Source organism: Angustibacter luteus, assembly GCF_039541115.1.
Taxonomy (GTDB): Bacteria; Actinomycetota; Actinomycetes; order Actinomycetales; family Angustibacteraceae; genus Angustibacter; species Angustibacter luteus.
In genome coordinates, this window is sequence record NZ_BAABFP010000004.1 from 112,005 (window position 1) to 168,146 (window position 56,142).

49 protein-coding genes (1 of these 49 cut by a window edge) are annotated in these 56,142 nt (G+C 72.7%); 24 read left to right on the forward strand and 25 right to left on the reverse strand.

Features of this window, described 5'->3' with window-relative positions; all coding sequences use genetic code 11:
- Positions 1 to 104 precede the first annotated feature (104 nt).
- Both ABEB17_RS06925 and ABEB17_RS06930 read right to left on the reverse strand, forming a co-directional pair.
- Positions 105 to 779: a hemerythrin domain-containing protein gene (locus ABEB17_RS06925; RefSeq protein WP_345715945.1), complete on the reverse strand. Its 675-nt coding sequence runs from the start codon at positions 777 to 779 to the stop codon at positions 105 to 107.
- Positions 776 to 2,908 (reverse strand): MMPL family transporter, encoded by a 2,133-nt coding sequence (locus ABEB17_RS06930; protein ID WP_345715946.1) that lies wholly within the window; start codon positions 2,906 to 2,908, stop codon positions 776 to 778. Before ABEB17_RS06930 ends, ABEB17_RS06925 begins: the two co-directional genes overlap by 4 nt.
- A 138-nt stretch (positions 2,909 to 3,046) precedes the next feature.
- On the opposite strand from ABEB17_RS06930, the gene ABEB17_RS06935 reads away from it, so the two are divergent.
- Genes ABEB17_RS06935 through ABEB17_RS06955 form a run of 5 tightly spaced genes read left to right on the forward strand, consistent with a single transcriptional unit; the run spans position 3,047 to position 9,204 of the window.
- A complete protein-coding gene (locus ABEB17_RS06935; RefSeq protein WP_345715947.1) occupies positions 3,047 to 6,409 on the forward strand; it encodes an ATP-binding protein in 3,363 nt (1,120 codons plus the stop codon).
- Between the two features lie 43 nt (positions 6,410 to 6,452).
- On the forward strand, positions 6,453 to 7,235 hold the full coding sequence (locus tag ABEB17_RS06940; RefSeq protein ID WP_345715948.1) for an SIR2 family NAD-dependent protein deacylase: 783 nt from the start codon (positions 6,453 to 6,455) through the stop codon (positions 7,233 to 7,235).
- A gap of 30 nt (positions 7,236 to 7,265) precedes the next feature.
- A complete protein-coding gene (locus ABEB17_RS06945; protein WP_345715949.1) occupies positions 7,266 to 7,661 on the forward strand; it encodes an ankyrin repeat domain-containing protein in 396 nt (131 codons plus the stop codon).
- Positions 7,658 to 8,614 (forward strand): threonine/serine dehydratase, encoded by a 957-nt coding sequence (locus ABEB17_RS06950; RefSeq protein WP_345715950.1) that lies wholly within the window; start codon positions 7,658 to 7,660, stop codon positions 8,612 to 8,614. Before ABEB17_RS06945 ends, ABEB17_RS06950 begins: the two co-directional genes overlap by 4 nt.
- Complete coding sequence (locus ABEB17_RS06955) at positions 8,611 to 9,204, forward strand: MOSC domain-containing protein (protein WP_345715951.1); 594 nt, start codon at positions 8,611 to 8,613, stop codon at positions 9,202 to 9,204. The genes ABEB17_RS06950 and ABEB17_RS06955 overlap by 4 nt, the downstream gene beginning before the upstream one ends.
- Before the next feature lie 94 nt (positions 9,205 to 9,298).
- On the opposite strand, the gene ABEB17_RS06960 is transcribed toward ABEB17_RS06955, so the two are convergent.
- From ABEB17_RS06960 to ABEB17_RS06970, 3 genes are read right to left on the reverse strand one after another with little or no spacing between them, the layout of a single operon-like run.
- The gene (locus tag ABEB17_RS06960) at positions 9,299 to 11,440 is read right to left on the reverse strand and encodes a heavy metal translocating P-type ATPase (protein ID WP_345715952.1); all 2,142 of its coding nucleotides are present in this window, start codon (positions 11,438 to 11,440) and stop codon (positions 9,299 to 9,301) included.
- 11 nt (positions 11,441 to 11,451) lie between these two features.
- Positions 11,452 to 11,685 (reverse strand): heavy-metal-associated domain-containing protein, encoded by a 234-nt coding sequence (locus tag ABEB17_RS06965; RefSeq protein WP_345715953.1) that lies wholly within the window; start codon positions 11,683 to 11,685, stop codon positions 11,452 to 11,454.
- On the reverse strand, positions 11,682 to 12,014 hold the full coding sequence (locus ABEB17_RS06970; RefSeq protein WP_345715954.1) for a metal-sensitive transcriptional regulator: 333 nt from the start codon (positions 12,012 to 12,014) through the stop codon (positions 11,682 to 11,684). Before ABEB17_RS06970 ends, ABEB17_RS06965 begins: the two co-directional genes overlap by 4 nt.
- Positions 12,015 to 12,231: 217 nt before the next feature.
- Between ABEB17_RS06970 and ABEB17_RS06975 the strand changes: the two genes are divergently transcribed.
- Positions 12,232 to 14,103 carry an acyl-CoA dehydrogenase gene (locus tag ABEB17_RS06975; protein ID WP_345715955.1) on the forward strand — a complete coding sequence of 624 codons (1,872 nt, stop codon included), beginning with the start codon at positions 12,232 to 12,234 and terminating at the stop codon, positions 14,101 to 14,103.
- A gap of 64 nt (positions 14,104 to 14,167) precedes the next feature.
- On the opposite strand, the gene ABEB17_RS06980 is transcribed toward ABEB17_RS06975, so the two are convergent.
- Entirely contained in the window at positions 14,168 to 14,407 is a 240-nt protein-coding gene (locus tag ABEB17_RS06980; RefSeq protein ID WP_345715956.1) for a DUF6458 family protein, read from the reverse strand.
- A gap of 111 nt (positions 14,408 to 14,518) precedes the next feature.
- A complete protein-coding gene (locus ABEB17_RS06985) occupies positions 14,519 to 16,399 on the reverse strand; it encodes an NHL domain-containing thioredoxin family protein (RefSeq protein ID WP_345715957.1) in 1,881 nt (626 codons plus the stop codon).
- Between the two features lie 131 nt (positions 16,400 to 16,530).
- Here ABEB17_RS06985 and ABEB17_RS06990 point away from each other — a divergent pair, with 131 nt between their 5' ends.
- Positions 16,531 to 19,389, forward strand: a complete 2,859-nt coding sequence (locus ABEB17_RS06990) for a hypothetical protein (protein ID WP_345715958.1) — start codon at positions 16,531 to 16,533, stop codon at positions 19,387 to 19,389.
- Positions 19,390 to 19,393: 4 nt separating this feature from the next.
- Here the strand turns inward: ABEB17_RS06990 and ABEB17_RS06995 are convergent, their stop codons facing one another.
- From ABEB17_RS06995 to ABEB17_RS07005, 3 genes are read right to left on the reverse strand one after another with little or no spacing between them, the layout of a single operon-like run.
- Positions 19,394 to 19,669 (reverse strand): hypothetical protein, encoded by a 276-nt coding sequence (locus tag ABEB17_RS06995; protein WP_345715959.1) that lies wholly within the window; start codon positions 19,667 to 19,669, stop codon positions 19,394 to 19,396.
- On the reverse strand, positions 19,669 to 20,487 hold the full coding sequence (locus tag ABEB17_RS07000) for a carbon-nitrogen family hydrolase (protein ID WP_345715960.1): 819 nt from the start codon (positions 20,485 to 20,487) through the stop codon (positions 19,669 to 19,671). Before ABEB17_RS07000 ends, ABEB17_RS06995 begins: the two co-directional genes overlap by 1 nt.
- Positions 20,484 to 22,574, reverse strand: coding sequence for a bifunctional copper resistance protein CopD/cytochrome c oxidase assembly protein (locus ABEB17_RS07005; RefSeq protein WP_345715961.1), 2,091 nt, complete (start codon positions 22,572 to 22,574; stop codon positions 20,484 to 20,486). Before ABEB17_RS07005 ends, ABEB17_RS07000 begins: the two co-directional genes overlap by 4 nt.
- Before the next feature lie 120 nt (positions 22,575 to 22,694).
- Between ABEB17_RS07005 and ABEB17_RS07010 the strand changes: the two genes are divergently transcribed.
- The 3 genes from ABEB17_RS07010 (at position 22,695) to ABEB17_RS07020 (ending at position 25,884) form a co-directional block, all read left to right on the forward strand.
- Positions 22,695 to 23,183, forward strand: a complete 489-nt coding sequence (locus tag ABEB17_RS07010; protein WP_345715962.1) for a MarR family winged helix-turn-helix transcriptional regulator — start codon at positions 22,695 to 22,697, stop codon at positions 23,181 to 23,183.
- Positions 23,180 to 24,859, forward strand: a complete 1,680-nt coding sequence (locus ABEB17_RS07015; protein WP_345715964.1) for an MDR family MFS transporter — start codon at positions 23,180 to 23,182, stop codon at positions 24,857 to 24,859. The genes ABEB17_RS07010 and ABEB17_RS07015 overlap by 4 nt, the downstream gene beginning before the upstream one ends.
- A 134-nt stretch (positions 24,860 to 24,993) precedes the next feature.
- A complete protein-coding gene (locus ABEB17_RS07020; protein WP_345715965.1) occupies positions 24,994 to 25,884 on the forward strand; it encodes an endonuclease domain-containing protein in 891 nt (296 codons plus the stop codon).
- Positions 25,885 to 25,965: 81 nt separating this feature from the next.
- Here ABEB17_RS07020 and ABEB17_RS07025 read toward each other — a convergent pair whose 3' ends face one another.
- The 5 genes from ABEB17_RS07025 to hisC all read right to left on the reverse strand — a co-directional run bounded on the left by ABEB17_RS07025 (position 25,966) and on the right by hisC (position 32,726).
- A complete protein-coding gene (locus tag ABEB17_RS07025) occupies positions 25,966 to 27,504 on the reverse strand; it encodes a dihydrolipoamide acetyltransferase family protein (RefSeq protein ID WP_345715966.1) in 1,539 nt (512 codons plus the stop codon).
- 15 nt (positions 27,505 to 27,519) lie between these two features.
- The gene (locus tag ABEB17_RS07030; RefSeq protein WP_345715967.1) at positions 27,520 to 28,503 is read right to left on the reverse strand and encodes an alpha-ketoacid dehydrogenase subunit beta; all 984 of its coding nucleotides are present in this window, start codon (positions 28,501 to 28,503) and stop codon (positions 27,520 to 27,522) included.
- A gap of 1 nt (position 28,504) precedes the next feature.
- On the reverse strand, positions 28,505 to 29,668 hold the full coding sequence (pdhA, locus tag ABEB17_RS07035; protein WP_345715968.1) for a pyruvate dehydrogenase (acetyl-transferring) E1 component subunit alpha: 1,164 nt from the start codon (positions 29,666 to 29,668) through the stop codon (positions 28,505 to 28,507).
- A gap of 260 nt (positions 29,669 to 29,928) precedes the next feature.
- A complete protein-coding gene (locus ABEB17_RS07040) occupies positions 29,929 to 31,377 on the reverse strand; it encodes a hypothetical protein (RefSeq protein WP_345715969.1) in 1,449 nt (482 codons plus the stop codon).
- Between the two features lie 260 nt (positions 31,378 to 31,637).
- Positions 31,638 to 32,726 (reverse strand): histidinol-phosphate transaminase, encoded by a 1,089-nt coding sequence (gene hisC / locus ABEB17_RS07045; RefSeq protein ID WP_345715971.1) that lies wholly within the window; start codon positions 32,724 to 32,726, stop codon positions 31,638 to 31,640.
- 204 nt (positions 32,727 to 32,930) lie between these two features.
- Here hisC and ABEB17_RS07050 point away from each other — a divergent pair, with 204 nt between their 5' ends.
- Together ABEB17_RS07050 and ABEB17_RS07055 are read left to right on the forward strand one after the other, a co-directional pair.
- Entirely contained in the window at positions 32,931 to 35,351 is a 2,421-nt protein-coding gene (locus ABEB17_RS07050) for an immune inhibitor A domain-containing protein (RefSeq protein WP_345715972.1), read from the forward strand.
- Between the two features lie 86 nt (positions 35,352 to 35,437).
- Positions 35,438 to 35,827, forward strand: coding sequence for a phage holin family protein (locus ABEB17_RS07055; protein WP_345715973.1), 390 nt, complete (start codon positions 35,438 to 35,440; stop codon positions 35,825 to 35,827).
- Positions 35,828 to 35,830: 3 nt separating this feature from the next.
- Here the strand turns inward: ABEB17_RS07055 and paaN are convergent, their stop codons facing one another.
- Positions 35,831 to 37,603 (reverse strand): phenylacetic acid degradation protein PaaN, encoded by a 1,773-nt coding sequence (gene paaN, locus ABEB17_RS07060; protein ID WP_345715974.1) that lies wholly within the window; start codon positions 37,601 to 37,603, stop codon positions 35,831 to 35,833.
- A gap of 54 nt (positions 37,604 to 37,657) precedes the next feature.
- Here paaN and ABEB17_RS07065 point away from each other — a divergent pair, with 54 nt between their 5' ends.
- The 3 genes from ABEB17_RS07065 (at position 37,658) to paaK (ending at position 41,050) form a co-directional block, all read left to right on the forward strand.
- The gene (locus ABEB17_RS07065) at positions 37,658 to 39,253 is read left to right on the forward strand and encodes a 3-hydroxyacyl-CoA dehydrogenase (protein WP_345715976.1); all 1,596 of its coding nucleotides are present in this window, start codon (positions 37,658 to 37,660) and stop codon (positions 39,251 to 39,253) included.
- Between the two features lie 70 nt (positions 39,254 to 39,323).
- Positions 39,324 to 39,740, forward strand: a complete 417-nt coding sequence (gene paaI, locus ABEB17_RS07070) for a hydroxyphenylacetyl-CoA thioesterase PaaI (RefSeq protein ID WP_345716374.1) — start codon at positions 39,324 to 39,326, stop codon at positions 39,738 to 39,740.
- Positions 39,737 to 41,050, forward strand: a complete 1,314-nt coding sequence (paaK, locus tag ABEB17_RS07075) for a phenylacetate--CoA ligase PaaK (protein ID WP_345715978.1) — start codon at positions 39,737 to 39,739, stop codon at positions 41,048 to 41,050. Before paaI ends, paaK begins: the two co-directional genes overlap by 4 nt.
- A 45-nt stretch (positions 41,051 to 41,095) precedes the next feature.
- Here paaK and ABEB17_RS07080 read toward each other — a convergent pair whose 3' ends face one another.
- A complete protein-coding gene (locus tag ABEB17_RS07080; RefSeq protein ID WP_345715979.1) occupies positions 41,096 to 41,893 on the reverse strand; it encodes a ferritin-like domain-containing protein in 798 nt (265 codons plus the stop codon).
- A gap of 55 nt (positions 41,894 to 41,948) precedes the next feature.
- Here ABEB17_RS07080 and ABEB17_RS07085 point away from each other — a divergent pair, with 55 nt between their 5' ends.
- Positions 41,949 to 42,422, forward strand: a complete 474-nt coding sequence (locus tag ABEB17_RS07085; RefSeq protein WP_345715980.1) for a low molecular weight protein-tyrosine-phosphatase — start codon at positions 41,949 to 41,951, stop codon at positions 42,420 to 42,422.
- Positions 42,423 to 42,432: 10 nt separating this feature from the next.
- Here the strand turns inward: ABEB17_RS07085 and ABEB17_RS07090 are convergent, their stop codons facing one another.
- A complete protein-coding gene (locus ABEB17_RS07090; protein ID WP_345715981.1) occupies positions 42,433 to 42,897 on the reverse strand; it encodes a DUF4396 domain-containing protein in 465 nt (154 codons plus the stop codon).
- A gap of 81 nt (positions 42,898 to 42,978) precedes the next feature.
- On the opposite strand from ABEB17_RS07090, the gene ABEB17_RS07095 reads away from it, so the two are divergent.
- Positions 42,979 to 43,950 carry an EamA family transporter gene (locus tag ABEB17_RS07095; RefSeq protein WP_345715982.1) on the forward strand — a complete coding sequence of 324 codons (972 nt, stop codon included), beginning with the start codon at positions 42,979 to 42,981 and terminating at the stop codon, positions 43,948 to 43,950.
- Between the two features lie 13 nt (positions 43,951 to 43,963).
- Here the strand turns inward: ABEB17_RS07095 and ABEB17_RS07100 are convergent, their stop codons facing one another.
- A complete protein-coding gene (locus tag ABEB17_RS07100) occupies positions 43,964 to 44,671 on the reverse strand; it encodes a dienelactone hydrolase family protein (RefSeq protein ID WP_345715983.1) in 708 nt (235 codons plus the stop codon).
- Between the two features lie 60 nt (positions 44,672 to 44,731).
- Here ABEB17_RS07100 and ABEB17_RS07105 point away from each other — a divergent pair, with 60 nt between their 5' ends.
- The 5 genes from ABEB17_RS07105 to purB all read left to right on the forward strand — a co-directional run bounded on the left by ABEB17_RS07105 (position 44,732) and on the right by purB (position 50,091).
- Positions 44,732 to 46,003, forward strand: a complete 1,272-nt coding sequence (locus ABEB17_RS07105; protein ID WP_345715984.1) for an NAD(P)/FAD-dependent oxidoreductase — start codon at positions 44,732 to 44,734, stop codon at positions 46,001 to 46,003.
- Positions 46,004 to 46,072: 69 nt separating this feature from the next.
- Positions 46,073 to 46,300 carry a hypothetical protein gene (locus ABEB17_RS07110; RefSeq protein WP_345715985.1) on the forward strand — a complete coding sequence of 76 codons (228 nt, stop codon included), beginning with the start codon at positions 46,073 to 46,075 and terminating at the stop codon, positions 46,298 to 46,300.
- A gap of 113 nt (positions 46,301 to 46,413) precedes the next feature.
- Complete coding sequence (locus ABEB17_RS07115) at positions 46,414 to 47,736, forward strand: lanthionine synthetase LanC family protein (protein WP_345715986.1); 1,323 nt, start codon at positions 46,414 to 46,416, stop codon at positions 47,734 to 47,736.
- A 33-nt stretch (positions 47,737 to 47,769) separates the two neighbouring features.
- Entirely contained in the window at positions 47,770 to 48,594 is an 825-nt protein-coding gene (locus ABEB17_RS07120) for a VOC family protein (RefSeq protein WP_345715987.1), read from the forward strand.
- 33 nt (positions 48,595 to 48,627) lie between these two features.
- Positions 48,628 to 50,091, forward strand: coding sequence for an adenylosuccinate lyase (gene purB, locus ABEB17_RS07125; RefSeq protein ID WP_378227006.1), 1,464 nt, complete (start codon positions 48,628 to 48,630; stop codon positions 50,089 to 50,091).
- Positions 50,092 to 50,193: 102 nt separating this feature from the next.
- On the opposite strand, the gene ABEB17_RS07130 is transcribed toward purB, so the two are convergent.
- Together ABEB17_RS07130 and ABEB17_RS07135 are read right to left on the reverse strand one after the other, a co-directional pair.
- Complete coding sequence (locus ABEB17_RS07130) at positions 50,194 to 50,832, reverse strand: VOC family protein (protein ID WP_345715988.1); 639 nt, start codon at positions 50,830 to 50,832, stop codon at positions 50,194 to 50,196.
- Between the two features lie 64 nt (positions 50,833 to 50,896).
- Complete coding sequence (locus ABEB17_RS07135) at positions 50,897 to 52,105, reverse strand: pyridoxal phosphate-dependent aminotransferase (protein ID WP_345715989.1); 1,209 nt, start codon at positions 52,103 to 52,105, stop codon at positions 50,897 to 50,899.
- A gap of 125 nt (positions 52,106 to 52,230) precedes the next feature.
- Here ABEB17_RS07135 and ABEB17_RS07140 point away from each other — a divergent pair, with 125 nt between their 5' ends.
- Positions 52,231 to 52,641 (forward strand): ATP-binding protein, encoded by a 411-nt coding sequence (locus ABEB17_RS07140; RefSeq protein ID WP_345715990.1) that lies wholly within the window; start codon positions 52,231 to 52,233, stop codon positions 52,639 to 52,641.
- On the opposite strand, the gene ABEB17_RS07145 is transcribed toward ABEB17_RS07140, so the two are convergent.
- A complete protein-coding gene (locus ABEB17_RS07145; protein WP_345715991.1) occupies positions 52,591 to 54,570 on the reverse strand; it encodes a putative bifunctional diguanylate cyclase/phosphodiesterase in 1,980 nt (659 codons plus the stop codon). The genes ABEB17_RS07140 and ABEB17_RS07145 overlap by 51 nt on opposite strands.
- Before the next feature lie 163 nt (positions 54,571 to 54,733).
- Here ABEB17_RS07145 and ABEB17_RS07150 point away from each other — a divergent pair, with 163 nt between their 5' ends.
- Positions 54,734 to 55,369 (forward strand): hypothetical protein, encoded by a 636-nt coding sequence (locus ABEB17_RS07150; protein ID WP_345715992.1) that lies wholly within the window; start codon positions 54,734 to 54,736, stop codon positions 55,367 to 55,369.
- 6 nt (positions 55,370 to 55,375) lie between these two features.
- Here ABEB17_RS07150 and ABEB17_RS07155 read toward each other — a convergent pair whose 3' ends face one another.
- The 3 genes in view from ABEB17_RS07155 to ABEB17_RS07165 are tightly spaced (at most 44 nt apart) and all read right to left on the reverse strand, a layout consistent with a single transcriptional unit that may run on beyond the window.
- Positions 55,376 to 55,810 (reverse strand): PPOX class F420-dependent oxidoreductase, encoded by a 435-nt coding sequence (locus ABEB17_RS07155; RefSeq protein ID WP_345715993.1) that lies wholly within the window; start codon positions 55,808 to 55,810, stop codon positions 55,376 to 55,378.
- A gap of 3 nt (positions 55,811 to 55,813) precedes the next feature.
- Positions 55,814 to 56,059: a DUF2630 family protein gene (locus tag ABEB17_RS07160; protein ID WP_345715994.1), complete on the reverse strand. Its 246-nt coding sequence runs from the start codon at positions 56,057 to 56,059 to the stop codon at positions 55,814 to 55,816.
- Between the two features lie 44 nt (positions 56,060 to 56,103).
- Positions 56,104 to 56,142: the 3' portion of a methylated-DNA--[protein]-cysteine S-methyltransferase gene (locus ABEB17_RS07165; protein ID WP_345715995.1), read on the reverse strand. Its footprint extends 474 nt past the window's final position; 39 of the gene's 513 nt are visible here — the last part of the coding sequence; the start codon falls outside the window, past its right edge; it ends in the stop codon at positions 56,104 to 56,106.

A 56,142-nucleotide genomic window follows, 5' to 3' on the forward strand; every position in this document is an offset into this window, starting at 1 on the left:
TCCGCCACCCAACCCGGTTTCCGCCACCCAGCCCGGTTCTGCGAGCAGAAAGCCGGCCTCAGCGGCGGAAACTGGCCTGAGTGGCGGAAGTGGGGGTAGGCGCCTCAGGGGGTGGTGGTGCCGTGCAGGGCCAGGGCGTACTTGCGGAACGCCCGCTTCGACAGCGGCGGCACGATCAGCCGCAGCAGCCTCGGCGCGTTGGCGACCAGCTCCGCCACGACCTCCGGGTCGCCCTCGTACTCGATCATCCCGAGGATCAGCGGCAGCTGCCGCTTGGGGTGCTCCCCCGTCGCGACCTCGCCGACGCGCTTCCACTCGGCCACGGTCAGGCAGCTGGCGGCGAGCGGCAGGATGCGGGTCTCCTCCGCCTCCATGTGCTCGTGCAACCCGACGTAGAGCTCGGCGAGCAGCGCGGCCAACCGGTCCCGGTCGGTGGCCGACGCCGTCCGCGTCCACGGGGGCACCAGCGCGTTGATCTGCTGCAGCAGCTCGTCGACGCGCTCGTGCTGGGCCTCCATCAGCTCGACCAGCGGAGCCAGCTCGTCCGGCACCCGCTCGACGAGCACGGGCCAGAGCACCTCGTCCTCGGCGCTGTGGTGGTGGTGCAGGAACTCGGACATGAAGTCCAGGTGCTGCCCGACCAGCGCGGCGCGCTGGACGTCGCCGGCGGCGACCCGCTCCACGAGGCCCGGCGCCAACCGGAACTCGCGTCGCAGGAAGCGGTGCACGGTGACCATGTCCCGGGTGTCCGGGCGCTCGGTCGTGTCGATGGCGGTCATGACATCTCCTCTGCGAGAACGAGTTCACGGGTGGGGGTTTCAGCAGGAGCGGTGGGGCGCGGACGACGTCCGGGCAGCCACCAGGTGGCGGGACCCATGAGGGTCATCACGGCGGGCACCAGCACCAGGCGGACGATGGTGGCGTCCACCAGGACGGCGACGGCCAGGCCGGTGCCGATCATCTTCACCGCCACCGAGTCGTCCATCGCGAAGCCCGCGAAGACGGCGACCATGATCACCGCGGCCGAGCTGATCACCCGGGCGGTGGAGGACAACCCGGCGACCACGCTGCCCTTGACGTCGTGGCTGCGGTCCCACTCCTCCTTGATCCGGCCGAGCAGGAACACCTCGTAGTCCATGCTGAGCCCGAACAGGATCGCGAACATGAAGAGCGGCACGAACGCGTTGACCGGCACCGCCTTCTCCAGCCCGAGGAACGACGTCCCCCAGCCCCACTGGAACAGCGCGGTGATCGCGCCGTACGCGGCGGCCACCGACAGCAGGTTCATCAGCGCGGCCTTCAGCGGTGCGACGATCGAGCGCAGCAGCAGGCAGAGCAGCAGGAACGACGCCGCCACCACGACCACGATGACCCGCAGCAGGTGCTCCTGCACGAAGTCGTTGAAGTCGATGAAGCCCGCGGTGGGCCCGGTGAGCGAGATCGAGTCCGGCAGGTCCGCCCGCAGGGTGGTGACCAGCTCGGACGTCGCCGCCGCCTGCGGTCCGGACGACGGCACCACCGTGACGACGGCCGTGTCACCGTGCGCGTCGAGCACCGGGGCGCCGACGGCCACGACGCCGGGGTAGCTGGCGAGCTGCGCGGCGAGCGCCGTAGGCGCCGGTGCGCCCGAGACGGTCAGGTCCTCCACCACCACCAGCGGACCGTTCGAGCCCGGCCCGAACGCGGCGTCCACGATGTCGTACGCCCGACGCGTCGTGCTGGACGTCGACTCGCTGCTCGCGTCGCTCTGGCCGAGGTGCATGCCCAGGACCGGCGCTGCCAGCGCGAGCAGGACGGCCAGGCTCGCCGCGGCATAGCGCCACGGGTGCTTGACGGCCTGCACGGCCCAGCGGTGCGCGATCGTCGGGCGCGTCCGGACGACGACGGCGGGCTCGCCGGCGGCGATCCGGCGACGCGTACGCCGGCCCAGCACGCGCTGACCGGCCAGGCCGAGCAGCGCGGGCAGCAGGGTGGTCGCGGCGACGACGCTGACCGCCACGACCAGGCCGGTCGCGACGCCCATCAGCATGAAGTTGGGCAGCCCGCTGACGACCAGGCCACTCAGCGCCACCAGCACGGTGCAGCCGGCGACCACGACGGAGCGTCCGGCGGTCGAGACCGCAGCAGCGGCCGACTCGACGACCGACTCACCGGCCAGCAGGTGCTGACGGTGCCGGTCCACGATGAACAGGGCGTAGTCGATGCCCACGCCGATACCGACCATCGCGGCCACGGTCGGGGTGATGGTGCTGATCTTGGTGCTGCCGGCCAGCACGGTCACCAACCCCATGCCGACGCCGAGCCCGGCGAGTGCGATCAGCAGCGGCAGCCCGGCCGCGAGCAGCGACCCGAACGCCAGCACCAGGATCACCGCAGCGACGGCGATGCCGATCATCTCGGAGTTGCCGCCCGGCGCGATCTGGTCGGGCACCTCGCCGCCGAGCTCGGTCTGCAGACCGGCGTCGCGCGCCGGTGCAGCCGCGTCGTCCAGCGCTGCGTTCGCGGCGGGCGGGTCGACGTCCGTGACCGGGGCGTCGTACTGCACGGACAGCACGGCGGTGCGGCCGTCCGCGCTGGTCTGCGCGGGCTCGACGAGGCTGACGTGCGGCAGCGTCTGGAGCTGGCCGGTGACGGCCGCGACCGTGGTCGGCGCGACGGTCCCGCTGTCGCCGTCCGGCACGTGCAGCACGACGCGGGCACTGGTGCCGGACCGCTCGGGGAAGCGCTCCTTCAGCAGGTCGGCGGCATGCTGGGAGTCCTTGCCGGGCAGGGTGTAGTCGTCGACGAGGGGGCCGCCGAGGGTCGTCGCGAGCGCGGCGACGACTGCGGCGGCGCCGAGCCATCCGGCGATCGTGCGCCAGGGGTGAGCCGCCGTGGCGGCGCCGACCCGGTGCAACAGGCTGGTCATCTGGTCCTCCGTGGATCTGGGTGCCGCACGGTGCGGCCTGATCCGAGGGTGGGGGCGGCCCCTTGCCTGCCACTTGGATCCTTCTTGGACGGGAAAAGGACGCTGCCGAGCACGGGGTCGCGGCTCTAGGCTGCGCGCGTGCAGGTGCACGTGCTGGGACCGCTCGAGGTGGTCCGCGACGGCCACCAGGTCGACCTCGGTGGCCGAAAGCAGCGCGCGCTGCTCGGCCTGCTGGTGGCCGCGAACGGACGCCCGGTCTCGGTGGAGCGGCTCGTCGACCAGCTCTGGGACGACGACCCGCCGGCCAAGGTGATGGCGTCGCTGCAGGCCTACGTGGCCAACCTGCGCCGACTCCTCGAGCCTGAGCGTGAGGCTCGTGCCCCGGCGTCCGTGCTGGTCACCCGCGCGCCCGGCTACGCGCTCGTCGTCCCGGCCGGTGCGGTGGACGCCGAGGCCTTCGCCCGGGAGGCGGCGCAGGGTCGCGAGCTCGTTGGGTCCGATCCGGGCCGGGCGCGCGACCTGCTGGTCACCGCGCTGTCCCGCTGGCGCGGCGACGCGTACGCCGACCTGTCGTCCGTGCCGGCGCTGGGCGCGGAGGCCCAGCGGCTGGCCAGCCTGCGGCTCGGTGTCATCGAGGACCGGTGGGGCGCCGAGCTGGCGGCCGGCGCGGCGGCGTCCGCGGTGCCAGAGCTCGAGGCGCTGGTCGCCGAGCACCCGGTGCGCGAGCGGCTGTGGGAGCTGCTGGCCCGCGCCCTGTACGCCACGCAGCGCCAGGCAGAGGCGCTGCAGGCCCTGCGTCGCGCCCGGCACTACCTGGTGGACGAGCTCGGTCTGGACCCCAGCCCCCAGCTGCGCCGCCTCGAGGAGGCCGTGCTGGCGCAGGACGCCTCGCTGGAGCCCGGCACCGGGCCGGTCCCGGTGCCGGGCGAACCCGGCCGCGCGGTCCTCGCCGACCGGGCCACCGACGGGGACGTGGCGCTCGGCCTGGTCGGTCGGACGGCGGCACTGGACGCCCTCGACGACGTGCTGGCCCGGGCCCGCAGCGGCCACGGCCGGCTCGTGCTGGTCAGCGGGGAGCCGGGGATCGGCAAGACCCGGCTGGCGGAGACGGCCGTGGCCCGCGCGCTCGCCGGCGGCATGCGCTGCGGCTGGGGCGGGTGGGACGCCGAGGACGGCACGCCGGCCCTGCGCCCGTGGGCGAGCGCGCTCGAGGACCTCGGCGTCCAGCTGCCCGACCTCACGACCGGGCCGTCGCAGACGCTCGACGGCGAGTCGTCCACGTTCCAGCTGGCCGACTCGGTGGCGGCGACGCTCCAGGCGATCGGCTCGCCGACCGGCAGCCTGCTGGTGCTGGACGACCTGCACTGGGCCGACCCGGACAGCCTGCGGCTGCTGCGCCGCCTCGCCGCGCTGCTGCCGGACCTGCCCGCCGTGGTGGTCGCGACCACGCGGACCGCCGAGGCCGAGATCTCCCCCTCGCTCGCCCAGACGCTGGCGTCGCTGGCCCGCACCGACCCGCTGCGGATCCCGCTCGACGGGCTGGACGTCCACGACGTCGCCGCCTACGTGCGCGACCGCACCGGGGTGGACGTCGACGACGCGATGGCGGCGGCGGTCGCCGAGCGCACCGACGGCAACCCCTTCTACGTCAGCGAGCTGGTCCGGCTGCTGGCCAGCGAGGGGGTCCTCACGGACCTGGCCGCCGCGCGTCGGCTGGACGTCCCGCACGGGGTCCGGGACGTCGTCCGGCTGCGTCTGGCGCAGCTGCCCGAGGGCAGCGAGGCCGTGCTGGCCACGGCCGCGGTGGTCGGTCGCTCGTTCGACCTGGACGTCGTCGAGGACGCCGCGCAGTCCAGCCCGGACGACACGGACGCCGTCATCGAGGCGGCGCTGATGTCCGGCCTGGTCGAGGAGGACCCGCGCACGCCCGGTCGCTACCGGTTCGCGCACGCCCTGGTGCGCGAGAGCGTGTACGGCTGGGCGGCGGGGCCGCGGCGGGCCCGGACGCACGCCCGGGTCGCGCAGGCGCTGGAGCGCCGCCGGGTCGGGCACATCGACGCGCACCTGTCCGAGCTCGCCCAGCACTACCACCTGGCCGGCCCGACGCACGCCCGGTCGGCGTGGACCTTCGCGGCCCGCGCCGCCACCCTCGCCGAGCAGCAGACCGCGTACGACGAGTCCGCCCGCTTGTACGAGATCGCGCTGGACGCCGTCGCCGCGGACCCGTTGGCCACCGGGCCGGAGCGCTACCGCCTGCTGTGCGGTCTCGGAAAGGCCCGGCACCGGATGAGCCGGGTGGCCGAGGCCTGGGAGCCCCTGGAGCAGGCCGCCGAGCTCGCCCTGTCCGAGGGCGACGCCGCGGCGGCGGCGCGCGCCGCGCTGCTGATCACCGACCACGCGGTCTGGACCTGGCGCGGCTACCAGCAGCCGCACCCGGCCGCGATCGCGCTGTGGCACCGGATCGAGCGCCAGCTGCCACCGAGCGAGGGTGAGCTGCGGGCCCGGGTCCTGGCGGCCCTCGCGATGGAGCAGCTCTTCCTGCCGGACACGGCGCAGGTGCGCTCGGCCCTGGTCGCCGAGGCGATGGACCTCGCCCGGGCGCACTGCACCGAGGAGGGGCTGCAGTCGCTGCTGCACGTGGTGCACGTCGCGATCGAGCAGCCGGAGAACACGCACTGGCGCGACGAGATCGGCGAGGAGCTGGTGGCCATCGCCGAGCGCCGCGGCGACCCGGGCGACCTGGCGCGGGCGCTGTGCGCGCGAGCGAGCACGTACGGCGAGCTCGCTCGCTGGACGGCGGCGCGCGACGACCTCACCCGGGCGCACGAGCTCGCCCGGCAGCACCACGAGGTGGCCTCGCGGCTGATCTCCGGCTGGGGGCTGTCCATGATGCGGTTCGCGGAGGGGGACGTCGAGGGCGCCGAGGCCGGGCTGGTGCCGCTGGTCGCGTTGCAGGCCAGTGTCTCCATGCCTGGCGCGGGCCTGGACCTGTGCCAGCTCGCGACGGCCCGCTACGCGGCGGGGCGCCTGCCAGAGCTCACGGACGTGTTCGCGAGCGCGATGCTGGTGGTGCCGGAGTTCCACGACCTGCACGCGCTGTCGCTGGCGCTGGGTGGTCGGGTGGACGAGGCGCGCGCGCTCATCGGTTCGTGGGCGAACCAGCCCCCACTGCACCGCGACTACCTGTGGGAGCTCCTGACCGTCGTCCGCGCACTGCTCTGGCTCGAGCTGGGCGACCGCGAGGCGCTGCACGCGCTGCGCGACGAGCTCGCGCCGTTCGCCGACCGGATCACCGTGGGCGGGATGTCGGCCGGCAGCCTCGGGTCGGTGTCTCTCACGTTGGGCCGGCTCGAGCTCGCGCTCGGCGACACGGCAGCCGGCCTGACCCACCTGCAGTCGGCCCTCGACGTCCACGAGCGGCTCGGGCTGGTGCCGTGGGCCGACCTCGCCCGCGACTGCCTCGCGGCGGCCCAGGTCACGACTGAGTCCGAGTTGTTCTGAGGCACGGGCTCAAGTGCCGCCGTGGACGTCCGACATCTGGCAGATGCCCCTGCGTTCCGACCGCTCCTCGACGTCCGTCACGCGTCCCGCTGACGTGCGCGCACTCGGCGCGAAGCTGCGGCTGGCCCGGCGGGTGCTCGTGCTGACCGGCGCGGGGATCAGCGCGGCGAGCGGGCCGGCGACGTTCCGTGGCGCCGGCGGCGGCTACGAGGACGGCGAGCTGGCGTCGTTCCACCACGCCGACCAGCTGCCCGGCAGCCTCGACGCGCTGTGGGCGTTCTGGGGCCCGGTCCGCGCCACGGTGCGCGACGCCGCTCCGAGCCTCGGTCACCGGGCACTCGCCGCCTGGCAGCAGCAGCGGGTGGCCGACGGCACCGAGGTGACCCTGGTGACCGAGAACGTCGACGACCTGCACGAGCGAGCGGGCAGCGAGCGGGTGCACCACCTGCACGGCAACCTGTTCCGCAGCCGTTGCCTGGACGAGACGTGCGGATTCGCGTCCCACGACCAGGCCAGCCACGGTGGCGCGGTGCCGGTGTGCCCGCGGTGCGGTACCCGGCTGCGGCCCGAGATGGTGCTGTCCGGCGAGACCGTGGACGTCGACGCGTTGTGGGCCGCGAAGCGCTCGGTCCGGTACTGCGACGCGTTCCTCGCCATCGGTACGTCGGGTCAGGTGCACCCGGCGAGCGGGCTGGTGCGCTACGCGGAGGACGTCGGTGCGCTGACGATCTGCGTCGACCCCGGTCCGGCGGGCGGCTCGTTCCAGCACCACGTGGCACTGGCGGCCGACGCGGCCCTGCCCGAACTGCTCGGCGTCCCTGGGTAGTGCTGTCAGCCGCGGGGTAGCGTCGCTCGGGTGAGTGACCTGACCGGGCCGGAGCTGGACTTCCTGCACCACGCCATCGACCTGGCCCGCGAGGGCCGGGCCGACGAGCTCGCGGCCCTCGTGGACGCCGGCCTGCCGGTGAACCTGACCAACCCGGCCGGGGACACGCTGCTGATCCTCGCGGCGTACCACGAGCACCCGGACACCGTGGACGCCCTCGTCCAGCGCGGCGCGGACACCGAGCGACAGAACGACCGCGGCCAGACGGCACTGGGCGCGGCCACCTTCCGCCGGCAGACGCGCAGCGTCGAGCTGCTGCTGGCCGCCGGCGCCGATCCCGCGGGTGGTGCGAAGAGCGCGCTGGACCTCGCCCGGTTCTTCGAGCTGGACGACATGGTCGCGCTGCTCGAGGCGCCGCGACCATGAGCCCTTCGCTCAGCCTGGGTGACGTCATGGCGGCGCGAGGCCGCATCGAGGGATCGGTGCGGCGCACCCCGGTGGCGGAGGTCGACCCGGCGGCGCTGGGCGTCGCCGGCGGCCCGGACCCGTTCTGGCTCAAGCTCGAGCTGCTGCAGCACTCAGGCTCGTTCAAGGCGCGCGGCGCGTTCAACCGGCTGCTCAGCGCACGGGAGTCCGGGCACCTGACGAGCACGGGAGTGGTGGCCGCCTCCGGTGGCAATGCCGGTCTGGCCGTCGCCTACGCGGCGGGAGTGGTCGGCGTCCCGGCCGAGATCCACGTCCCGACCACGGCGCCGGCCGTGAAGGTCGCCCGGCTGGCGGCGCTCGGCGCGCGCGTCGTCCAGGAGGGCACCGAGTACGCGCACGCGCAGGAGTCGGCATTGGCCAGCGCCGCCGCGAGCGGCGCGCTGTTCTGCCACGCCTACGACCAGCCGGAGATCTGCGCCGGGCAGGGCACCCTCGGGCTGGAGCTGGCGGAGCAGGTGCCGGACGTCGACACCGTCGTGCTCGCGGTCGGTGGTGGCGGGCTGATGGCCGGGGTCGCGACCGCGCTGGCCGGGCGCGCCCGGGTGGTCGGCGTCGAGCCCGAGACCATCCCGACACTGCACGCCGCACTGGCCGCCGGTGAGCCGGTGGACGTGGACGTCAGCGGCATCGCGGCCGACTCGCTCGGCGCTCGCCGGCTCGGGTCGATCGCCTTCGAGGCCGCAACCGCGAACGACGTGCCCAGCGTGCTGGTGAGCGAGGCGGCGATCATCGAGGCGCGGGAGCGGTTGTGGCGCGAGTGCCGGCTGGTCGTCGAGCACGGTTGCGCCGCCGCGGTCGCCGCGCTGGTCGAGGGTGCGTACCGCCCGGACCCGGGTGAGCGGGTGGCCGTGGTGCTGTGCGGCGCCAACACCGACCCGCGGGACCTGGGATGAGCGCCGGGTCGGCAGGTCATCCCCTCGATGCGCGGATCGAGGCCCTCGTGGTCTCACCCGGCCACAACTACTGGTTCCACTCGCGCGATCCCGCTGACGGCGTCGGCCCGCACCCGACGAGCTATCCCGACCACGTCGACGTCGTGGCCGGACAGGGAATCCGCGGCGACCGCTTCTACGGCAAGGTGTCCCAGCTCGCCTCGGCCGTGAGCTTCTTCGCCGCCGAGGCGCTGGAGGCGGTCGAGGACGAGCTCGGGCTGACCGCCGGGTCGCTCGACCCACGGTTGGCCCGGCGCAACATCGTCGTCCGCGGCATCGACCTGAACGCCTTGCGACACAAGACCTTCAGCCTCGACAGCGGCGATGGGCTGGTGGAGTTCGAGGCGAGCGGCGAGACCTCACCGTGCGCCTGGATGGACGACCGGCTGGCACCGGGTGCCCGGAATGCGCTGCGCGGGCGCGGTGGGCTGCGCGCCAACCCGACGACGTCCGGCACCTTGCGGGTCGGCCGGGTCATGCTGGTCACGGACGCCCTGCAGGACCCTGCGCTGGCCGGCGCCCGGGTCCGCCGCCGCTCGCGCCTCCCCTAGGTCGCCCCCCCCCGCACCATTCGCGATACACGTGCTTTTCCGGGCTTCATAGCCACGGGTAGCGCGAATCGTGCGGGGGTGGGTGGCGTCTGGCTTAGCGGAAGCGCCTGAGCCGCAGGCTGTTCGTCACCACGAACACCGAGCTCAGGCCCATGGCGGCACCCGCCACCATCGGGTTCAGCAGCCCCGCCACGGCCAGCGGGATCGCGGCCGCGTTGTAGGCGAAGGCCCAGAACAGGTTGCTCTTGATGGTGCGCAACGTCGCCCGGGAGAGCCGGATCGCGTCCGCGGCCAGCACGAGGTCGCCGCGCACCAGCGTCAGGTCCGAGGCCTCCATGGCCACGTCCGTGCCGGTGCCCATCGCCAGCCCCAGGTCGGCGGCGGCCAGGGCCGCGGCGTCGTTCACGCCGTCCCCGACCATCGCGACGACGGCCCCTTCGGCCTGCAGGCGCTGCACCACGGCGAGCTTGTCCTGCGGCGTCACCTCGGCCACCACGTCCGACCCGTCGACCCCCACCTGCGCGGCGACGGACATCGCCGTACGCCGGTTGTCGCCGGTCAGCAGGAGCGGCCGAAGTCCCAGCTGTCGCAACGCCTGCACGGCTTGGGCTGAGGTGTCCTTCACCGCGTCGGCGACGACCACCAGCCCCTGCGCGGCGCCGTCCCAGGCGACCCAGACGACCGTGCGCCCCTGCTGCTCGGCGCGGTCGGCCGCGGCGAGCAGCTCGTCGACCACGCCGACGCCGCCCTGCTCGAGCCAGGACCGCCGCCCGACCCGGACATCGCGTCCCTCGACGACGGCTTGCACGCCGAGCCCGTCCAGGCTGCGGAAGTCGGAAGCGACCGGCAGGACGCCGTCTCGCGCCGCGGCCTCCGCGAGCGCCCGGGCGATCGGGTGGGCCGAGCCGTGCTCGGCCGCGCCGGCCAGCCGCAGCAGCTGCGCCGCGGACCTACCCGGCCCGGCGACGACGTCCAGCACCTGCATGTGGCCGGTGGTGACGGTCCCCGTCTTGTCCAGCACGACGGTGTCGACCCGGCGGGTGGACTCGAGCACCTGCGGGCCCTTGATCAGGATGCCGAGCTGGGCGCCGCGGCCGGTGCCGACCAGGAGCGCCGTGGGCGTGGCGAGGCCGAGCGCGCACGGACAGGCGATGACCAGCACGGAGACCGCGGCGGTGACCGCCTCGGTGGCGGAGCCGCCGACCAGCAACCAGCCGACGAAGGTCAGGACGGCGACCACGAGCACCAGCGGGACGAACACCGCTGAGACGCGGTCGGCGAGCCGCTGCACGTCGGCCTTCCCGCTCTGCGCCTGCTCGACCAGGCGGGTCAGCTGGGCGAGCTGGGTATCGGCGCCGATCCTGTTGGCGCGCACCGTGATCCGGCCGCCGGAGTTCACCGTGGCGCCCACGACGTCCGTGCCCGGCCCGACCTCGACGGGCACCGGCTCACCGGTCAGCATCGACGCGTCCACCGCGCTGGTGCCGTCGACCACGACCCCGTCGGTGGCCACCGACTCCCCCGGCCGCACCACGAAGAGGTCGCCGACGGCCAGGTCGGCTACGGGGATCCGCACCTCGTCACCGTCCCGCAGGACGGCGACGTCCTTCGCGCCCAGGCCGATCAGGGCGCGCAGCGCGGCGCCCGAGCTGCGCCGGGCGCGCGCCTCGGCGTACCGACCGGCCAGCAGGAAGACGGTGACCACGGCGGCGACCTCGAGGTAGCTGTCCGCGCCGAGCCACCAGCCGAGCACCGACCAGGTCGTGGCCACGACGACGCCGAGGCTGACGAGGGTGTCCATGGTGGCGGCGCCGTGCCGGGCGTTGGTCCAGGCGGCCCGGTGGAACGGCCACGCGCCCCACGTGACGACCGGCACGGCCAGGGCGAGCGCCACCCACCGCCACCCGGGCACGTGCAGCGCGGGGATCATCGACAGCAGCGTCACCGGCACGGCCAGCGCGGCCGAGACGACCAGTCGACGGCGCAGCTGCTGCGTCTCGGCGTCCGCGTCGTCGCCCGGCGCCACCGGCTGCTTGGTCTGCGCGTGGTAGCCGGTGGCCTCGACGACCCGGACGAGCTCAGCGGTGCTCACCCCGGCCGGCGCGGCGACGCTGGCGGTCGCGGTCGCGTAGTTGACGGTCGCGACGACGCCGTCCACCTTGTTCAGCTTCTGCTCGATGCGGGTGGCGCACGAGGCGCAGGTCATCCCCTCGATGCTCAGCTCGACCGCGCTCATCGTCGACACCTTCAGCGCGCCGCGAGCCGGTAGTCGCCGGCCTCGTCGAGCGCCGCCACGACGTCCGCTCGCGCCGGCTCCGACGTCCCGAGGACGGTCACGGACGACGTCCCGCCGGCGACCAGGTCGACGTCCACGCGGGTGACACCGGGCAGCGCCGACAGCTCCTCGCGGACGGCGGCAGCGCAGTGCGCGCAGGTCAGCCCGGTGACCGCGTACGTGCTGGTGCTCGTGACCGTGCTCACGAGCGCACCAGCCGGGCGATCGCGTCGGACGCCTCGCGCAGCTTCGTGTCGCGCTCGTCGCCGCCCGCGGCCACGGCGTCCACCACGCAGTGCGACAGGTGCTCGTCGAGCAGCCCGAGGGCCACGGCCTGCAGCGCCTTGGTCGCCGCGGACACCTGCGTGAGCACGTCGATGCAGTACTGGTCCTGCTCGACCATGCGCGCGATGCCGCGGACCTGCCCCTCGATCCGGCGCAGCCGCTTGAGGTGGGCCTGCTTGGTCTCGCTGTACCCCGGCAGGGCGGGGACGTCGTCCGGCTGGTCGAGGAGGGTCGCGTCGATGTCGCTCATGTGCACACTATACCCCCTACCCGTATGGGGCACCCAGCAGGGGGCTTGCTCACCCCGGACCGCTGAACCCGTCTGCGGCGGCGGCCGGGGGTGAGCAAACCGGCGTGAGATGAGCAACAGGGGCGAAGGGGTTGCGCGTGTTACCGACGAGTAGCATCATGGGAGTTACTGGCGGGTAACACTGCCCGCACGCGCCTCACCTGGAAGGACCCGCGTCATGGGCCACTACAAGTCCAACGTCCGCGACATCGAGTTCACCCTGTTCGAGGTGCTCGGGCGCCAGGAGCTGCTGGGCCAGGGCCCGTACGAGGACATCGACACCGACACCGCCCGCGAGATGGTGCGTGAGGTCGCCCGGCTGGCCGAGAACGAGCTCGCAGAGAGCCTGCTCGACTCCGACCGCAACCCGCCGGTGTACGACCCGAAGACCTACGAGGTGACGGTCCCGGCGGCCTTCCGCAAGAGCTACCAGGCGTACCTGGACGCCGAGTGGTGGCGGACCGACATCCCCGCCGAGCTCGGCGGCACCGTCATCCCGCCGTCGCTGCGCTGGGCCATCGCCGAGCTCGTCCTCGGCTCCAACCCGGCCGTGCACATGTACTCCGCCGGCTTCGCCTTCGCCAAGGTGCTCTACGCCCTGGGCACGGACGACCAGAAGACCCTCGCCCAGCACCTGGTGGACCAGCACTGGGGCGCCACGATGGTCCTCACCGAGCCGGACGCCGGATCGGACGTCGGCGCCGGCCGCACCAAGGCCGTGCAGCAGCCCGACGGCACCTGGCACATCAGCGGCGTCAAGCGCTTCATCACCAGCGCCGAGGCCGACTTCTACGACAACGTCGTGCACTTCGTGCTGGCCCGCCCCGAGGGCGCCGGCGCCGGCACGAAGGGCCTGAGCCTGTTCATCGTGCCGAAGTACCACGTCGACCTCGAGACCGGCGAGAAGGGCGAGCGCAACGGCGCCTTCGTCACCAACGTCGAGCACAAGATGGGCCTCAAGGTCTCCACCACCTGCGAGGTGCGCTTCGGCGAGGTCGACGGCATCCCCGCGGTCGGCACCCTGCTCGGCGAGGTGCACGACGGCATCGCGCAGATGTTCAAGATCATCGAGTTCGCCCGGATGATGGTCGGCACCAAGGCGATCGCCACGCTGTCCTCCGGCTACCTGAACGCGCTCGACTACGCAAAGGAGCGCGTCCAGGGCGCCGACCTCACCCAGATGACCGACAAGGCCGCGCCGCGGGTGACCATCACGAACCACCCGGACGTCCGCCGCTCGCTCATGCTGCAGAAGGCCTACGCCGAGGGCCTGCGCGCGCTGGTGCTGTTCACCGCCAGCCAGCAGGACACCGTGGACGTCGCCGGCCAGGCGGCCGGTGGCAGCGAGGACTTCGAGGCCGGCTCGGCCGCCGACATGGCCGTGCGGGTCAACGACCTGCTGCTGCCGCTGGTCAAGGGCTGCGGCTCGGAGCGCGCGTGGGTGCTGCTGGGCACCGAGTCGCTCCAGACGTTCGGCGGGTCCGGCTTCCTGCAGGACTACCCGATCGAGCAGTACGTCCGCGACTCCAAGATCGACAGCCTGTACGAGGGCACCACCGCGATCCAGGGCATGGACTTCTTCTTCCGCAAGATCGTGCGGGACAAGGGCCAGGCGCTGGGTCACCTGGCGACCCAGATCCAGGAGTTCGCCAAGGGCGGCGGCGGCGACCTGGGCACGGAGCGCGAGCTGCTGGGCAAGGCCCTCGAGGACGTGCAGGGCATCGTCGGCACGATGGTCGCCGCGCTGATGTCCTCGGACCCGCGCCAGGACGGCGACATCGCCAACATCTACAAGGTCGGCCAGAACACCTCGCGGCTGCTGCTCGCCACCGGCGACCTCGTCGTCGGCTGGCTGCTGCTGCGCCAGGCCGAGGTGGCCGCCGAGGCCCTGAAGGGTGAGGTGTCGACGTCCGACCACGCGTTCTACACCGGCAAGGTCGCCGCCGCGTCCTTCTTCGCCCGCACCGTCCTGCCGAAGATCGCCGCCGAGCGGGCCATCGCCGAGGCCATGGACAACGCGCTGATGGACGTGCCCGAGAACGCGTTCTGAGTCGCGTCACCCGACGCACGAGGGGCCGCCACCCGGCTGGGTGGCGGCCCCTCGTCTTCCACGCCTACGGTCGGCGCGTGGTGTCCTCCGGCGGGATGCCGGTCTCCCGGTGCTCCACGACGGCCTGGTGCGAGGTGTTCGCCCGCTGCTGGTTGATCACCAGCGACAGGATGATCGCCAGGACGCCGGCCGCGATGCAGATGTAGCCGATGGCCGTCAGGTCGAGCGCGTCCCAGCTGTCCTGGACGCCGAAGGCGAGCACGCCGCCGACGACCAGCAGGAAGATGCCTCCACCGATACCCATGTCACTCCTCCTGTGCGGCCACCGTTCGGCGGCTCGTCGTCCCCGAGTGTCGGGGGTCGGACCCCGGACCGCACGTCGAACACGCCCATCCGGGTGACTCGGCAGGCCCGCTCAGGTGCCGCGCAGGTGCAGCTCGAGCACGGACGGCGCCCCCGCGCGCACCCGCACCGGGATGCCCCAGTCCTGCTGGTACAGGTGGCACGCGGCGCCGTCGGGGACCTCGCCGGTCAGCTCGTCACCGTCGCACGCGGCCGCCTGCACGCTCACGTGCAGGACCACCTCGTCGACGTCCTCGGCCAGCCGCAGCGTGCGCGTCAGCCCGCGGGCGGTCCCGTCGCCCTCGACCAGCGCGGCCGGCGGCGTCGCGCTCACCGTGAGCTGGGTCGGGTCGCCCCAGCGGTAGTCGAGCTTCTGCCCGGACGGCGGCACGAAGCTCACGCCCAGCGCGACCTCGCCGGGCGCCAGGTCCGTGGGCGGGCGCTGCGTGCGCCGGGCGCCACCGTCGACCCGCTGGGCGTCGGCCGGCACAGCCACCCTGGTGAGCCGGTGCGCGGCCGACTCGACGACCACGAGGACCGGGTCGGTGCCGTCCGGGACCTCCAGGACGGCGGCGCTGGGCTCGGCGAGGCCGGTGGCCAACGTGGTCACCTCCCCGGACGCCGGGTCGAACCGGCGGACCGCCCCGTTGTAGGTGTCGCAGACCGCCACCGAGCCGTCCGGCAGGGCGGTCACCGCCAGCGGGTGCTGCAACAGGGCGTCGGCCGCCGGGCCGTCTACGTGCCCGAAGTCGAACAGCCCGGTGCCGACGTCCGTCAGCACCTCGTACGGCGAGCCGTCGACCTCGCGGCGGTGCAGGTGCCGCAGCGCGGAGGTCTCGGAGTCCGCCACCCACAGGCGCTCGCCGTCGCCGGCCGTGGCCAGCCCCGATGGCTGGGCGAACCAGGCGTCGCGCGCGCCACCGTCCCGGATGCCCTCCGCGCTGGTACCGGCCAGCACCTCGACGGTGCCCGCGACCGGGTCGAACCGCCACAGCTGGTGGGTGCCCGCCATCGCCACCACGACGGCGCCGTCGAACCAGGCCAGATCCCACGGGGAGGACAGGTCCTGCTCGGTGGCCGGACCAGCACCGGTGCGCTGGCGCAGCTGGTGTCCGGTGCCCGCGACGGTCGTCACCGAGCCGTCCTCGAGCCACAGACCGCGCAGGGCGTGGTTCACCGTGTCGGCGACCAGCACGTCGTAGCCCACCTGTGCCGCAACGGATTCCGGTAGCACCAGCAGTCCCTGCGGCTCGCTGAGCTCAGCCGTCGCGGCCGCGCCGTCGGTGAAACCCCTGGCGCCAGAACCGATCCGACGCCGCTCGGTGACCAGGTCAGCCTCGAGCTCGACGAGCTGGTGGTGCGCGCTGTCGCTCACCAGGAACGTGCCGCCGGGCAGCACCGCGACCTTGCCCGGGAAGCGCAGGGCGGTGGACGGCGCGGGCGGTGGCACGTACGGACCGTCCCCGCGGTGCAGGGTCCCCTTCTGCTCGTGCTCCGCGACCAGCTCGTCGAGCAGCACGCCCAGCCCGTGCGCGTGCCCCTCACCGGACAGCTGGGCCACGACGTAGCCCTCCGGGTCGACGACGGTCAGCGTGGGCCACGCCCGGGCCGCGAAAGCCTTCCAGGTCAACAGCTCCGGGTCGTCGAGCACCGGGTGGTGCACCTCGTAGCGCTCGACGGCCGCGACCAGTGCTTCGGGGTCCGCCTCGTGCTCGAACTTGGGCGAGTGCACGCCGATGGTGACCAGCACGTCCGCGTACTCCTGCTCGAGCGGACGCAGCTCGTCCAGCACGTGCAGGCAGTTCACGCAGCAGAACGTCCAGAAGTCGAGCAGCACGATCTTGCCGCGCAACCCGGCCAGCGAGAGCGGCTCGCCACCGGTGTTCAGCCAGCCACGGCCGGCCAGCTCGGGTGCGCGCACGCGAGCGCTACGGAGGTTCGTGACGGAGTTCATGGGCGCCCATCGTAAAGCGAGGGCCCAGCGGGGCCGACACCAGACAGGACGGCAGAATCCACCCGGCAGGTCGGGCCGCTGCACTAGCCTGCCAGCGAACGGCGTACCGCCGGCTCCTGAAAGGCAAGGTCATGTCCGCTGGTCGGCTCGTCGCCGTCGTCCTCTCCGCCCTCCTCGGCGGGACGCTGCTCGCGTCCCCGGCCCAGGCGTCGGATGCACCCGCGACCGACGACCCCGCTCAGCGCGTCGTCCGGATCTGGTCCGGTCCGGCGTCTGGCAGCAGCGGTCAGCTGGTCGCGCAGGTCACCACCACCGGCGTCGGACCGTGGGAGTGGGCGCCGAGCCTGAACCGGCTCGCGCTGGGCTCCAGCGACCCGGTGGCCGTCATCGGGCCGATCCCCGGCACCGGCGTCCACGACGTCGTCGACACCAACACCACCCCCGGGCCTGGACAGGTGGCGTTCTGGCCGAACCTGCCGTACACCGCGAGCTGCTCCGGGGACTACCCGATGACCGGCAAGGTCGACGTGTCCCAGGTCGCCTACGACGACAACGGGTTGCTGCGTTCGCTGACCGCCGCGTTCCGCTGGCGCTGCAGCACCAGGCTCGACGAGCAGGTCATGGTGGTCCAGGTCTCGCCTGCCGGCGTCGATCGCGCCCCCGCACCCTGGCTGCGACTCACCCCACCGAGCCCCGGCGCACGCGCCGTGCTCGGCACCCCGCACGTCGTGACCTGGACTCTGAGCAATGACGGAACCGCTCCGGCCCACGTCCTCGCGGCGAGCGTCGACCGGTCGGGCACCGCGGTGGACGCCGACAGCTGCGTCGGCGAGCTCGCGCCAGGCGCCAGCTGCGCGATCGAGACCACGACCCCGTACGCGGACGACGCGTGGACCGGCCAAGAACGCGCCGAGCTGCGGGTGCGCAGCACGGACCCGGGGACAGCGCCGGGCGCCGGACCGGACGGCCAGGACGACGCGCAGCTCCCCGACGTCGCGGCCTCGGCGACCTGGCAGGTCGTCGCGAAGGAGACCGGCGTCGAGATCGTGGACGGCTTCGCCGTGCCCGGACTGGCGCAGGTCGACTGGCAGGGAATCGACGGCGCCCCGGTGGAGACCGGCGCCGGCCTCCCGCGTGACATCCTGGTCGAGCGGCTGGACGGCGACAGCTGGGTCCCGGCGGGAGTCGCTCCCTTCAGCACGCCGACCCTGGTCCGGGGTCTTCCGGAGCGAGGCACCGTCACCCTGCGGCTCATCCCCCGCACGACCGTCGCCGAGCTCCCGGCGACGGACTCCGTGCGGCTCGCAGTCGCGCCCGAGGGCATCCTCAGCGGCGACGAGGTCCGTCCGATCGAGGATGCGCCGCTGCTCGGCACCTCCGAGCTCGTCGACGCCCCGGGCGTCGCCGTGGCCGCCGTCGAGCAGACTCCGGATGGTCACCACCTCGTGGTCGCGGGTACGCGAGCAGACCATCGCGCCGTCCTCGGCACCACGAACGCGTCGGGGCAGGAGTGGCACGAGCTGGCCACCACCGCCGACGTGCTCCGGCAGCTGCGCGTGTCGCCCGACAGCACGTTCGCGGTCGCCTCGGACGGACGTCACGAGGCCGTCCGGATCGACCTCTCCTCCGGCCAGGTCACCCCACTGCCGACCTGTTGCACCCCTGCCGGCTTCTCGCCCGACGGACGCTCAGTGCTGATGTTCGCGTCCACGTTCACGCTGACGGGGCTGAGCTGGCTGGACCTGGCCAGCGGCACCTGGGGGCAGACGCTGCCAGGGACCGCCGGGGTGACCTCCGCTGACGTCTCCCGCGACGGGTCGATCGCCTACGTCGTCGGCGATCAGACGCCTGCGTCGGTCGTCCGGGTCATCCGGCCCGGCTCCACCACGTCCGCCGCGTTCTGGGCGATGGCCGGCATCCACTCCCCGCGCTGGGACCGGACCGGCACGCGGATGGTCGCCCGTCAGTACGGCGCCAGCGGTTCGGTCGTGCGCGAGGCCGACGGGACGCTGCGCACCGTGCACGCAGCCCTGGGCGCCGCACCGTCCTGGCTCGAGCCGTCGTCGTCCCGGGCGCCAGGGGTGTCCCTGCCGACACCAGGTGCGACGACCACCTCCCCGGGCTGGACCGCATCCACCACCTCGATCCCGTTCGTGGTCAACGACCCTGATGACCGGGCCGGCTCTGTGACGTCTCGGTGCAGCCTGGACGGCGCACCCGCCACCGCGTGCAGGTCGCCGCTGGCCCTCCAGCACCTCGCCGCCGGCGCCCACACCCTGCGGGTCACGGCGACCGACCCGGCCGGCAACACCTCCACCGCCGCAGCCACATGGCGGGTCGAGGTGACGGCACCGACGGCGGCCCTCTCGGCGCTGCCGACCGTGACCATGGGCTCCGTCCGGGTCGGCTGGACGGGTCAGGACACGGGCGGCAGCGGCCTGTGGTCCTACGACGCGCGCTACCGGGAGTGGCAGGCCGAGGGACTGGCCGGCAGCCCCGTGTACGTCCAGCCGTCGAGGTGGCAGGGCCTGCGTACCCCGTCGCTCGTCACGGCGACCGCGGCCGGCACCACCCGCTGCGTGTCGGTGCGCGCGCGCGACCGGGCGGGCAACGTCGGCCCGTGGAGCGCCGAGCGGTGCGTGATGACCCCCCTCGACGACCGCGGCCTCAACTCGTACGGGTTCAGCCGGGCCGTCCAGTCCGGCGCCTTCCGGTCCACGCTCTCCGTGGCGCGGTCCCCGGGCCGGAGCCTGAGCCGACCGGAGATCCACGGCAGCCGGATCGCCCTCGTCGTCACCACGTGCCCGACCTGCGGATCGGTCGAGGTCGGCTTCGGCCCGTACACCCGTCGCGTGAGCCTGTACAGCAAGAAGGTCGCCCACCGCGTGGTCCTCTGGCTGCCAGCGCACACGTCGGGCACCCGCTCGGTGCTGATCACCAGCACCAGCAGCAGGTACGTGGCGATCGACGGCATCGTGGTCCGCCGCTAGGTCGTCAGTCCTGGTGGTCGTCCTTGTGCGCGCGCAGGCTGCGGCGCATCAGCACCACCAGCACGAAGCCGGTGCCGATCAACCCGCCGGTGAAGACGTCGCGGGCGGTCTCGGGGTCCGAGCGCTCGAGCATCCCGGCGATGAACGCGGAACCACCCAGCAGCACCCAGACGATCGGCGCGCCGGTGAACATCACGTAGTTCGTCATCGAGCCCGAGCGGCGCCACGAGACCGCGATCAGCACCAGGCAGGCCAGCGCCACGACCAGGTAGAACCCCATCACAGCCGCCGGTCGTCGAGCACCGGGAACCGTTGCCGCACACCGTCCAGGCCGTCGACGTCCAGCTCGACCGACAGCACCTGCTCACCCTCGCCGGCCTCGGCCAGCACCTCACCGGTCGGCCCGACCACCTGGCTGAAGCCACCCATGGCGTGACCCGCGTGCGTCCCGGCCGTGTTGCAGGCGACGACGAACACCTGGTCCTCGATCGCCCGGGCCTGGCCGAGCAGCGTCCAGTGCGCGACCCGGGCAGCCGGCCACGCGGCCGGGACGAGGACGACCCGCGCCCCCGCGTCCAGCAGCCGACGGAACAGCTCGGGGAAGCGCAGGTCGTAGCAGGTGGCCAGACCGACCCGGACGTCGTCGCCGGCGGTGGCCGGGCGCGGGACGTCCGCGGTGACGACGTCCTCGCCGGCCTCGAGCAGCTGCGGCTCACCCTCACCGAACCCGAACCGGTGCACCTTGCGGTACGTCGCCAGCCGGGCGCCGTCCGGGCCGAGCAGCACCGAGGTGTTCCACAGCCCGCGGCCCTGCGCGCCGGGGTCGGCGCCCTCGGCCGCGCGCTCGATGATCGACCCGGCGTGCAGCACCACGCCGGCGTCGCGGGCGGCGGCGGCCATCGCCGTCATCGTCGGCCCGTCCAGCCCCTCGGCCCGCTCGGCCCAGCCGCGGTACGCGAAGCCCTCGGGCGCCCACAGCTCGGGCAGCACGACCAGGTCGTGACCCGCCAGGCCACGGACCATCGCGGCCACCCGGTCCGTGCGCTCGGCCACCGGCTCGCCGTCGCCGTACCCGACCTGCACCACGGCCACCCTCACCGGCGGACCTCCTCGTCGTCGTTGCGCCCGGCCAGCTGGGCGAGCCGGGCGTTGTACTCGCTGAGCTCGGCGTCGCCGTCCCGGTCGGCCTGGCGGTCGCTCCGGCGCGCCTCGCGGTCGTCCGAGCGGACCCAGGCGATCGCGATCCCCATGCCGAGCAGCAGCACCGGCAGCTCGCCGACCCCCCAGGCGATCGCGCCGCCGTACTGCTGGTCGGCCAGCGGGCTGCGTCCCCAGGTGCGCCCCATCGACGCCAGCACCTCGGGCGCGAGCAGCTGGCTGCCCTGGATGAGCGCGACGCCGAAGAACGCGTGGAACGCCATGGTGGCGAACAGCAGCAGCAGCCGCATCGGGTACGGCGGGCGGGCCGGGCCGGGGTCGACACCGATCAGCACGTTCGCGAACAGGTACCCGACCAGCAGGAAGTGCGCGTGCATCAGGACGTGCCCGGTGTGGGTGCGCAGCGACAGCTCGAACAGCGGCGAGTAGTAGAACGCGATCAGGCTGCCGGCGAACAGCGCTGCCGCGACCAGCGGGTGACCGAGCACCGCCAGCACCCGCGAGTGGACGACGGCCAGCAACCACTCGCGGGGGCCGCGGCTGCCGTCGTGGCGCGGACTGAGCGTGCGCAGCGCCAGCGTGACCGGGGCCCCGAGCACCAGCAGCGCCGGCACGACCATCGACATGGTCATGTGGCCGAGCATGTGCGCGCTGAACAGCACGCGGCCGTACACGCCGGGAGCGCCGCCGGTGGCCCAGACCAGGACGAGGCAGCCGACCACCCACGAGACGGTCCGCATGACCGGCCAGCCGTCCCCTCGGCGGGCCATCCGCACCGCGCCGGTGACGTACAGGCCGAGCAGCACGACGGCGACCGTCGTCCAGAGCAGGTCGAGCCGCCAGGAGGTGAGCCAGGTGATCGCCTCGAGCGGCGCCGGCATCGGGTAGCCGGTCAGGGCCAGCGCGGCGTCGCCGCCGGCGTCCTCGGCTCGCGGCGGTGCGCTGTTCGCGAGCGCCACGGCGACCCCGATCGCGACGCCCATGACGACCAGCTCGCCGGCCACCAGCTGCCAGAACGCGGACTGCGAGCCCGCCCGGGCCGGCTGGGCGTCGGTAGCGGCCGCGGACATCCGGGCGATCGTGCGGCGGCGGTGGGCGAGCCCGGCGAGGCCGAGCAGGACGAGCGCGACGACCTTGGCCAGCACCAGCACCCCGTAGCGGGTGGACAGCCCGGACCAGCCGCCCAGGCGCAGCCAGGCGTTGACCACCCCGGACGCCCCGACCGCCACGAACGCCCACAGCGCCAGGCTCGAGTAGCGGCGCACGACGACCACGTCGAGGTCCCCGGCGGTGACCGCGGCGCGCAGCAGCATGAGGGCTGCCAGGCCGCCGACCCAGACGGTGACGCCGACGAGGTGGAACGCGAGGCTGTCGACGGCGAGCTCGTGGTCCGTGGAGCCGGCGGCGTGCCCGGTGAGCGCGACGGGCAGCAGGGCGCCGACGGCGAGCGCCGCCATCCAGCCGACCGTGTTGAAGCGGGTGGCCACGATCGCGCCGGTGGCGACCACTACGACGACGAGCGAGCTGATCAGCAGCGCGCGCAGCAGGTCGATCTGGGTGAGGAAGCTCCCGAGCTGCGCGGAGAACCCCGGGGCGCCCGGCGCGACGCCGGACAGGCGGGCGTAGCTGAGCACGAGCACGACGGCGCCAGCCGCCGCCCACACCAGCGCCGTGGCGCCCGCCAGCCGGACGACGGCGAGCGACGGCCCGTCGATGACCGGGGACGGCGCGTGCCGGACGCCGGACGTCGGCGACCCAGAGCCGCGGCGGCGCCGTCCGGGCCCGGCGGGTAGGGCCACCGCTGCGAGCACGAGCAGGCCGACGGTCAGGGAGGCGGCGACGTCGTTGAGCACGCGGGCGACGGGCAGTCCCCAGCGGGTGAGGGCGCCGGCGTCGTCCACGGTGAGCGCGTCGCTCGCGCCGGTGAGCAGTAGGCCGAGGACGCAGGCCAGCAGGGCGGCCGCTGTGATGGTCGCGGCGATCCGGGTCAGGCGCAGGCCGCGCGGGAGCGAAGCAGAGGCGGCCATGTGCTCAGCGTAAGCGTCGGTCCGGAACGGATTTGCCTTGGAGGCGGAATCCGGGGCACTCTTGGTCGGTTGCTTGTATCAAGCAACTAATCACTAGAGCGACGAAGAGGGGGCTCCGCTGTGTCCGACCTCAGGCCCGCCGCCGCGGAGCTCGGCAACCAGGTCGTCCGGCTCACCCGGCAGATCGGCGTCCTGCGCGCGCACGCGACGTCCAAGCAGCGCCACGGCGTCGAGTCGTCCTCGTTCGTGCTGCTCTTCCACCTGGTCAAGCACGGTGAGCCGATGCGCTCCAGCTCGCTGGCCGACGTGGTGTGCGCCGACCCGTCCACGATCAGCCGGCAGACGGCGTCCCTGGTCGACGCGGGGCTCGTCGAGCGCCGTCCGGACCCGGACGACGGCCGCGCCGTCCAGCTCGTGGCCACCGAGAAGGGCCACGCGCTGTTCTCCGAGATGCGGGACGAGCGCGACGACCTCATCACGAGCGTCCTCGTGGACTGGCAGGCCGACGACGTCCGCCAGCTCGCCGCCCTGCTCGACCGCTTCAGCACCGACCTCGAACGTCACCGCCCGCGCATCATGAACAAACTCGATACCCAGGAGACCGCATGACCACCGACGCCACGGCGTCCATCGAGTCCATCGATGACGGAGGCCTCACCCACCGCCAGATCCTGACGATCCTCGTCGGCCTGATGATGGGCATGTTCCTCGCCGCCCTCGACCAGACCATCGTCGCCACCGCGATCCGCACGATCGCCGACGACCTGCACGGGCTGTCCGTCCAGGCCTGGGTGACCACCGCGTACCTGATCACCTCGACGATCACGACGCCGCTGTACGGCAAGCTCTCCGACATCTACGGGCGCAAGCCGCTGTTCATCACGGCGATCTCAGTCTTCGTCGTCGGGTCGCTCGCCTGCTCGTTCGCCACCTCGATGTACCAGCTCGCCGGGTTCCGCGCGCTGCAGGGCATCGGCGCCGGCGGTCTGTTCTCGATGGCGCTGGCGATCATCGGCGACATCGTGCCGCCGCGTGAGCGCGCCAAGTACCAGGGGTACTTCCTGGCCGTCTTCGGCACCTCGAGCGTCCTCGGCCCGGTCGTCGGCGGCTTCTTCGCCGGGCAGGCGACCATCCTCGGCATCACCGGGTGGCGCTGGGTCTTCCTCGTCAACGTGCCGATCGGCATCCTGGCGCTGTTCGTCGTCAACCACACCCTGAACATCGCGCACCACCCGCACCCGCACCGCATCGACTGGAAGGGCGCCGTCGCGCTCACCGTGGGCCTCGTCCCGCTGCTGACCGTCGCCGAGCAGGGCCGCGAGTGGGGCTGGGACTCGGGCTGGGCGATCACCTGCTACGTCATCGGCCTGATCGGCGTCGCCGCGTTCTTCCTCGCCGAGCGGTCGATGGGCGACGAGGCGCTGATCCCGCTGCGGCTGTTCAAGGACCGCACCGTCTCGATCAGCACCGTCGCCAACGTCGTGCTGGGCATGGGCCTGTTCGGTGGCGTCTCGGTGCTGCCGCTCTACCTGCAGATCGTCAAGGGCTCGTCGCCGACCGAGGCCGGCCTGCAGCTCCTGCCGCTGACACTGGGCATCATGTCCGGCTCGATCGTCTCCGGCCAGATCATCTCCCGCACGGGCAAGTACCGGGTGTTCCCGATCATCGGCGCCTCGCTGATGCTCGTCGGCCTGCTGCTGTTCGCGCAGGTCGGGGCGGACACCCCGATCTGGCAGACCATGATCGTCATGCTCATCTTCGGCCTGGGCCTCGGTAACTGCCTGCAGCCGCTGGTGCTGGCGATCCAGAACGCTGTCTCGCCGCGCGACATCGGCGTCGGCACGGCGTCCGCGACGTTCTTCCGGCAGATCGGTGGCACGCTCGGCGTCGCCATCTTCCTGTCGATCCTGTTCAGCAGCCTGCCGAAGAACATCGCGTCGTCGTTCGCGGCGGCCAAGAACAGCCCGGACTTCATCGCGGCCCTCACGGACCCGAAGAACGCCGAGTTCGCCAAGCAGCTCAAGTCCGGCGCCGTGGGTGGCTCCAGCTCGACGCTGAACGACTCGTCGTTCCTGAACGGCCTGGACTCGCGCCTCGCGCACCCGTTCCTGGTCGGGTTCTCGGACTCGATGCAGCTCGTGTTCCTGAGCGCCGCCGTCGTGGTGGCGATCGGCCTGGTCGTGGTCTGCTTCCTGCCGGCCAACGAGCTGCGGACCCAGTCGGGTCTGCAGGCCGCCCAGTCCGAGCGGGACGCGGCCGCCCTCGAGGCCGGCCCCGCGCTCTAAGCACCACCCGCTGGCCACGCTCAGATCAGAGAAGTGGGGCACCTGAGACGACTCAGGTGCCCCACTTCTCTGGTTTCGCCGCGGCCTGTGGATGGCCGACGACGCGCGGCAGGCCGTTCTGCCAGGGTCGGGCGATGCCCAGCCAGAGCGAGCTCCCGACGGCCCTCATCGGTCGACCGTTCACCGTCGCGGAGGCGCTCGCTCTCGGGGCGTCGCGCGACGTCCTGCGCGGCAACCGATTTCGCACCCCGTTCCGAGGCGTCCGGATCCCCGTCGAGTTCGAGGACACCCTGACGACGCGCTGCCTAGCGGCGACGTTGGTGCTGCCGAAGGACTCTGTGTTCAGCCACGCAACGGCCGCCCGCATACATGCGCTGCCGGTGCCGGGTCACTGGCGGGACGGCCCCCTGCACGTCTCGACGGCGACCCACGGCCTTCGCCGCCAGGGCATGGAGATCCACCTCGCTAGCAACCTGCTGTCCGGCGTCGACGACGACCACGCACTTCCCATCCGAGCAGCCGCCCAGTGCTGGGCCGAGCTGGCCACCCAGCTTCCGGTGGACGAGCTCGTCGTCGTGGGGGATGCGGCCCTTCGCCGTGGTCTGGTCACACAGACCGAGCTGACGATGCTGGTGGGCAGCCTGACTGGACGTCGCGGCGTTCGACGGCTGCACCGAGCGCTGCCGCTGCTGGAGCCCGCGACCGATTCTCCGATGGAGACGAGGACCCGTCTGTTGCTCGTCCGGGCCGGCCTGCCGCGTCCGGTGGCCAACCGCGACGTCGTCGTGGACGGCGTGTGGCTGGCCCGCCCCGACCTCAGCTACCCGGACCTGAAGATCGCCATCGAGTACGAGGGCGACCACCACCGCACCGACCGCAGGCAGTGGCTGCGCGACAAGACGAGGCGAAGACTGCTGGAGGACGCCGGGTGGATCGTCATCGAGGTCACCTCGGTCGACGTCCACCTCACACCCGCCGTCACCGTCGCCCGAGTGAGCGCTGCGATCGCCTCACGGTCGAAGTAGTCGGCGAGATCAGAGAAGTGGGGCACCTGAGGTGACTCAGGTGCCCCACTTCTCTGGTTTCGACGCGGCGAGCGCGGGGGGCTAGGCCCAGACGAGGGCCTTCTCGGGGCGCTCGAGCACGGCCGCGACGTCCGCGATGAAGCGGCTGCCGAGGTCGCCATCCACCAACCGGTGGTCGAAGCTCAGCCCGAGCGTCGTCACCTGCCGGACGGCGAGCTTGCCCTTGTGCACCCACGGCCGCGGCGCGATCTGGCCGATGCACAGGATCGACGCCTCGCCGGGGTTCAGGATCGGCGTCCCGGTGTCCACGCCGAACACGCCGACGTTGGTGATCGACATGGTGCCGCCGGACATCTCGGCCGGCTGGGTCCGCCCGGCGCGCGCGGTCTCGGTCAGGTCGGCCAGCGCATCTGCGAGCTCACGCAGCGAGAGCAGGTGCGCGTCCTTGATGTTCGGCACCACCAGCCCCCGAGGAGTGGCCGCCGCGATGCCCAGGTTCACGTAGTGCTTGACCACGATCTCCTGATTCGCCTCGTCCCAGGCGGCGTTGATCTGCGGGTTGCGCTTCGCCGCGATGAGCATCGCCTTCGCCACGATGAGCAGCGGCGAGACCTTGACGTCGCGGAACTCGCGGTCCGCCCGCAGCCGCTCGACGAGCTTCATGGTGCGGGTCGCGTCGATCGTCACGAACTCCGTGACGTGCGGCGCGGTGAACGCCGAGCCCACCATGGCCTGCGCGGTCATCTTGCGGACGCCCTTGATCGGCACCCGCGTCTCGCGCTCACCCGGTGCGGGCGACATCGCCGCGGGAGCGACGACGCCCGGCTCGGACGTCGCACCCTCGAGGTGCGCCTGCACGTCCTCGCGCGTGACGACCCCACCGGGACCGCTCGGGGTCACCGACGTCAGGTCGACGCCCATGTCCTTCGCGAGCTTGCGGACCGGCGGCTTGGCCAGCGCGCGGACGTGCGCGACGGGCTGCTCGTCGTGCCCGAGGTGACCAGGCAGGTCGGCGTGCGGCGCCCGGTGCGGCTCGACCGGGGGCAGCTCGGCCTCTTCGGCGAGCTCCTGCGACACCATCCGGCCGACCTCGAAGCCGCCGTGGCGGACGGGCTTGACGCCCTCCTCGCTGAAGGTGTCCACGTTGGCCTTGCGCGGACGGCGCTTGGCGGACGTCGTCCGAGGCCCGTAGCCGACGAGGACCGAGGTGCGCCCACCCGGGGCCGGGCCGCCGATCAGGCCGGGCTCGATGGCGCCCTCCTCGGGTGCCTCGTCGACGTCGGTCGCGCCCTCGACGGCGCCCGGGGGCTCCGGCGACCGGTGCGAACCGCCCGCGGACTCCGGCTCCGGCGTGCCGGGCCCAGCCGAACCCGTGGGGTCGACGTCCACCGAGATGATCGGCGTGCCGACGTCCACGGTGGTGCCCTCGGCGACGAGCAGCTCGGCGACGACTCCCGCGAACGGGGTCGGCAGCTCGACCAGCGACTTCGCGGTCTCGATCTCGACCACGATGTCGTTGGTGCGCACGGTGTCGCCTGGCTTGACCTTCCAGGTGACGATCTCGGCCTCGGTCAGACCCTCTCCGACGTCGGGCAGGCGGAACTGCTTCAGATCAGGCACGTGTCCGTCCTTTCCTCAGTACGCGAGCGAGCGGTCGACGGCGTCGAGCACCCGGTCGAGGTCCGGCAGGAACTCCTCCTCGAGCTTGCTCGGCGGGTACGGCAGGTTGTAGCCGCCGACCCGGAGCACGGGCGCCTCGAGGTGGTAGAAGCAGCGCTCGCTCAGCCGGGCCGCCACCTCGGCGCCCATGCCGAGGAACGTCGTCGCCTCGTGCACGACGACCAACCGGCCGGTCTTCTCGACCGATGCGGCGATCGTGTCGACGTCCAGCGGGGACAGCGACCGCAGGTCGACGACCTCGATGCTGCGACCCTCCTCCGCGGCCGCTGTGGCGGCCTCGACGCAGGTCTTGACCATCGGCCCGTAGGCGGCCACGGTCACGTGCTCGCCCTCGCGGACGACCTTGGCCTGGTGCAGGGGGAACGCGCCCGCCAGCGTCGCGTCCTCGGGCAGGTCGGCCTTCTCCCAGTAGCGCCGCTTGGGCTCGTAGAAGATCACCGGGTCGTCGCTGGCGATGGCCTGCTGGATCATGAAGTGCGCGTCGACGGGGTCGGCGCAGCAGACGACGCGCAGCCCCGCGGTGTGCGCGAAGTACGCCTCGTTCGACTCGCTGTGGTGCTCGACCGCGCCGATACCGCCACCGACCGGGATCCGGACGACGACGGGCAGCTTGATCTTGCCGAGCGAGCGCGCCCGCATCTTGGCCAGCTGGGACACGATCTGGTCGAAGGCAGGGTAGACGAAGCCGTCGAACTGGATCTCGCAGACCGGTCGGTAGCCGCGCAGGGCCATGCCGATCGCCGTCCCGATGATGCCGGACTCGGCGAGCGGGGCGTCGATGACGCGGTCCTCGCCGAAGTCCTTCTGCAGGCCGTCGGTGACCCGGAAGACGCCACCGAGCTTGCCGATGTCCTCACCCATGATGAGGACCTTCGGGTCTGCCTCCATGGCCGCGCGCAGGCCGGTGTTGATGCCCTTGGCCAGGCTGATCTGCGCCATCTCAGTGCCCTCCCTCGTGGCCGGCATCCGCGAAGGACTCCAGGTACTCGGCGAACTCGGCGCGCTCCTGCGCGACCAACGGGTGCTCGTCGACGTAGACGTGCTCGAACATGTCGAGGGGCTTGGGGTCGGGCAGGTCCAGGCAGCCCTGCCGCACGTGCGCGGCGAGCTCGTCGGACTCGGCGTCGAGGGCGTTGAAGAAGTCCTCGTCCGCCATGCCGTTCGCCACCAGGTGCGCGCGCAACCGGGAGATCGGGTCGCGCTCCTTCCACACCTCGACCTCGGCGGAGACGCGGTAGCGGGTCGGGTCGTCGGACGTCGTGTGCGCGCCCATCCGGTAGGTGAACGCCTCGACGAACGTCGGGCCGTTGCCGTTGCGCGCGTTGTCCAGCGCCGCCTTGGTCACCGCGTACACGGCGAGGACGTCGTTGCCGTCCACCCGCACGCCCGGGAAGCCGAAGCCCGCCGCACGCTTGTAGAGCGGGATGCGGGTCTGCCGCTCGCTGGGCTCGCTGATCGCCCACTGGTTGTTCTGGCAGAAGAACACGACCGGCGCGTTCTGCACCGCGGCGAAGACGAACGCCTCGTTGACGTCGCCCTGCGAGGTGGCGCCGTCGCCGAAGTAGGCGATGACGGCGGCGTCGCGGCCCGGCTCGCCGGTGCCCACCGCGTGGTCGCGCTGGATACCCATCGCGTAGCCGGTCGCGTGCAGCGTCTGCGCGCCGATCACGATCGTGTAGAGGTGGAAGTTCTTCTCGTTCGGGTCCCAGCCGCCGTGGTTCACGCCCCGGAACAGGCCGAGCAGGTTCAGCGGGTCGACCCCGCGGCACCAGGCGACGCCGTGCTCCCGGTAGGTCGGGAACGCGTAGTCCTGCGGCGCCATGGCCCGACCGGAGCCGACCTGGGCGGCCTCTTGGCCGAGCAGGCTGGCCCAGATGCCCAGCTCACCCTGGCGCTGCAGCGCGGTCGCCTCGGCGTCGACGCGGCGCACGAGCACCAGGTCGCGGTAGAGCGCGCGCAGGTCCTCGGGCTGCAGGTCAGCCACGTAGTGCGAGTACTCGGGATGCTCGACGCGCTCACCGGCGGGGGTGAGCAGCTGGACGAGATCGGGGCCGCCGTCGATGGTGCTGACGCCGACCTCGCTCCCGACGACGCTGTCGGTCACGTGGTTCTCCTTCGTCGACCCCGCGCGAGGGTGACCCGTCGCGGGAACTGACCAGTGGTGCCGCCGCACGGCCGGAGGATGGCCCGGACGGACGTCGGTGCAGCAGTGACCGCTGTGGCGCGGGTCACGGCCGTTCAAGGAGACAACGTACCTGCCCGGATGCGTCCCGAGCGAACGGGCCGGACGCCGAAGGGGTGACGCGCGCGGATCGTCGCCGTCTCAGCAGGCGGACCGATCGGGGCCAGCGTGGGGAGGATCGGTCAGGCGCGGTGGCGGCCGCGGGGACGGTGCGTTCCCGGGGTCGTCTCGTCGGCCGGTGCGGCCTCGTCGTCGTCACCCTCGCCGCCGTGACTGCGGCGTCCGGCCTGCTGCCCGGCAGAGCCGGAGACGTTGGCGGGCTGCTGCGGGGCGTGCCCGTCGCGCTTGCTGTCGCCGGACGGCGCGTCCGGGCCCTGCTCGGGCGAGGTGCTGGCGCCGTCACCGGCGGGCGGTGCCGCGGGCGCCGTCGTCGGCTCGGCAGAGGGGGCGACCGAAGCGGACGCCGTCGGCTCGCTCGTCGGGGTCGCGCTGGGCGTCTCGACGGGGTCCTTGGTGGGCGCGCTGGGCGACTCGGTGGGGGTGTCGGACGGCGTGCTCGGCGGCGTCGTCGGCTCGGTCGTCGGCGATGTCGGCTCGGTGGTCGGCGTCGTGGGGTCGGTCGTGGGGGTCGTGGTCACCGGGGGGTCGGTCGGCGTCGGGGTGGACGCCGGGTCCGCGATGGTGTCGGTGACCGCGGTGACCACGGTCTCGGTCGACACGTCTGCCACGCCGGCGCTGGCGCCGGCGGTGGCCACCTGAACGAGCTGCTCGAGCGCACCGGTCCCGGTGGCGACGTCCGGAGCCTGGGTGGTGACGACGTCCGTCACGACCTGCGCGACGGAGTCGTTCAGCGCTGCGGGGAGGGTCGCCTGGAACGTGAGCTTCGCGGTCTGGTTGATCCACCACTGCGGGGCGCCGTCGTTGGACGCCAGCAGAGCGGCGGAGTACGCCGCGTTGGCCGCGCTGGTCATGGCGGCCTCGACGGGCGCCTTCAGAGACGTGTCGAGGACGGCCGTCGCCTTGTTGACCTGGTCGCGCAGCTCGTGGTCGCGGCCCGCCACGTACATCAGCGCCGACTTGACCTTCTTGTTCACGACCTTGGTCGCGTCGTCCACCTGGTCCGCGCTGAACTTCACCGAGAACGCCGGCGTCGACGGGGTCGGGTGCGGGGGGCGGGGGCGCGGGGGCTTGGGCTTCGAGTGGCTGGCGGTGTGCGTGGGGGCCGGGCTCGAGGTGTGCGTCGGCTTCGACGACGAGCCCGACGAACCGGACGTCGACACCGCGGGCGTGGTGGGCGGGTAGTTGGTCAGCGGCTGGAGGTCCACCGCCGGGATCCCGGGCCCACCCAGGCCACCGGACCCACCGAAGGCTCCGGCAGCGGCGCCGCCGGTCAACGATCCCGCACCCAGGCTCGGCTGCGGCACCTCGATCGCGCGGACGACGCCAGGACCGTCGAACCCGTCCTGGCCATCGGACGCGCCGAACGTGATGGCGTTCTGGCTGAACCCCAGGGCGGCTGCCCCGACCAACGCGATCGACGTCACCGCGGCGAGCGCGGCGGCGGAGCCGTTGGAGCGGACGCGGAGGACATGGCTCGCGCGAGTGCGCGGCAGCGTCTTCGCTGCTCCCATGAAATCGCCCCCGGTGGCGTCTAGGAGGGCGGCTGTCCAGCCGACCCCTTTCCTGAATGACCGTACGCTACTGCTCGAACGCTGTCAGTGATTCCTGAGAACCAGACTAGATGCTCCAGGGGCTGTCGCCTATGCCCCATACGGACTAGCCATCTCATGGCCCGACAGCACTACTTCGGCAGGTCCAGCCGGAACCTTGAGCCCGACTTCAGGTAGTTCTGGACGGAGCGTCCCACCGGCTGGCGGCGGGTGCGCGGGATTCAGCCCCGAACGCGCCAGGCCGCGGCCACCTCGAGCAGGCGGTCGTTCGCGGCGGTCTCCCCGATGGTGACGCGCACGCCGTCCGCCGCGTACGGCCGGACGACGAGCCCGGCCTCGCCACAGGCGGCCGCGAACGCCGGGGTGTCCTCGCCCAGCGGGAACCAGACGAAGTTCGCCTGGGTGGCCGGCAGCTGCCACCCCTGACCGGCCAGGGCGGTGACCACTCGCTCACGCTCGATCACCAGCGCCTGAACGCGCTCGGCCAGCTCCGCGGACGCGGCGAGCGAGGCCACCGCCGCGTCCTGCGCGATCCCGGAGACGCCGAAGGGGACGGCGGTCTTGCGCAGGGCGGCGGCCACCGGCGGGTGCGCCACGGCGAACCCGACCCGCAGCCCGGCCAGGCCGTACGCCTTGGAGAAGGTGCGCAGCACCGCCACGTTGGGTCGCTCGCGCAGCAGGGCGAGGGCGTCGGGAGCCTGCGGGTCCTGGACGAACTCGACGTACGCCTCGTCGATGACGACGAGCACGTCCCGCGGTACCTGGTCCAGGAAGTCGACGAGCTCGGCCGTGTGCACGACGGGCCCGGTCGGGTTGTTGGGGGTGCAGACCAGGACGAGTCGGGTCCGGTCGGTCACCGCCGCGGCCATCGCGGGCAGGTCGTGCCGGGCGTCCGCGGTGAGCGGGACGGCCACCGGCACGGCGCCGGCGGCGTGCGCCACGATCGGGTAGGCCTCGAAGGACCGCCACGCGAAGACGACCTCGTCGCCCTCGCCGCAGGTCGCCGCCACGATCTGGCCGAGCACTCCCACGCTCCCGGTGCCGGTCGCGACGTACTCCGCGGGGACGCCGAGGTGGTCCGCGATGGCCTGGACCAGCCCGGTGGCGAACATGTCCGGGTACCGGTTCATCGAGGCCGCGGTCTGCTCGACGACAGCCTGCACGGCCGGGAGCGGGGGGTAGGGGTTCTCGTTCGACGAGAGCTTGTACGTCGTCTGGCCGGCCTCCGGCTGCGCCGGCTTGCCGGGCACGTACGCGGGAATGGCCTCGAGGGTGCGCCGCAGCCGCACCTGGACGTCGTCGTCGGTCATGTTTCAAACCCTAGAGCAGGACCGAACGTAGTTGATTGGTAGCAGTGCGTAACGATCATGAGGATTGACCAACTTTTATCCGGTTTCAACCTTCCGTGTCGTCCGACTCGCCCCTACGTTGGCGCAGGTCGCCCCCGGTTCCCGCTGCAACGAACCGTGGGCGTGCTCGATCCCGTCAACGCACCATCGAATGGAGACCATCTCGTGCGAAAGGTCACCGCGGGGGTCGTGAGCCTCGTGCTCGCGTCCGGCGCGGGCGTAGCCATCGGCCTCGCCCCCGCCTCAGCCGCACCACCCGTGAATGGAGCACCGTCGAAGGCCAAGAGCCCGACCGCGGTCTCCGACGAGCTGAGCAACCCACAGGAGTCGAAGCGTCGCGATCTGCGCGAGGCTGCCCTCAACGACGTGCTCGCCGGCAAGGCGAAGCCGATCACGAAGAACGGCAGCACCTACGTCAAGGTCGGTAAGGAGGCGACGTCCCGCAAGAAGGGGCAGAAGGTCGCCGCCAAGACCAAGGACCAGTACGTCGAGCTGGCCCGCGAGAAGTCCGACAAGATCTTCGTGATCCTGGCGGAGTTCGGCAACGAGCGGGGCACCGACATCGACCCGCGCTACGGCGACGTCGACACCGACCCGACCACCGCCGGGCCGACCACGTTCGAGGGCCCCCTGCACAACGCCATCCCCGAGCCGAACCGCGCTCAGGACAACTCGACCGTCTGGCAGGCCGACTACAACAAGCAGCACTACCAGGACCTCTACTTCGGCAAGGGCGAGAACTCCGTCGCGTCCTACTACAAGAAGCAGTCGTCCGGCCGGTACACCGTGAGCGGTGAGGTCACCGACTGGGTCAAGGTCAAGTACAACGAGGCCCGCTACGGCCGCAGCAACGGCTTCCCCTGCGCGGGCATCGTCTGCGCCAACACCTGGGACCTCGTCCGCGACGCGGTGAACCAGTGGGTCGTCGACCAGAAGGCCGCCGGTCGCACCACCGCGCAGATCAAGGCCGACCTGGCCTCCTACGACCAGTGGGACCGGTACGACTACGACGGTGACGGCAACTTCAACGAGCCGGACGGCTACCTCGACCACTTCCAGATCGTGCACGCCGGCGGCGACCAGGCCGACGGTGACCCGCAGCAGGGTGAGGACGCCATCTGGAGCCACCGCTGGGCGGTCCAGACCGGCGCCGGATCGGCCGGCCCCTCGGGCAACCTCCGGGGCGGCGCGCAGATCGGTGACACCGGCCTGTGGGTCGGCGACTACACCATCCAGCCCGAGAACGGCGGGCTCAGCGTGTTCACGCACGAGTTCGGCCACGACCTCGGCCTGCCGGACCACTACGACACCAACGGTGGCGACAACGGCGTCGAGTACTGGAACCTGATGGCGCAGAGCCGGCTGAACGCGCCCGGCGAGGCGCTGGGGACCCGACCGGGCGACCTGTCCGCGTGGGACAAGCTCCAGCTCGGCTGGCTGGACTACGAGATCGTGCCCGCCGGGACGAAGCGAACGCTGGACCTCGGCCCGCACGAGTACAACTCCAAGAAGGCCCAGGCCGTCGTCGTCCCGCTGCCCGCCAAGAAGATCACCACGGATCTCGGCGCCCCGGCGTCGGGCACCCAGCAGTGGTTCAGCGGTCAGGGTGACGACCTGAACACCACGCTGGCCCGCACGGTGACCCTCGCCGCCGGCACGTCGACGCTGTCGGCGAAGGCCCGGTGGAACATCGAGGACTGCGGTCCGGACCAGTGCGACTACGCGTTCGTCGAGGTCAACGACGGCAGCGGCTGGGTATCGGTGAAGACCTCGGCCAGCGAGGCCGACGACCCGGGCGACGTCAGCAACGGCATCGACGGCGTGCAGGCCACCTACGCGCCGCTGACCGCCGACCTGTCGGCGTACGCGGGCAAGACCGTGCAGGTGCGCTACCGGTACACCTCGGACGGCGCGCAGCAGGGGCAGCCCGACGCTGACCTCGGCTGGAGTGGACTGTTCCTGGACGACATCACGCTCACCTCGGGTGGCGCGACGGTGTTCACGGACGGCGCCGAGACCCTCGACCCGGCGTGGACCGCCGCGGGCTTCTCCCGCGTCGGTGCGAGCGTCACGAACTCGTTCGCGAACTACTACATCGCGTCGAACCGCTCGTACGTCTCGTACGACCGCTGGCTGGAGTCGGGCCCGTACAACTTCGGGTTCGCCAACACCAAGCCGGACTTCGTGGAGCACTTCAAGTACCAGCAGGGCCTCTTGGTCAACTACTGGGACACCTCGCAGTCCGACAACAACACCAGCCAGCACAACGGTGAGGGCCTGGTCCTGCCGATCGACGCCCACCCGGCGCCGATCTACCGGATCGACGGTCTGCCGTGGCGCTCGCGGGTGCAGGTGTACGACGCACCCTTCTCGCTGCAGAAGGCCGACTCGTTCACTCTGCACATCAACGGCCAGGCCAGCTACATCCGTGGCCAGAACGCCGTGCCGACCTTCGACGACCGCAAGTCGTACTGGAGCTCGGTGATCCCGCAGACCGGCGTCAAGGTGCCGAACGCGGGCGTGAAGATCCAGGTGACCAAGCAGGACGGCACCTCGATGAAGATCAAGATCAGCTCGACCAAGTGACGCACGCCGTCACGAGCTGAGCTCGCCGCGACGGGCCGGGAGGTGGTCACCTCCCGGCCCGTCGTCGTTTCTGCCAGGATGCGCTGATGCGCTTCGTGATCAACGTCCTCGTCTGCTCCGTCGCGATCTGGCTGACGGACCTCCTCTTCGACGGCATCGTGGTGACCGGCACCAAGGACACCACCGCCAACAAGCTGCTGGCCTACCTGGTGATCGGCGCGATCATCGCCCTGGTCAACACGTTCATCAAGCCGTTCGTCAAGCTGATCGCCCTACCGTTCGTGATCCTCACGCTCGGCCTGCTGACCCTGATCATCAACGCCGCGCTCCTCGAGCTGGTGGCGTGGCTGTCGAAGGCGACGCCGCTGGAGCTGCACATCGACGAGTTCTGGTGGACGGCGATCTGGGCCGCACTGATCCTGACGATCGTGCAGATGATCCTGAACGCGATCCTGCCCGACGACGTCAAGGCCTAGCGCTCAGGTGTGGCGGCGGCTGGTGACGACGCGGAACCGGCTGGCCACGAAGGCACCGTCGGTGTACGCGGCGTTGGCGGCCGGGTTCGCGCCGGTGCCGTGGAAGTCGCTGAACGCCGCGGTCTGGTTCACGAACACCTGACCGTTCAGGTTCTCGCTGAGCGCGACCCCGGCGTCCGCCGCGGCGTCCCGCGCGTCGTCCAGCACCTGCTCGGACGTCGAGTAGACCGCCGCGGTCATCGCGCCGTGCTCGCGCACGGTGTCCCGGAACGTGGCCAGCGACTGCTCGGTCGAGTCCGTCGCCACCAGGAAGGCCACCGGGCCGAAGCACTCCTGCGAGTACGTCGACTCCGCAGTCACGTCGAGGGCGACCAGGCCCGGCGTCCGGACGACGGCGTCGGGGTAGCGCGGGTGCGCGACCTGACGCGAGTCGACCACGACCCGGCCACCCGCGGACGACGCGAGCGCGGCCAGCCCGGCGGCACGCTCGCGCACGCCGTCGTTCACGGTGGCACCCAACAGCTCCACGGCCTTGGCGTCGTCGCCGGTCAGCCGGCCGATCGCGGCAGCCAGCTTCTCGCCGAGCTCGTCGAAGGACACGTGCCCCTCGTCGGTGTCGACGCCAGCCCTTGGCACGTAGACGTTCTGCGGCGTCGTGCACATCTGGCCGCTGTAGAGCGTGAACGAGAAGGCGAGGTTGCCCAGCGCACCGCGCAGGTCCGGGATCGAGTCGATCACCACGGTGTTGACGCCGGCCTTCTCGGTGTAGACGGCCTTGCCCGCGGCGCCGGCCTCGCGCTCCAGCCAGTTCCCGAACGTCGGGCCGCCCGTGTAGTCGATGACCTTGACGGCCGGGTGCAGCGCGAGCGTCTTGGCCAGCCCCTCGCCGTCCGCCTCGGGTGCGAGCGTGACCAGGTCGGGGTCGAAACCGGCGGCCCGCAAGGCCTCCCGGATCGCCGCGACGCTGATCGCCAGGGGCAGCACCGCGCGCGGGTGCGGCTTGACCACGACGGCGTTGCCGGTGGCCAGCGAGGCGAACAGGCCCGGGTAGGAGTTCCAGGTCGGGAACGTGTTGCAGCCGATCACCAGCGCGACCCCGCGCGGGACGACCCGGTAGTCCTTGGTCATCCGCACGGGCTCGCCCTTGGCGGGCTTCTCCCACACCACGGACGACGGCACCCGGCGCTGCTCGAACAGCGCGTAGGCGATGGCCTCGAGCGCGCGGTCCTGCGCGTGCGGCCCGGCGGCCTGGAACGACATCACGAACGGCTGGCCGCTGGTGTGCATCACGGCGTGCGCCATCTCGAAGGAGCGCGCGTGGATCCGGTCCACCGCGTCGACGCAGACGGCGGCGCGCACCTCGGCGCCCGCGTCCCGCCAGGCCGGGATCGCGTGCTGCGCCGCCGCCATCAGGCCCTCGACGTCCTGGTGCGGGTAGGTGATCCGCAGCGTGGGGCCGTACGGCGAGACCTCGTCGCCCACCCGTCCGTCGGTGGCCGGCTGGTCGTCGAGCTCGGCGAAGTCGCGGGTCAGGTGGCCCTCGAACGCCTGCTCACCGGCCTCGGCCGCGCCCTCGCCGTACACCCGCGGTGACGGCGACTCGGGATAGCGGGACAGGTACCCCCGGCTGGTGACCGCTGCGAGGGCCTCGTCGAGCGCCTCGCGGTGCTTGGCGACCAGCTCGCGGGCGGCCGGCGGGGCTGCCTCCGGCACCGGGTGGGGGTGGGGCAGGACGGCCTCGTGGGCGTAGGTTCCTGCGTGCGGCTCTGCACTCATGCGTTCGACCCTAGCCGCCCCGCTCGTCCCCGTTCGCACCGAGGAGGACCCCGAGTGACGCTCGTCCAGCCCGACTCCCCCATCGCCGTGGTCGGCGCCGGCACGATGGGCGCGGGGATCGCACTCGTCGCCGCGCAGGCCGGCCACCCGGTGCGGCTGCTGGACGTGCGCGACGGCGCTGCGGCGGCCGCGGTGGACGGGCTGCGGAGCAAGCTGGACGGCCTCGCGGCCAAGGGCCGGCTGGACGCCGACGAGGCGGCGGCCGCCGCGTCCCGGCTCTCGGTGGCCGGGTCCGTGGCCGACCTGGGCGCGTGTGCGGTGGTGATCGAGGCGGTGGCCGAGCGGCTCGACGTCAAGCAGGCCCTCTTCGCGGACGTCGAGGCCGTGGTGACCGCCGACGCGCTGCTCGCCACCAACACCTCGTCGCTGTCGGTGACGGCGATCGCGGCACCGTTGGCGCACCCCGGGCGGGTGGTCGGCCTGCACTTCTTCAACCCGGCCGACCGGATGCGGCTGGTGGAGGTGGTCCGCGGCGACGCCACCGACCCGGCCGTGGTCGAGGCGGCCGTCGACCTGGCCCGCGCCTGGGGCAAGACCCCGGTGGTCTGCACGTCGACCCCGGGCTTCATCGTGAACCGGGTGGCCAGGCCGTACTACGGCGAGGCCCAGCGCATGGTCGAGGAGGGGGTGGCCGACCCGGCGACCATCGACGCCGTGCTGCGCGAGGCCGGCGGCTTCCCGCTCGGGCCCTTCGAGCTCACCGACCTGGTCGGCCAGGACGTCAACCTGGCCGTCTCGACGTCGGTCTGGCAGCAGACGTTCGGCGACCCGCGCTACGCCCCGACCGTCTTCCAGCAGCGCCTGGTGGACGCCGGGCGGCTGGGCCGCAAGAGCGGGCGCGGCGTCTTCACCTACGGGGACGGCGGCACGGCCACGGACGCGACGCCGTCCACCGAGCCGCCGCGGCCGGCTCCGGACCGCGTGGTGCTGCGGCACGACGAGGACGGCGACGGCTTCCCGGTGATGGGCGAGCTGCTGCGCCGGATCGAGGCGGGTGGCGTGAGCATCGAGCGGATCCTGCTGGACGAGGAGGACCTGGTCGACGACGACGTCCCCGGGATCGAGCTGCCCGGTGGCGCGCTGCTGCGCGAGGCGGGCGGCGAGCTGGCGTCGGAGAGCTGGACCCAGGACGCCTCCGGCGCGGTGCTGCTGGACTGGGCGCACGACGCGGCGACCTGCACCCGGGTCTCGCTGTCGGCGTCGGCGGACTGCCCGGACGAGTCGCTGCGGGCCGCGGTCGGGCTCTGCCAGGCGGCCGGCGTCCAGGTCAGCGTGGTCGGCGAGAGTCCCGGCGGCGTGGTGGCGCGCACGGTCTGCATGCTCGTCAACGAGGCCGTCGAGCTCGTCACCCGCGGCGAGGCCTCGGCGGAGGACGTCGACGTCGCGATGATCCTCGGCACTGGTTACCCCTCCGGCCCGCTGCAGTGGGGTGACCGGCTGGAGGCCGCCGGGGTCGACGTCGAGATCATGCTGCGCGAGCTGCACAGCACCTTCCCCAGCGGTCGCTACCGGCCGAGCCCGGCGTTCCTGCGGATGTCGCGGGCGGGTGCCCGGTTGCGCGACGTGCAGGCGGGCGGCCGGCGTGGCTGAGCCAGGGCCGCGGCCGGACGTCGACGACCTCGACGGCCTGGACGACCTGGCCCGCCGCAGCGCGGACGCGATGCTCGGTGACGACCTGGCCAGCGCCGGGCTGGGCATGACGCTGCTGGACGTCGGCCCTGGTCGCGCCCGGCTGCGGATGCCGGTCCGCGACGACATGGTCAACGGCCACGCCATCGTGCACGGGGGTCTGGTGTTCACGCTGGCGGACAGCGCGTTCGCGGTCGCCTGCAACAGCCACGGCGTGGTGACCGTGGCGGCCGGCGCCGACATCACGTTCACCGCACCGGGGCGGCTGGGCGACGTGCTGCTGGCCGAGGCCCGCGAGACGGACGTGTTCGGGCGCAGCGGCGTGACCGACGTCCGGGTGACCCGCGAGTCCGACGGCGCGCTCATCGCGGTGTTCCGCGGACGCTCGCGATCACTTGGACGCCCGATTCCTGGTGTGGCACAAGGGGTTCAACAGGAGGGCTCATGATGCTGCCGGTGATCGACGAACGGCCCGACCTGTTCGACGTGGCCGAGACCTGGTCGCTCGACGAGCTCCGCGAGCACCAGCTGCACCGGCTCCGCTGGTCGCTCGCGCACGCCTACGAGCACGTGCCGCACTACCGGAACGCCTTTGACGCCAAGGGTTTCCACCCGCAGGACCTGACGTCACTCGCCGACCTGCGGCACGCGCCGTTCACCGCCAAGGCGGACCTGCGGGCGAACTACCCGTTCGGGATGTTCGCGGTGCCGCGCGAGCAGGTGAGCCGGGTGCACGCGTCGTCCGGCACGACCGGCCGCCCGACCGTGGTCGGGTACACGGCCGAGGACCTGCGCACCTGGGCTCGGCTGATGGCCCGCTCGATCCGCGCCGCCGGCGGGCGGCCCGGGGACGTCGTGCACGTCGCCTACGGGTACGGGCTGTTCACCGGTGGGCTGGGCGCGCACTACGGGGCCGAGGCGCTGGGCTGCACCGTGGTCCCGATCAGCGGCGGGATGACCGAGCGCCAGGTGCAGCTGATCGGCGACTTCGCACCGCGGGTGATCATGGTGACGCCGTCGTACTTCCTGTCCGTGCTGGACGAGATGGAGCGGGCCGGCGTCGACCCGGCCGCGTCGTCCCTGCAGGTGGGCATCTTCGGTGCGGAGCCGTGGACCGACGCGATGCGCCGCGAGATCGAGGAGCGCGCCGGCATGCACGCCGTGGACATCTACGGGCTGTCCGAGGTGATGGGCCCGGGGGTCGCGCAGGAGTGCGTGCAGACCAAGGACGGGCTGCACATCTGGGAGGACCACTTCTACCCCGAGATCGTCGACCCGCTGACCGACGAGCCGGTGCCGGACGGCGAGATGGGCGAGCTGGTCTTCACCTCGCTCAGCAAGCAGGCCATGCCGGTCGTGCGGTACCGCACCCGCGACCTCACCCGGTTGCTGCCCGGCACTGCCCGGCCAGGGATGCGCCGGATGCAGAAGGTCACCGGCCGCACCGACGACATGATGATCGTGCGCGGGGTCAACGTCTTCCCGACCCAGGTCGAGGAGGTCGTGCTCGCGACGTCCGGCCTGACCCCGTACTTCCAGTGCGTGCTGACCCGCCCCGACCGCCTGGACGAGCTGACCGTGCTCGTCGAGGCGGCGGACGGAGTCGGCACCGACCAGCGCGCCGCGCTGGCCCGGCACGTGGGCCAGCAGATCAAGGACCGGATCGGCGTCACCGCGGCGGTCGAGGTCGTCGAGCCCGGGGGTGTCGAGCGCAGCATCGGCAAGGCCCGGCGGATCGTCGACCGCCGCCCGCACTGACCCCCCTGCGGTCGGTGCGGGCCGCCGGCCGGCAGCGGTGCGAGGTCAGCCGGGGATCTGCCGCTGGTCGAGCGCCCGCTCGATCAGGTGCAGGCCCTGCAGCCCGGGCAGCGAGTCGATCTTCTGGTCGATCTTGCGCGCCTCGGCCCGGCCGTCCGCGCCGCCCATCAGGTAGCTGAGCATGAACACCACCTCGTCCTCCGGCATCACGCCCGAGCCGACCGGGTTCCACGCCTTGTCCAGCGCGAACCGGGTGATCCGCTGGGCCTTGCGACTGCGCGCCAGCCGCTCGCGCGCCTGGCTGTTGTAGAACGCGACGTGCCGGGTCTCCTGCTTGATGATCCGGGCCAGCAGCTCGGTCAGCACGGGGTGGTCCTCGTTGCGGGTCAGCGCCACGTAGCCGGCGTGGGTGGACCACTCGTTGATCGCCCCCCAGGTCATGTGGGTGGCGATGAAGTCCTCGCCGATCAGGTTGGCCAGCAGCAGCTGCTTGATCGGTCCGGTCTTGTTCTTCAGGCCCTGCCGCTCGCGCACCCCGCGCAGGTGGGCGTTGCCGGTGGCGATGCCGTGCGCCGCGAGGACCTCGGCCAGCACCTCGCCGTGCCAGTACTCCTCGTAGTTCCACATGGTCAGGAACGTGGTGATGTCAGGGTCGTTGTGCGACGGCGTCACCAGCAGGTCGCGCAGGTAGCAGACGGTGTACGACTCGACGTCGCTCATGTACCGCAGGCAGCGCAACGCCCCCGGGGACAGCGGTCGGTCGGCGAAGGCGGCGTGCAGGTCCAGGTCGTCCCACTGCACGGGGGCGGCCGTCCTGGCGTAGTGATCGATGGCGAAGCTCATGATCACCATTCGGTGCCCCGCCCCCGGTGGATTGGTCGTCGGCGATGATCGTGCTGTGACGACCCCCACTCGCATCTGCTTCGTCTGCTCAGGCAACATCTGCCGCTCCCCCATGGCCGAGGTGATCACCCAGAGCCTGCTGGACGACGCCGGCCGCACCGACGTCCACGTGTCCAGTGCCGGCACGGGCGGGTGGCACGAGGGGCAGGGCGCCAACCCACCCGCCGTCCGGGCGCTGGCGGACGCCGGGTACGACGGTTCCGCGCACGTGGCGCACGAGTTCGACCCGGCCTGGTTCGACGAGCTCGACCTGGTCGTCGCCCTGGACCGCGGGCACGAACGCGCGCTGCGCTCCTGGGCGCGCACCGCGGCCGAGCGCGACCGCGTCGTCCTCCTGCGGTCCTTCGACCCGGCCGCCGACGGCGACGAGGTGGCCGACCCGTACGGCGGCAGCGCTCAGGTGTTCGCCGACTGCCTCGTCGAGATCGAGGCCGCCTGCCGTGGCCTGGTCGCCTCGCTGGAGCGGTGACCGCCCGGGGCTAGTGCATCGAGTGGACGACGGCGTGGCCCTTGCCGCGCCCGATCATCCACTTGTTCACGGGGGTGGTGACGGCGAACGCGATCACGAGCGAGCCCGCGAGCGTCACCCAGAACAGCATCGAGGTCAGACCGGCGTCCATCGCGCCCGGGACGGCCACGACGAACCCGTTGTCGACGAGTTCCATCACGGCGATCGAGACGGTGTCGGCCGCGAGCGCCACGCGGATCGCGGACCGCACATCCAGACCCGAACGCAGCACGCCGCGCAGGGTGAGCGCGTAGCCGAAGGCGAAGGCCAGCGCGATGGACAGCACGACGGTCGTCGCGTTGGGCAGGCCGAACGCCGTGCCGATCACCATGCCGAGCACCTCGCCGATGGCGCAGCCGGTGAGGCAGTGCAGCGTCGCCTGGGCGGCCATGCTCCAGGTCGCGCCGTGGGCGTGGGTCTGCGTCGCGGGCTCCATGTCGGTGCAACACATACCTCCGGGGGGTATTCCGCACGACCTGTTGGCCGCACCGCGAGGGACGCTCGATAGCGTCTCGGGGTGACGACCCACCGACGCTCGGCCGCCGTCGGCGTCGCGTTCGCGGTCGCCGCCGCGGTGCTGTTCTCGATCAACGCGACGGTCAGCAAGATCGTCCTGCAGCACGGCCTGTCCCCGGTCGAGCTGGTCTCGCTCCGCTCGGCGGGCGCGGCGGTCATCCTCATGGGCTACACCGCGATCACCCGGCCCGCCGCGCTGCGCGTGGGGCGGCGCGAGCTCGTCTTCCTCGCCGTCTACGGGATCTGCGGCATCGCCATGGTGCAGTGGCTGTACTTCGTGGCCATCGCCCGGATGCCCGTGGGCGTCGCGCTGCTGCTCGAGTACACGGCTCCGCTGATGGTCGCCCTCTGGGTGCGTTTCGCCCGCGGCGAGCAGGTGCGCTCGCGGGTCTGGCTGGCCCTCGCGCTCTGCCTGTTCGGCCTGGCGCTGGTGGCCCAGGTCTGGGAGGGGCTGACCCTGGACGGCATCGGCGTGCTCGCCGCCCTGGGCGCCGCAGCGGCCCTGGCGACCTACTACCTGATGGGCGAGGCCGGCCTGGGCCAGCGCGACCCGGTCAGCCTGATGGGCTGGATCTTCACCTTCTCAGCGATCCTGTGGGCCGTCGTGAAGCCGTGGTGGACGTTCCCGTTCGAGGTGCTGGGTGACCAGGTCGACCTCCCCGGCGCACTGGACGGGCACACGGTGAGCGTGGGCGCGCTGTCCGCCTGGGTGGTCGTCCTCGGCACCGTCGCGGCGTTCGGCCTGGTCCTGCTCGCGGTGGGTCGGGTCGGCGCGGCCCGGGTCGGCATCCTCGGCATGATCGAGCCGGTCGGTTCAGCGCTGGTGGCCTGGTGGGTGCTCAGCGAGCAGCTGGCCCCCGTGCAGCTCGTCGGCGGGGCCGTCGTCCTGGCCGGCGTGGCGCTCGCCGAGACCGCCCGGCGGCGCACCGCCGACGCGCCGTCCGCACCGACCCCCGAGGGCGTCGTCCCCTAGGTGGTCGAGGGCGTCAGCTGACCCGCGCGCGCAGGAAGTCGACCGTGCGCGACCAGGCCAGCGCGGCGGACTCCGCGTCGTACGTGCCGAGCCGGTCCTTGTCGTTGTGGAACGCGTGCCCAGCCGGGTAGTAGAAGAACTGGACGTCGACCCCGGCGTCGTCGCGGATCTGCTGCTCGAGCGCCCGGGCGTCGTCCACGGGGTAGAAGGCGTCCTGCTCGGCGTAGTGACCCTGCACCGCGGCCTTGAGCCCGCGGAACTCGTCCGGCACGCCCTGGCCGACCCCGTAGAACGGCACCACCGCGCTGACCTTGTCGCCCTGCTGCGCGGCCAGCAGCAACGCGAAGCCGCCACCCATGCAGAAGCCGACGGCGCCGACCGTGGATGACGACACCGCCTCGTGCGCGAGCAGGTAGCCGACCGCGCCGCTGAGGTCCCGCGCGGCGTGCTCGACGGGCAGGGCGCCCATCATCGCGCCGGCCTCGTCGGAGTCGTGCGTCGTGCGGCCGCCGAACAGGTCCGGCGCCAGCACGGTGAAGCCCTCGGCGGCGAGCCGGTCGCAGATGTCGACGATGTGGTCGTCCAGGCCCCACCACTCCTGGACGACGATGACGCCCGGTCCGGTGCCGGCCGGCGGGGTGGCCAGGTAGCCGTGCGCCTGGTCGCCGTTGCTGGCGAAGGTGACGTTCTGGCGCGGGTTCTCGGTCTGGGAGTCAGCCATGCGCCGATGCTAACCAGCCGCGCGGGATGCGGCGCTCCGAGCGGTCCCTACAGTTGGGCCATGACCAGCACCTACGGCGCGAGCCGCCGCCGCCCGCGCGTCGTCGTGATCGGCGGAGGGTTCGGTGGGCTGGCCGCGGTGCGCCAGCTCAGCGTCGCCGACGTCGACGTCCTGCTGATCGACCGAAACGGCTACAACACCTTCCAGCCGCTGCTCTACCAGGTGGCGACCGGCGGCCTGAACCCCGGCGACGTAACGTTCGCGCTACGTGCCTTCACCAGCCGGTTCCGCAACGCCGACTTCCTGCGCGGCACCGTCGTCCGGGTGGACGCCGACGCCAAGATCGTGCACCTGGACCAGCACGAGTTCATCGAGTACGACTACCTCGTCATCAGCTGCGGGGTCACCGCGAACTACTTCGGCATCCCCGGCGCCCAGGAGCACGCGCTGGCGATCTACACGCGCGCCGGGGCCATCGCGACCCGCGACCGGGTGCTGACGGCGATCGAGAACGCGAACCAGAAGGTGCCCGGCGCGCCGGAGCCGACGATCGTGGTGGTCGGCGGCGGCGCGACCGGCGTCGAGATGGCCGGCGCCCTGGCCGAGCTGCGCAACGCGGCCGTGCCCATCGCGTATCGGCACCTGGACCCCGAGCGGGTGCGCATCATCCTGGTCGAGATGGTCGACCACGTGCTCGGCCCGTTCCACCCGAAGCTGCGCTCCTATGCCGCCAAGCAGCTGCGCAAGCGGGGCGTCGAGCTGCGGCTGAGCACGTCCCTGAAGGAGGTCCGCGAGAACTGCGTCGTGGTCGAGCGTCCGGACGGCGAGCAGGAGCAGATCGAGTGCGCCGTGGTCGTCTGGGCCACCGGCATCACCGCCGGACCCATCGTCGGCGACTGGGGCCTGCCCACCGGCCGCGGCGGGCGGGTCGAGGTCGGTGACGACCTGCGGGTCGCGGGCCACCCCGAGGTGTTCGCCGTGGGCGACGTCGCGATGACGCCGGAGAACCTCGCCCAGGTCGCGCAGCCGGCGATCCAGGGCGGCAAGCACGCCGGGGTGCAGATCCGACGCCTGCTGGCTGGCGCCCCCACCGAACCCTTCACGTACTTCGACAAGGGCACCATGGCCACGATCGGGCGCAGCGACGCCGTCGTGCAGTTCCCCTTCGGGCTGCGGCTGCGCGGGCTGCTGGCCTGGCTCGCGTGGCTCGGTCTGCACATCGTCGAGCTGATGGGTGGGCGGAACCGGCTGGCCAGCTTGATCAACTTGTCGGTGCGCTACTTCTCGTGGCCGCGAAGCCTCAACATCGTGGTGGGCGATCCGGCCGACTGAGGTCACGACTTGGCTTGTCAACCACCTGGCCCCTGTCTTCTCGGGCCCGGACCAGGCATGCTGGGGACTATGAACGCACGCGCAACTGGGGGACGACGAGTCATACCCGGGAGCCCGTTCAACCGGCCGGACGACCTGGGCCCCCACGAGACCTTCGAGGTGGGCGACCAGGTGTGTCACGACCGGCACGGTCTGGGCAAGGTTCTCCAGATCAGCGACGGCTCCGAGCTCGTGGCGGACTTCGGCACGACCGTACGGCGCATCCAGCTGCCGTGCACCAAGCTCACGAAGCTCTAGACCAGCAGGGGGCCCTGACCGTCGGCAGCAAGGTGCCGACGGGCGATGCCGCGCGCCGTCCCGGACGCCTTCTTGGGCACCTCCCACGCGCCGCCGGGTGACATCATCGGCGGATGGCTGAGCACGATCCGCAGGTCTACCGCGCCGTCGCCGAGGCCGCCTGGGGCTGGGTGCGGGCCCAGGTGCGCTGGGACGACGGCCCCTGGATCCCCGCCTCCGCCCCGGCCGCCGCCGACGCGACCCCGGCCGCCGACCGCGACGGCCTGCACAGCGGCACGGCCGGGCTGGCGCACGTACTCGCCGAGGTCCGGCTCAGCCGGCCCTGGTCGGCCGACGAGGAGCGACTGGCCGGGGCGGTCGCCGAGCGGATCCGGCGCGGGATCCCCACCGCGACGGACGCGACGTTCTTCGACGGCCTGACCAGCGCGGTCGGTGCGCTGACCGCGCTCGGGGTCGAGGGGTCCGAGGACGCGGTGGCCCGGCTCACGGCCCTCGCGGAGCCCGACGGCTGGCCGCAGCAGCTGATCGGCGCCCCGCGCTACGCCCCCGACGCGCGGGTGCACGACCTCACGCTGGGCACGGCCGGCGTCCTGCTGGGTGCGCTGTGGGCTCGCCGCGCGGGCGCGGCCGGAGCGGAAGAGCTGGCGGAGCACGCGGCCGACGTCCTGCTCGCGGAGGCGCAGCCGGCTCCGGACGGCCTGAACTGGACGTGGGTGCCCGAGCGCTACCGGATCGGCGACCCCTTCGAGATGCCGAACCTGTCGCACGGGCTGGCCGGGATCGCCACGGCGCTGGCGGTGGCCGGCTCCGAGCTGGGGCGGCCCGACCTGGTGGCGGCTGCTCGGCTGGGCGCCCAGCACCTGGTCGGGCTCGCCGATCGCTCCGGCGGCGGGTTCGTCGTCCAGAGCAGCCTGCCGCACACCAATCCCGACCGCGACCTGGTCACCTACACCTGGTGCCACGGCCCGACCGGCACGTCGCTGCTCTTCGCCGCCCTGGACCACGCGGAGGTGCCGGAGGTCGCCGGCGCGGCGCCGGACGACTGGTTGCGGCGGTGCCTGCACAGCGTGCGGACGTCGGGGCTGCCCGAGCGGCTGCACCCGGGATTCTGGGACAACGACGGGCAGTGCTGCGGGACGGCGGGGGTCGGTGAGGTCTTCCTGCACTCCTGGCAGCGCTCGGGCGAGGCCGGGGACCTCGAGTTCGCGCTGGACCTCGCCGACGGGCTGGTCGAGCGGGCGGTGCGGGAGGGGCCGCACGCGTACTGGCGGTTCGTGGAGCACCGGGCCGAGGTGCCGCTGCTACCGCCGGGCGTGGGCTGGATGCAGGGCGCGGCCGGCATCGCGGCCTTCCTGTTCCGGGCGGCTCGGGTCACCGAGAACCCGCCCGGTGCCGCGGTGCTCGCCCGGATGGACACCTGGTGGGCGCTCGCCTAGCCACTGTCAGTGGGCGGTGCCAGGGTGGACGGCATGAGCACCCACGAGACCCCCTGGCCCGCCGGAACCCCGTGCTGGACCGAGCTGTCCGCGGACGACGCGGCGGCTGCGCGCGACTTCTACTCCGGCCTCTTCGGCTGGGACATCGACGTGTCCGGTCCGGAGTTCGGCGACTACGGCGTGGCCCGGGTCGACGGCCACCGCGTCGCCGGCGTCGGCGGCAAGATGAGCGCTGACCAGCCCAGCGCCTGGACGACGTACCTGGCCTCGGACGACGTCGACGCCACGGCCGCCGCGGTCGCCGAGCACGGCGGCCAGGTGGCCGGCCCGCCGATGGACATCGCCGACATGGGCCGGATGATCATCGCGACCGACCCGTCGGGCGCGGTCTTCGGCGTCTGGCAGGCCGGGTCGAACACCGGGTCCGGGCTGGTCAACCAGCCGGGCGGAGTGGTGTGGAACGAGCACGTGAGCGGCGACTTCGAGGGCTCCAAGACGTTCTACGGGAACGTGTTCGGCCTGAGCGTCCAGCCGATGCCCGGGGCACCCGAGGGGCTGCAGAGCGGGATGCTCGCCCGGTCCGGCGGCCAGGTCGTCGGCAGCGCCGCGGATGTGAGCGCGAGCAGCGCGGACGGTGCGGGCGACGGGTGGGTCACGTACTTCGCGGTCGCCGACACCGACGGCACGGTGGCGAAGGCGACCGAGCTCGGCGGGTCGGTCGTCGCTGACCCGAGCGACGCCCCGTTCGGCCGGATGGCCGTGCTGGCCGGGCCCGAGGGCGAGCGCTTCGCCGTGGTGCAGACCCCGGCCGAGGGGCACGCGCACTCGGACACCCCGGACGCGGACCCCACCGACTGAGCGGTTCGCGGTGCGGGGCGGGCGTCTGGGACCATGGAGCACGTGACCTCGACGCCCGCGCCGCCTTCCCCGTCCGCCTCGTCCGCCGCCCCCTCCAGCACCTCGTCCGGCACGCCGTTGGCCGACGCCGGCATCGCCCTGGGCGCGCTCGACGGCCGGTACCGCGCCGTGGTGGCACCCCTGGTCGAGCACCTGTCCGAGGCGGCGCTGAACCGTGAGCGGGTGCGCGTCGAGGTGGAGTGGTTGGGCCACCTGACGTCGTCCCAGGCGGTGCCCGGCGCGCGGGCACTGACCGACGACGAGCTGGCCCGGCTGCGCGCGGTCGTGGACTCCTTCGGTGCGGACGACGTCGCCGAGCTCGCCGAGATCGAGCGCGAGACCGTGCACGACGTCAAGGCCGTCGAGTACTACCTGAAGCGCCGGATGGCCGGGACGTCGCTGGCCGACCTCACCGAGCTCGTGCACTTCTGCTGCACCAGCGAGGACATCAACAACCTGTCCTACGCGCTGATGGTGCGCGGCGCCGTCCAGCAGGTGTGGCTGCCGGCCGCGACCGCACTGACCGACGAGGTCGCGGCGATGGCGACGCAGCTGCGCGACGTCCCGATGCTGGCCCGCACGCACGGCCAGCCCGCGACGCCGACCACGCTCGGCAAGGAGTTGGCGGTGCTCGCCCACCGGCTGCGTCGCCAGCTGAGCCGGATCGAGCGGGCCGAGTACCTGGGCAAGATCAACGGTGCGACCGGCACGTACGGCGCGCACCTGGCCGCCGTACCGGACACCGACTGGGTCGAGGTGTCCCGCGGCTTCGTCGAGCACCTCGGGCTGACCTGGAACCCGCTGACCACCCAGATCGAGTCGCACGACTGGCAGGCCGAGCTGTACGCGGACCTCGCCCGCTTCAACCGGGTGCTGCACAACCTCTGCACGGACGTGTGGACGTACATCTCGGTGGGCTACTTCGTGCAGGTCCGCGGTCAGGGGACGGTCGGCTCCTCGACGATGCCGCACAAGGTCAACCCGATCCGGTTCGAGAACGCCGAGGCGAACCTCGAGATCTCGTCTGCCCTGCTCGACGTGCTCGCCCAGACACTGGTCACCAGCCGGCTGCAGCGCGACCTCACCGACTCCTCGACGCAGCGCAACATCGGCACCGCCTTCGGGCACTCGCTGCTCGCCCTCGACAACGCGCGACGCGGGCTGGCCGGGCTGGACGCCGCGCCGGAGGCGATGGCCCGCGACCTGGACGCGAACTGGGAGGTGCTCGGCGAAGCGGTCCAGTCGGCGATGCGTGCGGCTGGGATCGCCGGGGCGCCGGGCATGGACGAGCCCTACGAGCGACTCAAGGAGCTCACCCGCGGACGCCGCGTGGACGGTGCGGCCATGCGCGCGTTCATCGGTGGGCTCGGCCTGCCGGACGACGTCCGGGCGCGGCTCGAGGCGATGACCCCGTCGACGTACACCGGCCTCGCGTCAGCCCTCGTCGACCACCTCTGACCCACCCCGGCCGCCACCGCCAACCGCAGATGTCCCGCTATCCGGGGTCAAGAGCGACCCTTCACCCCGGATGTTGGAACATCTGGGCGAAGGGGCGGCCGGTCAGATGGTGACGGGGCCGTTCGGGGTGTCGAACCGGCAGGACAGCAGGCCGGGCGTGCCGTGCGGCGCCACGAACTCGAAGTCCACGGACGACGGCTTGTAGTCCTCGGGCAGGCCGAGCCACTCGGTCACCCGGTTCGGGTCGCCGGCGATCTGCAGGCAGGACAGCTGGACGAGCGTCGGGCCGGCCTGCGAGGGGTGCAGCTCGTCGTCGATCTCCCACTGCACGAGGAACGGCAGCTGCGGGTCGGCGATCAGGCCCTTGACGCCGATCTGCTTCCAGCGCAGCTCGACGCCGTCCGGGCGGTGCCGGTTGCCGGGTGCGGCCTCGCGGCCGAGCCGCTCCTCCGCCGGACCGAGGTCGTCCACCGCGACGACCCAGCCGAGCCAGCCGCCACCGTCCGCGCTGCGCGCCCGGACGGCCTGGCCGAAGGGCGCCTTGTCGGACGCCGGGTGGTCGAGCACCTCGACGACCTCGACGAACTGCCGGTCCTGCAGCGGCAAGATCATGTTGCGCGTACCGAACCGCGGGTGCACCCCGCCGTCGACGGCCTGGACGCCGAGTGCGTCGGACAGGCGCTGTGCGGTCTCGCGCAGACCGCCGCTCTCTGCGGCGTAGGACACGTGGTCGACTCGCATGTTCGAAGGGTGCCACACCCGCTGAGGGGGCCTGCGGGCAGGTCGGAAACCGGCCCCGAACAGATCAGCGGCGGGCCTCGAGGAACACGGCGAGCCGCCCGATCGCGTCCGTGAGGTCGTCCACGTGCGGGAGCGTGACGATACGCAGGTGGTCGGGGTCCGGCCAGTTGAAACCGGTGCCCTGGACCAGCAGCAGGTGCTGCTCGCGCAGCAGCTCGAGCACGAGCTGCTGGTCGTCCTTGATCGGGTAGACGGCCGGGTCGAGGCGGGGGAACAGGTAGAGCGCGCCCTGGGGGCGCGTGCAGGAGACCCCGGGGATCTGCTCGAGCAGTGCCAGCGCCGTGTCCCGCTGCTCGCGCAACCGTCCGCCGGGCAGCACCAGCGACTCCAGTCCGTGCTCGCCGCCGAGCGCGGTCGCCACCGCGTGCTGGGCCGGCACGTTGGCGCACAGCCGCATGTTCGCCAGCACGGTCAGGCCCTCGATGTAGCTCGCCGCGCCGCGAGTCGGCCCGGACACCACGAGCCAGCCGGACCGGAAGCCAGCCAGCCGGTACGCCTTGGACAACCCGTTGAAGGTCAGGCAGAGCACGTCCGGCGCCAGCGAGGCCGTCGCCACGTGCTGCGCGTCGTCGTACAGGATCTGGTCGTAGATCTCGTCGCTGAAGAGCACGAGCCCGTGCGTGCGGGCCAGCTCGACCATCCCCTCCAGCACCGGCAGGCCGTAGACGGCACCGGTCGGGTTGTTCGGGTTGATCACCACGATCGCGCGGGTGCGCGGCCCGATCTTGGCCGCGAGGTCGTCCAGGTCAGGCTGCCAACCGGACGCCTCGTCGCACCGGTAGTGCACCGGACGCCCGCCGGCCAGGGACGTCGCCGCCGTCCACAGCGGGTAGTCCGGCGCCGGGATCAGCACCTCGTCGCCGTCGTCCAGCAACGCCTGGAGCGCCATCACGATGAGCTCGCTGACCCCGTTGCCCAGGTACACGTCGTCCACGTCGATGCCCTCGACGCCCTTGCCCTGGTGGTACTGGACGACGGCCCGCCTCGCCGAGACCAGCCCCTGGGAGTCGCAGTACCCCTGCGAACCGGGCAGTGCAGCGACGACGTCCGCCAGGATCCCCTCCGGCGCCTCGAAGCCGAACGGCGCCGGGTTGCCGATGTTGAGCTTGAGGATCCGGTGGCCCTCGCGCTCCAGCCGCTGCGCCTCGGACAGGACGGGCCCGCGGATGTCGTAGCAGACCTCGGCGAGCTTGCGTGATTGCAGGACGGTCACCCGAGCAGTCTCCCAGGCGGATCGGGGTGCGCGTCGAGACCCCACGAGGCGCCCGACGGGCTACCGTTGGCCTGCCAGGTGCAGCAGTCCGCCCGGACGGCTCGCGCACGGCCGAGGAGCAGCAGATGACGGTGCGGGTGGTCCCGGCCGCCGAGCCGCCGCCTGGCGAGCCCGTCGGCAGCTGGCCGCTGCGCCCTGAGCCGAGCAGCGCGAGGTTGGCGCGCCGGCTCGTCACCCAGGCGATGGACGGCGCCCAGGAGCAGGTCCTGCGCCGGGCTGCCCTGGTCACCAGCGAGCTCGTCTCGAACAGCGTCCGGCACGCCCGCGGCGGCATGTCCCTGGCGCTGAACCGGCTGAACGGCGGTTGGATCGTCGCCGTCGCGGACGACAGCAGCGCCCCACCTCAGCTGCGGGACGCCGGACCGTTGTCGGAGAACGGCCGCGGCATGCTCATCGTCGACCGGGTCAGCGAGCAGCTCGGCTGGTCACGCACGCCCACCGGCAAGGTCGTCTGGGCGCAGTTCGCCGACCGCTGACCGCTCGCGGCACCACGCCTGCCAGGCCGCGTCCGGCATGGCCGGCGCGTAGTGGAACCCCTGGGCCACGTCGCAGCCCATGTCGTCCAGCGCCGCCAGGGTCGCGGCGTCCTCGACCCCCTCGGCGACCACGAGCATGCCCAGCGAGTGCGCGAGGTCCACGACGGTGCGCACCAGCCGCGCGTCGGTGGGCCGCCCGGTCACGTCCCGGACGAACGAGCGGTCGACCTTGAGCTCGCTGACGGGCAGTGTCCGCAGGTGGCTGAGTGAGGAGTAGCCCGTGCCGAAGTCGTCGAGGGACAGCCGCACCCCCTGGTCGGTCAGGTTCGTCAGCGCGGCCAGGATGCGTGGCCGCTCGGCCATCAGGGCGCTCTCGGTGATCTCCAGGGTGAGCCGCTCGGCCGGGACCCCGTGCCGCTCCAGGGCGGCCAGTACGTCGGGTACGAGCTGTCGGTCCTGCAGGCACCGGGTGGAGAGGTTGACCGCGACGCTCACGTCGAGGTCGGCGGCGTGCCAGCCGGCCGCCGCGGCGAGCGCCTGGTCCAGCACGGAGCGGGTGAGCGGGTGGATCAGGTCACCGGCCTCGACGACGTCCAGGAACGCCGCGGGTGGCAGCATCCCGCGGGTGGGGTGGTACCAGCGCACCAGGGCCTCGGCCCCGCACACCTCGCCGGTGCGCAGGTCGACCTGGGGCTGGAAGTGCGGCCGCAGCTCGCCGGCGGTCAGGCCGCGGCGGACCTGCCCGGCCAGCCCGAGCTGGTTCCGTGGGCGGACGTCGCTCTGCGGGTCGTAGAAGGCGATGCCGGACCCGCTGCGGCGGGCCACGGACGTCGCGGTCTCGACCCGCCGGAGCACGCTGGCCGCGCTGTCGCCGTCCCGCGGGGCGAGGACGACGCCGCACGCCACCTCGAGGTCCACGGACAGGCCGTCGAGCTCGAACGGGACCTGCACGGCGGCCCGCACGTCCTCGGCGACCTGCTGCGCCTGCTGGGGTCGCTGCACGCCGGGCAGCAGCACGATGAACTCGTCACCGGCCAGCCGGCCGAGGGTGGCCGTGCTGGGCAGGACGGGGCTGATCCGCGGCCCCATGCTGACCAGCAACCGGTCACCGGCGGAGTGGCCGAGCACGGCGTTGACCTCGCGGAAGGCCGTCAGGTTCAGGGCGATCACGGCCACGGGTTCGCCGTCGCGCAGCAGGCGGTCGATCTCCCGCGAAATGAGCACCCAGCTGGGCAGGTCGGTGAGGCCGTCGTGGGTGTCGCGGTGCTCGAGCAGGGCGCGGGCGGCGTCCTCCCGGGTGCGGACGACGTCCGCGTGCAGCCGCGCCTGCTCGATGGCCATCGCGGCGACGACGGCGAACATCTCGAGCAGCCCGAGCTGGTCCTGCGTCGGCACCAGCCCGTCGTCCGGGACGTCGACGGACAGCACGCCGATCAGGCCGTGGGACGGCGATTGCAAGGGGACGTAGAGGCCGTCCTCCCGGCGCCAGACGCGTCGCCCCTGCGCGGGGACCGGCGGCAGGTCGCGGGGGGCGGGCTGCCAGACGATGTGGCCGTCGGCCCGCCACTCGTCCAGCTTGTCGGGCTCCAGCCACCGCACGGTGCCGCCGGGACCGTCGGGGCGGCTCTGGTCGATCTGCCGCTGCCACATGTCGAGGGGCACCGAGCTCTCGGTGAGCACCCGCTTGGCGTCCTCGTCGCCGGCGACGGCGGCGGCCACCAGCAGGCCGTCGTCGCGGGTCACGTGCACGGCGGCCACCTGGAACCCGAGGTTCTCCACCACGCAGGCGACGATCCGCTCAAGCGTCGGCTCGAGCTGCAGACCCACGTGGACGTCGCTCAGGCTCTCGTAGAGGGCAGCGAGCGCGGCCGTGCCGCTGGCGCCGCGCAGGGCAGCCGCGACCGTCGTCTCACCGGCCCACCCTGACATCCGCGACCCCCGTCCGGACTGCGGCTGCACGCACCTGAGCGCCAAGTCAACCACCCGTCCGTCCCGTCTGGCCCGGAAAGTCCACCGTTGGGCCTCGACCACGAGCTCCGAGGTGGTCCGGCTGCGTTCGGAGCGCGCGCCGGCGGACCGTAGGGTCAGGCGGGTGAGCACCCCGGACGACGCCGCCGACGCGCCGCTGCTGGACGCCCTGAGGCAGCGCGACCTCGTCTTCGTCCGGACCCAGGACCAGCGCAGCGTCGTGGTCGAGCACGAGGGCCGGCGCGTGCTCGTCGCCTGCACGGATCGGGCGATCCTCGCGGACTGGTGGGTCCAGCACGCCGGGCCGGACGCCGAGGCACCCTCGATCGCGGAGCTGCCGTTCCGCCAGCTCGTTGGCCTGTGGGCCGCACCGGACGTCGACCTGCTCATCGACCCGGACGCCGGCGGCGGTGTCGTCGTGCCCGTCGGCGCGGCCCGCCGCCACCTCGGGCTCGGCCCGGTCGTCGCCGGCCGTGTCGGGGCGGGTGAGGGTTCGGCCGAGCCACTGCCGTTCGTCGGGTTCAGCGGTGGTCGGACCGGCATCCGGGTGCCGCTGGTCCTGCTGCTCTCCTGCGTCCTGCTCATCCTGATCGGCCTTGGCAGCGGCTCGCTGTGGCTGCTCCTGGTCGCCGTGCTCGGGATCGGCGCCGCGATCGCGCTCGGCCACCGGGCGTTCGGCGAGCTGCGACAGGCCCGGCGCGCCACCGCCCGGCTCGCCGAGTCCGAACGGCTGCTCAAGCAGGAGCGACCCGGGCCGTAGCGACCGTCAGCCCAGCGGGGGCATCCCGTACGTGCGGGTGACGGTGAACCGCACGACGAGCCGCTCCTCGGCGACCATCGCGGCCCGGAACTCGTCCCAGTCCGGGTGCTCGCCGTTCAGCTCCCGGTAGTGCTCGACCAGCTCGTCGACCGTGGCGTCGTCCGGCCGCTGGGCGACCGCGCCCAGCTCGGCGTCCCCCTCGGCCACGACGTACGGGCGCATCTGCTCAGTGGTCGCCAGCAGGCTGATCCGCGGGTCGCGACGCAGGTTCGCGGTCTTGGCCAGCGGCGACCGGGTGGAGATGCGGACCACGGCGGTGGCCAGGTCGCAGTGGTACGAGACGACGGACAGCTGCGGGCGACCGTCCCGCTTGATCGTCGTCAGGATGCCGCGGCGCAGGCGGCCGAGCAGGGCGAGGTGGGCGTTCGGCTCGTCGGGCATGAGCTACTGCTGGTATCCCTCGACCTCGGACGCCGGGCGGGCCGCCGCCGCGTCCGGGTCGGTCCCGGCGTCGCGCCGGGCGTCGCGCTGGCGCAGCAGGTCCCAGCACTGGTCGAGCTGGACCTCCAGGTCGCGCAGCTGGGCGCGCTCGTCGTCCGAGGTGATCTCGCCGGCCTGGAGGCGCCGGCGCAGCTCGTGCTCGGCGTCCACGAGTCCGGAGATGCTCTGGTGGATCGAGGTGTCGTCCATGGTCGCCATCCTCACCCCGGCACCCGTCGCTCAGCAAGGGCGGCTCAGAACAGCAGGTCGGCCTCGAGGTCGAGCAGGAACCG

Bases quoted from the DNA above. Each gene is read 5' to 3' on its own strand.
- ABEB17_RS06940 (WP_345715948.1), top strand. From the start codon at position 6,453: ATGCCCCTGCGTTCCGACCGCTCCTCGACGTCCGTCACGCGTCCCGCT.
- ABEB17_RS06955 (WP_345715951.1), top strand. From the start codon at position 8,611: ATGAGCGCCGGGTCGGCAGGTCATCCCCTCGATGCGCGGATCGAGGCC.
- ABEB17_RS06995 (WP_345715959.1), bottom strand. From the start codon at position 19,669: ATGGGGTTCTACCTGGTCGTGGCGCTGGCCTGCCTGGTGCTGATCGCG.
- ABEB17_RS06985 (WP_345715957.1), bottom strand. From the start codon at position 16,399: ATGAACTCCGTCACGAACCTCCGTAGCGCTCGCGTGCGCGCACCCGAG.
- purB (WP_378227006.1), top strand. From the start codon at position 48,628: ATGGAGCACGTGACCTCGACGCCCGCGCCGCCTTCCCCGTCCGCCTCG.
- ABEB17_RS07145 (WP_345715991.1), bottom strand. From the start codon at position 54,570: ATGTCAGGGTGGGCCGGTGAGACGACGGTCGCGGCTGCCCTGCGCGGC.
- ABEB17_RS06925 (WP_345715945.1), bottom strand. From the start codon at position 779: ATGACCGCCATCGACACGACCGAGCGCCCGGACACCCGGGACATGGTC.
- ABEB17_RS06950 (WP_345715950.1), top strand. From the start codon at position 7,658: ATGAGCCCTTCGCTCAGCCTGGGTGACGTCATGGCGGCGCGAGGCCGC.
- ABEB17_RS07015 (WP_345715964.1), top strand. From the start codon at position 23,180: ATGACCACCGACGCCACGGCGTCCATCGAGTCCATCGATGACGGAGGC.
- ABEB17_RS06980 (WP_345715956.1), bottom strand. From the start codon at position 14,407: ATGGGTATCGGTGGAGGCATCTTCCTGCTGGTCGTCGGCGGCGTGCTC.
- ABEB17_RS07090 (WP_345715981.1), bottom strand. From the start codon at position 42,897: ATGGAGCCCGCGACGCAGACCCACGCCCACGGCGCGACCTGGAGCATG.
- hisC (WP_345715971.1), bottom strand. From the start codon at position 32,726: ATGACCGACGACGACGTCCAGGTGCGGCTGCGGCGCACCCTCGAGGCC.
- ABEB17_RS07160 (WP_345715994.1), bottom strand. From the start codon at position 56,059: ATGGACGACACCTCGATCCACCAGAGCATCTCCGGACTCGTGGACGCC.
- ABEB17_RS07055 (WP_345715973.1), top strand. From the start codon at position 35,438: ATGCGCTTCGTGATCAACGTCCTCGTCTGCTCCGTCGCGATCTGGCTG.
- ABEB17_RS07005 (WP_345715961.1), bottom strand. From the start codon at position 22,574: ATGGCCGCCTCTGCTTCGCTCCCGCGCGGCCTGCGCCTGACCCGGATC.
- ABEB17_RS07100 (WP_345715983.1), bottom strand. From the start codon at position 44,671: ATGGCTGACTCCCAGACCGAGAACCCGCGCCAGAACGTCACCTTCGCC.
- paaI (WP_345716374.1), top strand. From the start codon at position 39,324: ATGCTCGGTGACGACCTGGCCAGCGCCGGGCTGGGCATGACGCTGCTG.
- paaK (WP_345715978.1), top strand. From the start codon at position 39,737: ATGATGCTGCCGGTGATCGACGAACGGCCCGACCTGTTCGACGTGGCC.
- paaN (WP_345715974.1), bottom strand. From the start codon at position 37,603: ATGAGTGCAGAGCCGCACGCAGGAACCTACGCCCACGAGGCCGTCCTG.
- ABEB17_RS07105 (WP_345715984.1), top strand. From the start codon at position 44,732: ATGACCAGCACCTACGGCGCGAGCCGCCGCCGCCCGCGCGTCGTCGTG.
- ABEB17_RS06975 (WP_345715955.1), top strand. From the start codon at position 12,232: ATGGGCCACTACAAGTCCAACGTCCGCGACATCGAGTTCACCCTGTTC.
- ABEB17_RS06970 (WP_345715954.1), bottom strand. From the start codon at position 12,014: ATGAGCGACATCGACGCGACCCTCCTCGACCAGCCGGACGACGTCCCC.
- ABEB17_RS07020 (WP_345715965.1), top strand. From the start codon at position 24,994: ATGCCCAGCCAGAGCGAGCTCCCGACGGCCCTCATCGGTCGACCGTTC.
- ABEB17_RS06990 (WP_345715958.1), top strand. From the start codon at position 16,531: ATGTCCGCTGGTCGGCTCGTCGCCGTCGTCCTCTCCGCCCTCCTCGGC.
- ABEB17_RS07130 (WP_345715988.1), bottom strand. From the start codon at position 50,832: ATGCGAGTCGACCACGTGTCCTACGCCGCAGAGAGCGGCGGTCTGCGC.
- ABEB17_RS07040 (WP_345715969.1), bottom strand. From the start codon at position 31,377: ATGGGAGCAGCGAAGACGCTGCCGCGCACTCGCGCGAGCCATGTCCTC.
- ABEB17_RS07115 (WP_345715986.1), top strand. From the start codon at position 46,414: ATGGCTGAGCACGATCCGCAGGTCTACCGCGCCGTCGCCGAGGCCGCC.
- ABEB17_RS07080 (WP_345715979.1), bottom strand. From the start codon at position 41,893: ATGAGCTTCGCCATCGATCACTACGCCAGGACGGCCGCCCCCGTGCAG.
- ABEB17_RS07030 (WP_345715967.1), bottom strand. From the start codon at position 28,503: ATGGCGCAGATCAGCCTGGCCAAGGGCATCAACACCGGCCTGCGCGCG.
- ABEB17_RS07120 (WP_345715987.1), top strand. From the start codon at position 47,770: ATGAGCACCCACGAGACCCCCTGGCCCGCCGGAACCCCGTGCTGGACC.
- ABEB17_RS06930 (WP_345715946.1), bottom strand. From the start codon at position 2,908: ATGACCAGCCTGTTGCACCGGGTCGGCGCCGCCACGGCGGCTCACCCC.
- ABEB17_RS07140 (WP_345715990.1), top strand. From the start codon at position 52,231: ATGACGGTGCGGGTGGTCCCGGCCGCCGAGCCGCCGCCTGGCGAGCCC.
- ABEB17_RS06960 (WP_345715952.1), bottom strand. From the start codon at position 11,440: ATGAGCGCGGTCGAGCTGAGCATCGAGGGGATGACCTGCGCCTCGTGC.
- ABEB17_RS07110 (WP_345715985.1), top strand. From the start codon at position 46,073: ATGAACGCACGCGCAACTGGGGGACGACGAGTCATACCCGGGAGCCCG.
- ABEB17_RS07155 (WP_345715993.1), bottom strand. From the start codon at position 55,810: ATGCCCGACGAGCCGAACGCCCACCTCGCCCTGCTCGGCCGCCTGCGC.